Below are 50,772 nucleotides of genomic sequence, written 5' to 3'. Positions count from 1 at the left end.
CAAAGCCGATCATTCTCTCGTCTTCGCCAAGGCTGCTGTAAGTAACCTTCTTGTTAGCCTTGAGAGTATAACCGTCGCCTGAAGGTGTTGAAGGACCGCTTGGGTTTGTCTTTGTTGTAGTTGTAACTACAGAAGGATTATTCTGAGTTGTAGTTGTTACAGAAGGTGTAATTGTTGAACCGCCTGCCGGGTAGATCTTTGAAACACCTGTGATAGTTGTGTCTACAGAACCTGTCTTATAGAAGTGGTAAAGACCTGCTGCTGCACCAACGAGACCTGCGTTATAGTCGATAGCGACCTCATTGCCCTGATAGTCTGAACGGATATCCTGATATGTTCCGTTAGCATCTAAAGGACCGCCGCAGAGAGCACCTATAAGGAGGTACTTGTTCTGGATTCCGTCATTCTGCTTGCCTGCGTCTGCATCAGGAGAAGCAGCTCTGTGATGAGGATTCTTTGAAGAATTAGACTTGAAGCCTACAACGAGACAGTGTGACTGTCCGTTAGCGAAAGCCTTGTCACCTGTGAGGTACTGCATCTGTCCCTTAGCCCATGAGGAGTCTGCCTTATTGTACTTAGCAGCTACGAGAGAACAGAGCTGAGCTGTTGCGTTGTGTCTTGCGCTGCCCCACTCGTTAGCGAAGTAGTAGTTGTTGCCCTGGAACTTGCCGAGCTCTGCTGCGCTGCCCCAGTCGCCTGTGATCTCGCCCTTGAGGATAGCAGCACCGAGCTGAACGCTTTCCCAAGAGTGTACTGAATAAGCTGTAGGACAGTTCTTCAGGTCGTTGAGGTAGCTCTGATCCTTTGTAGCAAGGTACAGCCAGCCTGCTGCCCAAGCCATTTCGTCAGATGAACCTGTCCAGTGTGCATCATAGAAAGTACCTGCTGAATAGTAGCCTGTATCCTTCTTTGAGAACTCGTAAAGAGCCTTAGCGTACTTGAGGTCGTCAGCGTTGCCGAAGTTTACGTAGTTAGCTGCAAGAGCTGCTGCGTATTCAGCAGTAACGTTAGCTGCACCGCCTGTTGTCCAGAGCATACGTCCTCTGTCGCCCTGTGTCTCAGGTGGTCCCCAGTAAGCGTGGTCTGTGTTACCTTCACCTTTTTCAATGAGAACTCTTGATACTGTATTTCCGTTGAGCTCTGTAGCGTCACGGAAGAATTTAGCGAATTTGTCTGTTATAACTTTAAGATGAGCACCCTGTCCTGTAGCTTCGTATGCGTCCTTGAATTCGTAGTATGACCAACCGAGTGTAGAAGCTGCGTAACCCTGAGGCTGACCGAACATTACGTGGTCGCCGGCATCGTGGAAACCGCCGGGAACGACATCGTTTGTATGGCAGTTACCTCTCCATGAGAGACCGCAGTCTGAGTTGTTGCCGCACATATTTGCGTCATAAAGATAGAGGGAGTACTGGAGAAGCTTAGCGTAGTTATCACCGTCTGCCGCTGTTGCTGTGAGAGAGGGAGCAACCATCGAAGAGAATGGGGCAGCCAGTGAAGTGAGAGCTACAGCTCCGCCGATCAATGCAGATTTAAACCTATTTAGTTTATGCATATTATCACACTTCTTTCTAAAGTTTTGCCTATAATATGTCTCATAGAACATTATACAGGGTTTATTCGCAAAAGTAGTTACAAATCAGTAACAAAACTATTACAATATGATTAAAACGCGCTAATTATGGTCAAATTCGGCATAGTGCGCAAAAAATGCACACTCCGATTGGTCATTATCACGATGAAAATATGTGTTTGCAGGTGGACAAAAGAAAGGAGCAGGATAGCGATATCCTGCTCCCGAAATTGGTATTTTATTTTCCTGTGTAGAAACAAGGTATCTTCTCAATGCTGTGGAGCAAGTAAAGCTGTAATACCATAGCATCGTTGACGGTTATGCCTTCTGATGAAGTGTCAACATCGGCATTTGCCATACCTGTTTCTGTGATATGCGTCGGGTCTGAACCGTTTTCGCCGTATTTATTCGGATTAGCCAGAGCCTGCATTATGAGTACAACGTCTGCAAGGTCAACCTGACCGTCACAGTTTGCATCGCCCGGGTCAACATATATCTGTACAGCTATCCAGAGGTACTTGCTCTGACCTGTAGGAGCTGTGAAAGTAAGCTTTGTATCGCCTGATCTCAGAGCCTTGATAGTGAATGTATTATCCGCATTCTTCTCCATTGAGATGATATTTTTGTCGTAGTCGAAGTTGCCAAAGGGGATAAGGTTTGCGCCCTTGGAGAAGGAAAGTGTAGCAGTCTCGCCGATATAAAGCTTATCGCGGTTTATGCTCAGTTCAAAATCAGAGCCGTTTAAGCCTGTTGTCGGAGTTGTGACTACAGATGTTGTAGCTGTGGTAGTAGTTACGCTGTTTCCGACAATTGTTATCTCGTAATCAAATTCAACATCGTAAAGCTCAAGATTTGTACCTATGACACCGCCGCGATATTTTGCGGTGTATTTGCCTGCGGGGATAGTGCTCATTTCGGTAGCCTTGAACTCCTGTCCGTTTGCGTTTACGAGAGTTACCGACTCAGGTCTGACGCCATAAGTGATAGTTTCCTTTTTGTCGATATAAGTTACCTTGCCTGATGCGTGTACAGCAGAATAACGTGTGATGACGTTTATCTTGATATCCTCGGGCTGGAAGCTGTCACCTGTATTGTAAACGGTCTTTGTTGGATATGTATCCACGCTGTCAAACTTCTGGCTGTCAAAATTCGTAAGAGTAACGTCCGCTGTTGTTACTGTTGTAGTAACAGCGGTGGTAGTTGCTGTGGTAGTTGCGGCAGGTACGATCTTTAATGTGATAGTCTTGGACTGCGCTGTGCTTCCGTTTGACGAGATCACCAATTTAAGATCGCCTGTATTGTTTGGAGCTGTTCCCACAATATCTGCTGTGTGTGCAGCAGTGTCAACACCATCTATTGCGAGGCTTGAAGAACCGCTTACTGTGAGCGTTGGTCCGAGGACATTCTCGACATGGATCTTGATAGCGTCACCGACTGCATATTCGCTCTTATCGGGAGTAACAACAAGCTCAGTATTTACTGCGGAGCTGTTACCAAACTTGAAGTCAGCATTTATTTCGCTCACGCTCTTTGCAAGTGCAGGCATTGAAGCTGCATCGCCGCCGTAGAGGTTTGCGATACCTGCGCAGGCGATAGCGAAACAGCCGTTGTAATCGAGAGCACCCTCTGTGTACTGGTACTTGTCTGTCTGATCCTGATAGCCGCTCTTGTCGTCACCGCCTACGAGGAGACCGTAAGCTGTGTACTTAGCGGAAGGATTTCCTGAAGCACCTGTGCTGTCCGTGCCGGGGTTAGCTGCACGGTGGTGTATATGTACAGGCCACTTGTCGCCGTATCCGAGGAGGAAACTATAGCCTAAGCTATTGTCACCGAGGATGTGGTCCATCTGATACTTTGCAGCCTTTGCGTAACTTACCTCGGGATCGCCATTTGCAAGAATGAGAGCGTCCATCTGCTTAGCGCAGTTGTAACGTGAAGCACCCCAGCCGTCAGCGTTGTAAGTGCCTACTGTAAGGTCGCCCTGCTTTTTGAGCTCTACCTGAAGCTCGTCAGCGAAAGCCTGTTCACCTGTAGCTTTATACATAAGAGCCGAATATCCCTGCCATACCTTGTTCCAGCAGTATATCCAGCCGTCGTATTGATTGTCGCCGTAGTTTGCGTCCTTGGGGACACGGGTAGGCTTGTCTGCTGCATCGTTTATCCAGAGCCATGCGTTGGCCCATGCTTCTTCGTCCTGATACTGAGCTTCGGTGTCGTAGAATGGGGATAGACCGCTGGTGTTGTTTCCAACGTTTTTCTTGCCGAACTCATATATAGCCTTTGCGTATTTCAAGCATTTTGCAGCATAATCGGGGTCGGACTCCTTCACAACGTAAGCAGTACCTGCCAGAGCAGCAGCCATTTCTCCGCATACAGCGGAATTGTTATTGCCTGCTGTCAGCCAGTAAGCAGGTCTTTCATATGTCTGAGTCTCAGGCGGTCCCCAGAAATCGTGGTCGTTGCCGCCTGCGACAACGTGTGCGATAGCAGCAACATTTCCCGAGCTGTCGAGGAATGTTGTTTTCATAAGATAATCAGAGCCCCATTTCAGCTCGTATATAAGGTGGTCTTTGCAGCCAGCCTTTTCGTATACTCCCGGGTTAAGGTAATCCGAGAGTGCAAGGCTCGATATACCGAAACCGATAGTGAGGTTGAACTTGATGTGGTCACCTGCGTCGTGGAAGCCGCCCGAAAGGTCAACTTTTCCGTCGCCGTCAGGGTCAACGACGGATTTTGCAGAGCCGTCGAGAGTTCCTACAGCGCAGCTGCTGTCGTAGGTGTGGCAGTCGCCTCTCCATGTGAGCGGACCGTCGGAAATTCCCTTTCCGCAGGCATTCGCATCATACATATACAGCGACATTGCCAGAGCTTTGTAGTAGTCTTTATCCTCGGCACTTGCTACGGAAGGCACGGACACTCCAAGGGAGGTCAGAGCCATGACAGCCGATGCTGCCGCAGCAGTCAGCCTTTTGGATAACTTCTTTAAATTCTTCATTGTTAAAAACTCCTCTCATAAATACGTCTTTTAAATAAGACATACTTCCTCACTACTATTATAACATTTTTGTTATTGGTTTTGTGAACAATTTGTGTAAATTTGCATAAATAGCGGCAACTTTGGAGAATTCGATAAAAAAGCTGTTTGCTTATTGTGGGATTTTACTATCATAAAAATAAGATATCATGTATATACTATTATAAAAGAAGTCCCTGAGAAAATCAGGGACTCAAATATCGTTATATTGCTATTACTTGTTGTATTGTGCTATCTGCTCGTCGATGACGGGGGAGAATGTATTTTTGAGAGCTTCCCAGTCCTTTCCGACTTCGGTATCGGTAAGGCGGTACATAACGCCTCTTGTTTCGTTGGTATATATTCCGTAGCCTGTCATAGTCTCGCCCATGCCGTATCCGTAGTCGAAAACAGGGGTCATTTTTGAGAGGTCGGTATATTCCATAAGCGCGTCATACTGCTCCTCGGTGATGAAGCTCTTGTAAGCACCAGACTGATGCTTTACAACGGTGGTAGCCTTTTCCTTAGCGGCTTTTTTCATCTTTTCATCTGAAGCTGCAAGGCGTTCGCACTTTATATAAGTTGCAACTGCTTTGCCCTTATCAGAGTTTTTTACCAGCATACGTGCGTCGAAATTGCAGGAGATGTAGTTTTTGTCTGCGTTCGGCTCTTTCGGGAAAGGCACTATCATAAGGTCAGCCTCGGGATTTGCCGCATTGGATAACGGCAGAGTCCAGTCTGTTGAAGCGTAGAACAGTGTATTGAGATCAGTAGGGAATGTATCGCGCCAGTATGTGCTGTACCAGCCGTTGAGCAGTATATCATTGGTCAGACTTACTGCGCTTGCTATATCGGGGTCGTACATATTGTTTTTCAGTCCGTTGCCGTCAAACTCCACTACTCTGTGACCTGTAGACGCAAAGGCAGCCTGTCCGTACCAGCCGTTTATACCGCATCTGTAAGCATCGGGATTATTGGCTTTGAATTTTTCCATCATGGACTTCATTGCGTTCCAGTCCCATTTGCCTTCCTGCCAGAGCTTGCGGGGATCCTCGATACCCTCCGACTGCATGAGCTTTCTGCTGTAGGTCAGCAGGAACGGGTCGGAAATTGAATATGGTACAACGTAGTGCTGTCCCTTGTATGCGAACATATCTATAACGCTCGACATCTCGTCCCAGAGACCGCTTTCGTTCATGCCCAGTTCCTCATAGTATGGGTCAAGAGCGTCGAACTGATCTCTCATTACGCCGTCAGGGAATACACTTGCATCGTATGGGAACATATCTACTGCCGCACCTGCGTTTATCTGTGAAGCAAGCTCGTTGTACTTGTCCTCGGCAGTTGTGGGGAGGTATGTTACCTTTCCGCCGTAAACGTCCTCAAACAGTGAAAGTGCCACAGCCTTTTCCTCGGCTTCACCCGGGTTGAGGTCATAGTCTGAGAGCCAGTATATCTCCAGTGACTCATCGGGCTCATCAGATGAAGCAGCTGTTTCCGTAGTAGTCTGAGCTTCTGTAGTTTTTTCCTTTTTATTGCCGTCCTTCTTTTTGCTGCATGAAACGGCAGCTGACATTACAGCTGTAACGGCAAGTATAGCCGCGATCAGCCGTTTTGAATTTTTCATGTGATTACTCCTTTCATGACCGCTATCTTAGTTTTATGCGGTATGAACCATTCTATATTATACTCGTTCACAGCCAAACTGTCAAGGCGGCACAAAAATATAGCCGTTAGCCCTTAGCTGTTAGCAAATGTATCGCCTTCGGCGAATAATTTAAATAATGTGAGCGTAAGCGAACTCTTTCGGCTAATGGCTAAAGGCTATAATAATTGCGTATTTGCAGCTAATGGGGCGGATATTGCGGACTCCTTTGTTTAAAAATGCCAAAAATGAGCGGCGTTATATGTGAAGTTGTTAAAAAATTGCGGAATTGAAGTAAAATTGCGTGACATTTCATAAGTGTTATGTTATAATGTTAATAAGAATTTTATGCGGACATGAAGATAGTCCGTGCTAATATACACAGGAAGGGATTTATAATATGGACAATAACAGATACGATAGATACGATTCACATCGTCCCCGTAAAAGAGTATCCCGTAAGACTCTGAGAAGAAGACAGCTGACAGCACTTTTCATCATTGCATTGCTTGTGCTGCTGCTCATACTTCTTATAGCTCATTCGTGTTCGGGCAAGCCGAAGAATGAGGAAAAAGGCAAGGTAGGCAAGGCAACAACTACAACAACTACTATGGTAGTTACAAATACAGATCCTGCCATAACCACCACAGCAGTCACTACAACTGCGGCAGATCCCGTAAATAAGAGCGATTTCAAGCTTGATAAGTATTCAGTATATATTGAAGTCGGCGAGACAGATACTCCTATGGTACAGCAGTACCCTGACGGTGCAACTGAAGCTGATGAACGCTGGTCAACAGGCGACTCTACTGTTGCAACAGTAGACGGCTACGGTCACATCAAGGGCGTTTCACCGGGAACCTGCTACGTTACTCTCAGATCTGCACAGGATCCTGAGCAGGAAGTAATGATAAAGGTAACTGTCCGCGGCGATGGAACCACAAACAACGATACAGCTTCGCCTCAGTCCAATAAGACTGAGGCTCCTGAGCCCCCTGTTTATGATACAGAGGGGCTTACTTATGTACAGGGAGTTTTGATAGCGAATAAGAGCTACAGCCTTCCGCCTACATTTGAACCTAACCTTGAACCGCTTGTATACGAGCAGTTCCAGAAGCTTTCAAGCGATGCCGCTAAAGAGGGACTGAAAATATATGTAGGCTCGGGATTTCGTTCATACAGCGATCAGGAGAAGATATACGACAACTATGTTCAGCAGGACGGCAAGGAAGCAGCCGATACCTATTCGGCTCGTCCCGGCTACTCCGAGCATCAGACAGGACTTGTTATCGACGTAAATACTATCGACGATGCGTTCGGAGCTACTGCCGAATCTGCATGGCTCGCAGAACATGCTCACGAGTATGGATTTATAATCCGCTATCCACAGGGCAAGGAAGCTTATACAGGCTATCAGTACGAACCGTGGCATATAAGATATGTAGGTTCAAAGCTGGCAACAAAGCTATATAACAGCGGTCAGTGCCTTGAGGAGTATCTCGGCATCAAATCTGAATATAAGGAATAATTGATCCCCTGTCAGCAGACGGGGGCTTTTGTTTTAGTAAGTAGTTAGTAGTAAATAGTGAGTAGAGGCAGCTTTGCTGTTACATTCAATTCGGAATTCATAATTCGGAATGCGGAATTAAAAGTATCGGCTTGTGCCGATGGATTGAAAAATTATTTTGATCCTGTTCGCCGAACGGCGAACACCTATAATTCATAATTCTGAATTCCTAATTCCGCATTACAAATCATAATTTAGCGGAGCTAAATTATGATTTGTTGACTATTCTTCGGATATGTGGTAAAATCAGAATACAGACTGAAATATAAAGGCGGTGCGGTATGCCAAGATTTTTTACGAATGAACTTGATGAAAACAATATAGTACTGACAGGCAGCGATGCTAACCATATCGGACGTTCGCTGCGAATGAGAGTGGGCGAAGAGGTGACGGTCTGCTGCAACGGCATAGACCACCACTGCACTATAAGAAGCATCACCCCTGACGAGGTCTATCTCAACCTTGTTGACAAGCAGATATGCGCGGCAGAGCCTGATATCGAGGTGACGCTGTTTCAGGCAGTGCCAAAGCTGGACAAGCTGGAGTATATAATCCAGAAAAGCGTGGAGCTTGGCGTTTCGAGGATAGTCCCCGTGCTTACAAGACGCTGCGTGTCACGTCCCGATGAAAAGGACTTCACAAAGAAAAAACTGCCCCGTCTGAATAAAATAGCCGAGGGAGCTGCAAAACAGTCGGGAAGAGGCATCATTCCCGAGGTAACTCCTATGGTCAGCCTTAAAGAAGCTCTTGAAATGATGAAGCAGCTTGACAAAAATATCCTGCTTTATGAGGAAGAAGGCGGAGTTTCCTTCGGTGAGGTAAAGCTTGACGGAGCAAAAACTGTGGGACTCTTTATCGGAAGCGAGGGCGGTTTTGACAAGGAAGAAGCAGAATCGGCAGTAAACATCGGTGCATCGCAGGTCTGGCTGGGCAAGAGGATACTGCGTTGTGAAACAGCACCAATAACAGCCCTTTCAATTTTGATGTTTTTAACAAATAATATGTAAAGAGTTGAAATTACAAAAAAAGTATGTTATAATAATTATAGATTATCGTAATCCGATCGCAAGCGGTTCGGTAAGTACTATTTCTTGCGGAGAAAAGAGGAAAATAAAATGAATAAGTTTTTAGGTGCTATTTTAGTTGCCAGCGCAGCAGCTGCTGTAGGATATGTCGCAGCACAGGCTCTCAAGGATAAGAGCTCGGGTTCTGATTATGATGATGACGATTACGATGATTTCGATAACTTCGATACAGATGAGAGCATCGACTTCGAGATCAACGATGACGCTGCTGAGGAAATAAAGGACAAGGCAGAGGACGTTGCAGAGGATATTAAGGACGCTGCTGAAGATAGCGTAGACGATATCAAGGACTAATGACTTCTGAGGGAGCTTAAAGCTCCCTTTTTTGTCGCTTGAACAATTAACACACGGAAAAATGTTGAATATTGTGCAGATATACAAAAACTGAAATTGGGTATTGACAACTTGCCGTTGCTTTGATATAATATAAAAGCTGTCCACCAAGAATACAGCTTATGAGTTTCGAGGCGTAACTCAGTTTGGTAGAGTGCTTGCTTTGGGAGCAAGATGCCGCAGGTTCGAGTCCTGTCGCCTCGACCAGAACTTTTTTTGAAAAAATTCAAAAAAGTACTTGACAACTCAAAAAAAATGTGATATAATAATTAAGCGTTAAACGCTGGTGTAGCTCAGTTGGTAGAGCAGCTGATTTGTAATCAGCAGGTCGGGGGTTCGAGTCCGTCCACCAGCTCCATTATTTTGCCTTGTCGCAAAAACAATCTATACAATGGGAGAGTTCCCGAGTGGCCAAAGGGGGCAGACTGTAAATCTGTTGCTTTTCAGCTTCGATGGTCCGAATCCATCCTCTCCCACCAGAAACGCCCCGAAAAATTCGGGGCTGTTTTTGTTTCAGACTATCCACCACACTGACCTTGCAAATCCTCTGCAAGGGCTTTTTTATGCCCGAAAAAAAAGAGATATTGCACGGAAACGCATTTTCTATGTTAAGAATTTTATAAGTAATGTAGGAGAAGAAGCTATGAAGGTCGAAGTAAAAGATTTTGATATCAGGCATTATTCCGCACTTGTAAACAATTCACCTATGTATAACAGAATGAAGAAGTTCACAGTGTTATGCGGAGCTGTATTCGTTTTTGTGGCTTTGCTCACAATACTGGTGGCACTTAAAGACCATAAGGTCGATCCTGTGATGATAATATGCCTTACAACTATATTTCTGGTGTTTGCCATATATGTACACAGGACAAGGAAGTCAAATCCTGCTGTCAGCTTTAAGACTTTCGCTGAAAAAAATCCCGATTACAAGCTGAAGGTCTCTTTTGAGGAAGAAGATATCGTTTTCAATTCCAGTACATCTTTCTCAAATACCAACAGTACATATAAATATGTCCGACTGGCGAATGCAGCGGAAAAAGACGGATTTTTTATCATACTGATCGAAGGTACGGGCTATCTTGTGTTCGACCGGAGCGATATAGTTGAGGGCACAGCAGAAGAGCTGAGAGCTTTGCTTCGCAGCAAGCTTGGCAGTAAGTTCAGGGAGAAGTAATATGACAGTTTGTAAAACGGTAGGTGCAGATGATCTTTCAGGACTTTACAAAAGGAAAGAGATCCACCCCGGGATCCTTTATGGTTTAGTGCCTTTGGTTGTGGGAATAGCTTTTGCTATCTGTGTTTATCCGGCAATAACAACTGGATCAGGCTTTGTATTATCGTTTGTGGTACTTGGTATCGGTTTGCTTGCTTTTACAGTGCTTGCCTTAAAAAACGTCTCGGCGTTAAAAATGAGTTCAATAAATATGTTATGGACGAAAACAGGGTGTATATCGTATCCATTGTAGGGGTATGTATGCACGGAGAGTTTTTTCAAGGACTGATGAGTTCCGTCGTATACACAATTCGTCAAACTCCATATTGGGATTGATCTATCTTATACATGACGAAACGGAGCAGAGACGCTACGTAATGGAAAATCTTGAAGCGTTTGAAAATGCTGATGATGTAGACCTTGTGGTATGCGATGAAGGCGTAGCCGAAAAATGTGCTACATATATAGAAAAGGTACTTAAACTAAAAAAGACAAAGAAGCACCTGAAAGCAAAGATAAAAATAGATTATAATGGCAGACAGGATCTGTTTTTGTGCAGTAAGACCATGAGGTTTTGTGTGCCCCTTGATTTTGAAAATGTCGATGAGCTCTATAAAAGACTCGAAGCACTTATGTGAGGAGAAGATTTATGACAGTATGCAGGATAGATGACGCAGACAGACTTCATGCCACATATCAGCAGAAGATGTCCGCAGGAACAGGCGTTACTATAATACTTTCGGTACTCATATTATTTGTTGGACTGGTGATATACGGTTTTGTCGCTCTTTCCGATAGCGGTATAAAGGCAGGCTTCATTTTGTTCCTGATACCTGCACTTATCGTACTTTTGCTGGTCCTGCGCGTCATAAGGAAAGCAAAGAACACAGGCTATTTCATGGCTTATGTCATCAATGAAGATGAAGTCTTTCAGATAGACATTGCAAAAGCCTGCACCAATGATACGCTTTTCGGCGAGCAGTACAGCATACTTGTGGGCGGAAGCCTTGCAGGTTTTAACCGCATTATGAAAAATATGAAGAAGCTCCCCACAACTTCCTATGTGGAAGAATTCGTCTGCAACAGACGTGTGGCTGAATACAGCGGAAGCATTATAGACAAGGTATTTTCCATAAGTGAGGGCAAGGAGTTCCTTACAGTAAAGGCTCAGCTCACCGCTGTGAACAAGAGCTCCACATTTGTTCCAACACGTAAGAAAACTCTCTATATCCCGCAGACATTCACGAATATAGACCAGCTCCGTTCGCGTCTGGAATATCTCATGTAAAAATCGGTGAAAGCCGTTTGCATATAAAGAAAGTTCAAAGTTAAATTTAACTTGGAGGAAAGAAAATATGATAAGAGAAGATTTAAGAAACATCGCCATTATCGCTCACGTTGACCACGGTAAGACTACCCTCGTTGACGAAATGCTCAAGCAGGGCGGCGTGTTCCGCGAAAATCAGGAAGTTGCCGAGCGTGTAATGGACTCAAACGACATCGAGAGGGAAAGAGGTATCACTATCCTTGCCAAGAATACCTCAGTAATGTACAACGGTACAAAGATCAACATTATCGATACCCCGGGCCATGCTGACTTCGGCGGCGAGGTAGAGCGTGTACTTGAAATGGTTGACGGCGTACTCCTGCTTGTTGACGCAGCAGAAGGTCCTATGCCTCAGACTCGTTTCGTACTTTCAAAGGCTCTTGAAATGGGACACAAGATAATCGTAGTCGTAAACAAGATAGACCGTCCCGACGCTCGTCTTGACGAGATAGGCGACGAAGTTCTCGAGCTTCTTCTTGATCTTGATGCAAACGAAGAACAGCTCGAAAGCCCGCTCCTTTTCTGCTCGGGCAGAAGCGGTACAGCTTCACTGAGCCAGTACGAGGCAGGTACAGACTTAAAGCCTCTCTTTGATACTATCATCAACTACATCGAGCCTCCGAAGGGCGAGGAGAACGATCCTCTCCAGATGCTCATTTCCTCTATCGACTATAACGAATACGTAGGACGTATCGGTATCGGACGTATCGTAAGAGGTAAGATATCCGTAAACCAGCAGGTAACAGTCTGTGATTACACAGGCTCAAAGAAGAACTACAACGCTAAGATAGTTTCGCTTCTCCAGATACAGGGACTCAACCGTGTACCCGTTCAGGAAGCACAGATGGGCGATATCGTGTGGATATCGGGTATCGAGAACATCACTATCGGCGATACTATATGTGCAACAGACGCTCCCGATCCGCTCCCGTTCGTAAAGATCAGCGAGCCTACAGTTGAAATGACATTCTCCGTAAACGACAGCCCGTTCGCAGGACGCGAGGGTAAGTTCGTTACTTCACGTCAGCTCCGTGAGAGACTTTTCAAGGAGCTTCTCAAGGACGTTTCTCTCCGTGTTGAGGAAACAGAGTCTACAGACGCATTCCGCGTAGCAGGCAGAGGTGAGATGCACCTTTCTATCCTTATCGAGAATATGCGCCGTGAGGGCTATGAGCTGGGCGTATCAACTCCAAGAGTACTCTTCAAGCAGGACGAGAACGGCAGAAAGCTCGAACCGATCGAGCGCCTCGTTATCGACGTTCCCGAGGACTGCGTAGGCTCTGTAATGGAGAAGATAGGCGCACGTAAGGGCGATATGGTGGATATGCACCCACAGGGAAGCCGTATGCGTATCGAGTTCCTTATCCCTGCAAGAGGACTTTTCGGCTATAAGAGCGAATTCCTCACAGATACAAAGGGCGAGGGCATCATGAGCCACGTATTTGACGGCTATCAGCCATACAAGGGCGATATCGAGCGCAGAAACACAGGCTCTCTCGTATCCTTCGAGACAGGCGAGGCTGTAACATACGGTCTTTACAACGCTCAGGAGCGCGGACAGCTCTTCATCACATCAGGTACTCCTGTATATGAGGGCATGATCGTCGGTGCTTCACCAAAGACAGAGGATCTCGTTGTAAATGTCTGCAAGAAGAAGCACCTTACAAATACCCGTGCAAGCGGAAGCGATGACGCACTCAGACTCGTTCCGCCGAGAGTTCTCAGCCTTGAGGATTGTCTCGAATTCCTTGCTGATGACGAGCTCCTTGAAGTAACACCTGAGTCGCTCAGAATAAGAAAGAGAGTTCTCAGCAATACACAGAGAGCTAAGGACAGAAGTAAAAAGGCTTGATTTTTTCACAAAATCAACACATATAAACCATATAATTTGCAGATTGTGGAGTTATAATATGAAAAAGTTTGTTTTGGCATCGCTGACTGCGGCTGTATTTATAACTTCGGCAGGCTGCGGAAATAAAGTCAAGGGCGGCACTGATAAGCCCTCAGAGAAAGAAAAGACTTCCGTGACCTCTGACGAAGAAACAACAGAAGCAGGCTCAGATGAGGAGCTTGCTACAGTACGTGACCGCAATATCGTTTCATCGGATATCTTTGATTATGAGATATACGAGGGCGGAGTCATTATAACGAAGTATAAGGGCAAGGAACAGGCAGTAGAGATACCTGCCGAGATAGAGGGAACTCCTGTCAGGGAGATAGGCTTCTTTGCGTTTGAAGCAAATGAGGATGTTGCTTCGGTAGCTCTTCCTGAAAGCGTTCAGACTATCGGAGAGGGTGCTTTTATCGACTGCACTTCGCTTAAAGAGATCGATCTGCCCACAGGGCTCACTACAATAGACAGAGGAGCTTTTGCAGGCTGTACATCTATTGCAGAAATTACTATCCCTGAGGGAGTACAGAGCATACATGACGGTGCTTTTGCCGGATGTACCGCACTAAATATAATGACGGTGCTGAGCCGCGAACTTAAATATGAGAACTGGGGATTGGAAGAACTTCCGAATTTGGTGATATATGCTCCCGAAGATTCGGCAGCTGCTGAATGGGCAGGTGCAATGGGCAAATTCGCCATATACTAAATTATTAATACTGGGAGGAAAACCATGAAAACTAAGAAACTCACAGCAGCAGTTCTTGCTGCTGCAGCAGCACTCCAGTGTTTTGCAGGCTGCGGAAAGAAAGACGAGATCAAAGTACCTGAAGCAACTGCTCCTTCAGTAGGCGGCAGCGAGCTTTCGGGCGAAAAATTTGATGCAGAAGCTTATTACAATAAGGTTTTGGAAGCTGTACAGAAGTGCGAGGTAGGAACAGAAGCTCCCAAGCTTGGTACACTCGGAGACGAGGTCACACCTGCTGAGGACTCGGCTGAGGCTAATTTAGGAAATTATCGTGTAAGCAGCAACGGCGTGAAGCTTTATTTTGACGAAAAGGATTTTTCAAAGGACCTTATGCTCACACTTGAGCAGTACTTCCTTTCATTCCCGTCAGCTGATTATACTAAGTATACAAGCTGTGTTTTCCCGAGCTTTATTGATGAAATGGGAATATATCTCCAGAAGGATTACAGCTATGATTTCAAGACATCTTTTGCAAAGCAGTGTGCAAGTCTTGCAAATGTAATGCAGGGTGATTATAAGATAACACGTATCAGAGTCGAAAAGCCCGAGGAGCAGGAGGGCGTTGACGGTCTTGCCGAGTATTTCAAGGGTATGGACGAGCATTTCGGCAAGTCATACTATGAGCAGGTAAAGGGCGAGAGCGATTACCTTATAGATGCAACTTTCTACCTCATGGGCGAGGATTCAAACGGAAACGAGAATGTTATCGTTAACGGATATAAAATCGTTTTTGCCGAAAAGGACGGCAGATACTATACATTTGGTTAAGAGGCGATCTTACAGTGAATAGGATTATCACAAGGGCAGCAGCTTTTATAGCAACTGCGGCTATCTCGGTCTGCGCAGTATCATGCGGCAGCAAGGAAGAGAAGAAAGAAAAAGACGACCATAATATGGTCGGCATAGATGTGCAGGGTGACGTAAGTCTTGACGAGCTTGGATACGGAGCAACACAGCATGACGATACACCTGAGACTTCAGATGTACCTATTGGCGTTTCCTATGATCCGAGATATGTGACAGCAGAAGAAGCTGCAAAGGTAGTTGATTATTTCTACTCGTTATCGACTAAAGACGCGGCGATGCATGAAAATGCAGTATATCCTGCTGTTCTGAAATACAGGCTCGAAAGCCTTGAGCAGGCATCAACACAGGATCTTCTCAACAGCCTGTATGATATTTACAAGGGATACACAGAGAAGGATTTTGAGTTTACCTATGTACTTATCGAGGATATCGTCGAGGAGAAGAATGATAAGTCTGCTTACGAGGAGTATGACTACGTTCTTTCGCAGGTAGCTCCCGATGCAAAGGTCACAGCCAAGAAGCTTCTCAAAGTAAACTGCACGTATACCGAACCAGGCGGACATGGTTCTTATTCATTGATGCTTCACAGAGGCAATAAATATGTCGATGTTGCAGTCTATACAATAGACGGCGAACCTTATGTAATTTCATAACAAAATCAAAGGACGGCATATGCCGTCCTTTTTAATATATTTAGTTTTGAAGTGCAATTAAACAATTCGTTTGCCACCACAGATGTGATTAATAATTGCTGTTACGTCTTCGATATCTACATCGGGATTTCTAAAAGAATATTCGTCATAACTTTTTACGTTTGCAATAAACAATTGCTTACTATCAAGTGCTTTTACTCCATTAATATGGTTTAAAATCATAGAGACATCTTCGATGTCAACATTTTTGTCACCACTTACATCACCTATTAGGTTAATTTCATTTTTAGGACCTATTGAATATTGCTTTTCAGCATCAAATTCTATGCTATATGATTTGTTATTGTAAGATACGTTTTTAGTATACCATTTATCGCCTTTTTTGTAGAGGTCGTAAGAATATACGGGGCTTGTATTGTACCATGTCTCTAAAACAAACTTATTATTATTATTTAATGAAAGTCTTACAGTTTGATTAGATGGAAGTGCTAATACCGTCATATGATACTGATTATACCCAGTTAACTCCTTAACATAGATATATTTCCAACTTCCGTTCTTTTTTAGAGTACCTGAAAGACTTGATGGAATTGCGATTTCATCATTAGAAAGATAATGAGTATCAAAAACATAACCTTTACCTATAGCATTAGAACTCATAACAGTTCCTGTTAATGCACTTACTGACATAATAGTAGCAAGAAGTGTGGGAATAAACTTTTTCGTCATGGTTTTTTTCATTTCTGTTACATCCTTTACGTAGTATTAAAAGGTAAATATAATTACCTTATAGATTATATTATACAACTGTTATTGCTGTTTGTCAAGTCATTTTAATAAAATGGCTATAATCAAAATAAGAAAGAATAGATAAAAAGGCGGACATAAAGTCCGCCTTTAATTCATATTTGAGTTGAATAGTTAGGAGCTTCCTTAGTGATATAAATATCATGTGGGTGGCTCTCTTTAAGACCTGCGCCAGTGATACGAATGAACTTAGCCTTTTCGTGGAGTGTAGGGATATCCACACAGCCGCAGTATCCCATACCCGAACGGATACCGCCGACAAGCTGGAAGATAGTATCAGCAACAGGGCCCTTGAAAGGTACACGACCTTCAACGCCCTCAGGAACGAGCTTCTTTGCGCCCTCCTGGAAATATCTGTCCTTAGAGCCGTTAGCCATAGCACCGAGGCTTCCCATACCTCTGTATACCTTGAACTGACGTCCCTGATATATCTCTGTTTCACCTGGAGCTTCTGCACAGCCTGCAAGGAGTGAGCCGAGCATTACAACGTTAGCTCCTGCTGCCAGAGCCTTAACTATATCGCCCGAGTACTTGATACCGCCGTCAGCAATAACAGGGATACCGTACTTCTGAGCTACACAGGCAACATCATAAACAGCAGTGATCTGCGGAACACCGATACCTGCAACTACACGGGTAGTACAGATAGAACCCGGTCCGATACCAACCTTGAGGCAGTCTGCACCTGCTGCGATAAGAGCCTCAGCAGCCTCGGCAGTAGCGATATTTCCTGCGATAACAGGTATCTCTGGGAATGCTTCCTTGACCATTTTAAGGCACTTGATGATGTTTGCGCTGTGGCCGTGAGCAGAGTCAAGAACGAGAACGTCAGCCTGAGCGTCGATAAGAGCCTTAGCTCTTTCAAGAACGTTAGCTGTAACGCCGATAGCAGCACCGCAGAGGAGTCTGCCCTTGCTGTCACGGGCTGAATTAGGATACTGAACTGACTTTTCGATATCCTTTATAGTGATAAGTCCCTTGAGGATACCTGCCTCATCAACGAGTGGGAGCTTTTCGATCTTATGTGCGCGGAGGATCTCCTGAGCCTGCTCCAGAGTAGTACCTACAGGAGCTGTAATAAGGTTGTCCTTAGTCATTACCTCTGAGATCTTGGCTTTGAAGTCTGTAAGGAAGCGCATATCTCTGTTAGTGATGATACCAACGAGCTTGCCTTTGCCGTCAACGATCGGAACGCCTGAGATCTTGAATTTACCCATAAGCTCGTCAGCATCTGCAACGATGTGATCCTCGGTAAGTGAGAAAGGGTTAACGATAACGCCGTTTTCGCTTCTCTTTACCTTGTCCACTTCTTCAGCCTGCTGTTCAATGGACATATTCTTGTGTATGATACCGATGCCGCCCTCACGAGCGATAGCGATAGCCATGCGAGAATCTGTAACTGTGTCCATAGCTGCGGTCATTATAGGAGTATTAAGACGGACGGTTTTTGTGAGCTGTGTACCGATCTGGATCATGTTGGGAGTAACATTTGATTCAGCGGGTATCAGCAGCACATCATCGAAGGTAAGACCTTCCTTCTGAAATTTGCTGTTCATGTCGGTCAGCATAATAAAATTCCTCCTTGCATTGATATTAACTTTAATGATACTATTTTTCGCGGCTTCTGTCAATAGTTTGGACGGTTTATGAACGTGAAAAATTTATGGTCAAATATGGTCGGGTTTTGGCGAAAAAAGCAATTTGATATATTAAAGTAACCAAGTGTTAAAGTGTCTGCACTCTTGCGTACTCGGCAAGTATGGCGGAAGCGTCCACGGAATCGATATTTCCGTCGCTGTTCCAGTCCGCAGCCTTTGACTGTTTCTCGGTAAGCTTTCCCTTTTTGCCTGCTGAGAGAAGAGCATATTCAGCCAGCACAGCGGAAGCGTCTACAGAGTCCACCTTGCCGTCGCCGTTCACATCTCCATGTGAGTCGTCGGTAAGGAAGGATATATTCTGATCAAAGGCGTATTTTTCCGCAGCCGAGCCTTTTTCGCCTTTTATCTGGAAGTTCGGGATATTTATAGCGTCAGAGTCCAGAGAAATGGACTTCTTTCCGATAGCATCTTCACCGATAGTTTTAACGGTGGCTGGTATATAGATACCGCTGATATCCTCACAGCAGTAAAAGGCTCTGTCGCCTATAGATCTGATATTGTCGGAAAGCGATATATCCTTCAGAGCAGTACAGCAATAAAAACATTCTTCGGGTATCTCTGTCACTGATTTGCCGAGGCTTACGCTTTGCAGGGCACGGCAGCTCATAAAGCAGTACTTTCCGAGTTTGGTCACAGAGTCGGGGATAGAGATCTCTTTCAGAGAAAGGCAGCCCGAAAATACAGAATCTTCAATAGCAGTGACAGAACTCGGGATAGTGACCGAGGTGATATCCGATCTTTCAAAGAAAGCCCACTTGCCGATAGTTTTGGTATTGTCGGATACGACAGCCTTGCTGCCGCCTGCATAAAGGCGGAGCGTATCTCCTTTCTTGTTGTAAAGACAGGAGTTGATCGAAGAAAAATCAGGATTATCCTTGCTAACAGTGATAGAGGTCAGCTTGTTACAGTTGGCAAAAGCCAGATTTCCTAAAGAAGAAAAACCGCTTCCTATACTTACGCTTTTCAGATTAGGACAGGCGGCAAATGCCAGATCGCCTATTGATTTTACGGCATCGGGAATAACACAGGAAACGATATTTTCATTGCCTGTGAATGCCTTCTCGTCGATAGAAGTAACAGGCTTACCTTCGTAGGTTTCGGGAATTACAAGCTCAGTTACGTTGTCGCTCCATTCGCCTGTTAAACAGGCTTCACCGTTTTCTATTTTAAAATGCAATTTCAAGTCATTAGCCTTATCTTCGGCAAAAGAAGTCATTGCAGGAGCTGATGTGAAGATAAGTACAGCAGAAGCAATGATTGATAACAGTCTTTTCAATTTATACCTCCCTGCGGCATATCTCGCCGCTGACCATTACGAGAACGGGTTCGCACATAAGGTCAAGGGGATTGTCGCCCTTGCGGTAGAGCTGCAAATCAGCGTCCTTATCCTCTCTGAGCGAGCCTGTGACATCGTCTATGCCCAGTATCTCGGCAGGATACAGAGTAATAGTCTTTACAGCCTCATCGAAGCCGAGACCGCCTTTTATTGCAGTCTGAGCCGAAAGGGGCAGGTACTGTATAGGTGTAACTGTATGGTCTGTGCATATAGCTATCTTCACTCCGTTTTCGTGGAGCACAGCAGCATTTTTCAGTTCAAGTCCGCGCATTTCGGGCTTGCAGCGGTCACACATGAGAGGACCGCATATCACAGGGACTTTTTCCTCAGCGATGATATCGGCTATCTTGTGTCCCTCAGTGCCGTGTATGATAACGGGATCAAGGGCAAATTCCGAAGCTATGCGCATAGCCGTGCAGATATCGTCTGCGCGGTGGCAGTGGAAGAAAGCCTTTATCTTGCGTTCCAGCAGGGGCATGAGAGCCTCGCACTTGATATCGTACTCAGGGGGATCGTAGTTCTCACTGTCGGAGTAATAGCTGTCCATATCGTGGACATAGCGGCGAGCCTTGTAAAGCCCCTCACGTATAAGAGCGGTTATCGCCATACGTGTGATAGGAGTCTCTTCCCGTCCGTTGTATACATTCTTTGGATTTTCACCGAGAGCGAACTTGATACCGCACTTCTTTATGAGCATATCGTCCACGCGTCTGCCGTTTGTCTTTAGGGCAGCTATCTCGCCTCCGCAAGGATTTGCACTTCCCGGACTTGAAGCCGCAGCGGTTATGCCGCGCATACGCGCTTCCTCAAAGCAGCGGTCAAAGGGATTGATACCGTCGATAGCTCTCATCTGAGGAGTAAACGGATCTGTGGACTCGTTGCAGTCATCGCCCTCAAAGTCGAGACCGTCCTCGATTATGCCGAGGTGAGTATGAGCGTCGATAAATCCCGGCATGAGCAGACCGCCCTGAGCGTTTATACTGCCCTCGGGTATTTCTGTGGGAGCACCCTCACCAATAGCCTTTATCTTGCTGTTTTCGGTCTCTATCCAGCCGTTTGTGATGACTCCCCGTGAGTCAAGAGTGTGTATCTCAGCGTTATAGATAAGCATGATATGCTCACTTTCTCAGGGCTTCAACGATCTTGTCCGCATTTTCGACCGGACTTCCCGTACATTCAAGCCTTATGGTGGAATGTTTGAGGTAGATGTCTCTGCGCGAGTTGTAGAGAGCCTCAAGCTCCTCCTTTGTGGACTTCACAACGATAGGACGGTTCGTATCGTCCTTGATACGCTGATAGCAGGTCTCGAAAGGAACATCGAGGAAGATAACAGCCGCACCTGCGTCCTTTGCAGCTTTTGCTGTATCGGGATTGAGCATAGCACCGCCGCCGCAGGCAGCAACGGTAGTCTTGCCGCAGAGCGACTTCACTATCTCTGCTTCTGTCTGACGGAAGAAAGGCTCGCCTTTTTTCTCGAATATCTCGGGGATGGTCATTTCGAGAGTCCTTACGATGATGTCATCGGTATCGCAGAAGCCGCAGCCCAGCTTTTTAGCTGCAAGCTTGCCTATAGTTGATTTTCCGCAGCCCATAAAGCCGCATAAGAATACAGTCATATTTTACTCCTTTTTACTTTTGAGTCTCAAAGAAATCAAGTATCAGCTCAGTGGCGTCAAATCCGTTGTATTTCTCGGAATACCACGAATGACCGCCGTCCTTGACGGTAAGCTCCCAGACCTGTCTGTGAGTTTCTGAGTTTTCATACTTGCTCAGCACCGAGCCATTGCCCACCTCACAGCTGTCTGATGTATCAGCGTTTATGGAGCTTTTTCGGTACTCTATCACCTTTTCTATGGACGGTGCAGGATTATTCTCGGCAGTGCCGTCGCTTTCCTTTGGCACAAAGTCGTCATTTTCGCCTGTAAGCTGGAAAAAGCTCACATCTGAGCCTTTTCGCTTATCCCATATGTTCGGCTGCATATATCCTGCAGCACAGGCAAAAGCCGAGTACGTACCGTCCGCCTTTTTGGCAAGGGTATGCATCATACACGCACCGTTGCTGAAGCCTGCGGCGTATGTCCTGTCTTTGTCGAGAGAATACTCTTTTTGCAGATATTCAGCCAGCGCAGTCAGAAATTCAGTATCCTTGTTGTCATTTGGTGCAGCAGGCGAATTCCAGCCGCTTGCGGAAGTATTGTCCCTTGCGGAAGAAGCTCCCGTGACGTATACCACGGCATATCCGAGGGGATTGGCTTTTTCTTCAAAATGGATACCGTTTCGGAATCCCTCCGCCGAGTCTCCGTAGCCGTGGAGCAGGACAACAAGGGGAGAATTTTTTGTATTATCGGGCATATCAACGATAAAGTCATGCTTTACGCCGTCAAAGGTGCATGAAAAACGGTTCTCTCCCGTGCAGGAAATGCCTTCAAGCCGAAGCTTTTCGGCTTTTTTCTGTCCGCAGCCAGAAAGGACTATTGCGGCAAGAAAAAGGAAAGCAGTTTTTTTCATGATATTACTTTTTGCTGAGAGCCATTTTTGTAAGCGGCACCCAGTCATCTTCTATTATTTTTTCACCTGTGAGCTCGAAGCCGTGGTGTTTATAGAAAGTCTTTGCACGTATGTTATATTCAAGTACCCACAGCCATGTTGCTTTTAGTTCGTTTACTGCATAGTCGAGAAGAGTCCGACCTATGCGCATATTCTGGAATTGAGGTTCAACAAATAGCTTTTCTATCTCATCGCCCTTTACGCGGATAATACCCTTGACCACGCCGCAGTCATCGAAAACCCATGTGTTGCTCAGGGCTTCCGTGCCTTTAGCGTATTCCGAAGCCATATCCACTACGTTGAGTTCGTTGAAGTAGTAGTCGTCGTTAAGGAAATAGGGATAGAAATTCACGCGGTAATTAGTGATTATTATTTCGGCGATTCGTGAAGCATCGCAGGCTTTAGCAGGTCTTATCATATTACTTGTTCATGCTTTCAACAGCATTCTCCACATCGGTGATTATCTTAGCGATGTCCTCGGCTGCGAACTGTCCGCCGTACCATATCTCGTGAGCCTTTACAGCCTGATATACAAGCATTGATGCGCCGCCCACAGCTGTTTTGCCGAGAGCACGGGCTTTCTTCATGAGAAGTGTCTCTATAGGATTGTAGATAACATCGAATACGCTGCCGCTGTTTTCGATGACCTTGTCGCTTACAGCGCAGGCATCTACCTTCGGGTACATACCAACGGGAGTAGCATTTATGAGCAGGTCGAAATCGCCTTCGAGAGCGGATATCTCCACGATCTTTATTGAAGCACCGCTGCACTTTGACATTATCTCAGCCATGAGGAGCTGAGCGTTCTTGAAGTCCTGAGGGATAACAGCGAGAGTGATATTGCCGCCGTGACGTGCGACTTCAATAGCTATCATTCTGCCGACGCCGCCGCAGCCCAGTATAGCAACATTTCCGCCGATAGGTAGCTTCTCTGCCGAGCGCAGGAATCCGTCACAGTCGGTATTATAGCCTGTGAGCTTTCCGTCCTTATTGCTGATGCAGTTTACTGAATTATAGCGCAGAGCACTTTCCGCAAGCTCGTCCAGAAGCGGTATAACAGCCTGCTTGTGAGGGATAGTAACATTGAGTCCGCGGAGGCTTTCGAGAAGCTCGCGGCTCTTTGCCATATTCTCGGGAGCTATGTCAATAAGCTCGTATGAAGTATCGTCAAGTCCGCTGAGAGCGAACAGCTTTTCGTGGATAAGAGGGGACATGGAGTGTCCGAGAGGGTGACCTATAAGCGCGAATTTATTCATGATAATGCTCCTTCGAGAGTTTCAAGATTTTCAACATTTACAGCTGTCACATCTTTGAGAGTCTTTTTAACGAGTCCTGTGAGAGTTCTTCCGGGACCGAATTCAACGAACTTGTCCGCACCTGCTTCCTGCATAGCAGCAAGCTCGGAAGTGAAGCGTACAGGCGAAACTATATGCTTAGCAAGCATTGAAGCCATATCCGAGAAGTCATTGAGCTCGCCGCCTGTGAGGTTTGAGTAATACTTCACCTGCGGAGTACTGAAAGTTATAGTCTTTGCTGTTTCGTAGAATTTATCCGCAGCAGGCTGCATGAGCTTTGAATGGAAAGCGCCTGCAACGTTGAGAGGTATAACTCTTGCCTTCATTTCGGCAAATATCTCACTTACCTCTGCGATACCCTCGGGAGTACCTGCGATAACGGTCTGAACGGGAGAATTGTAGTTTACAGCGGTAACATATTCCTTAGCCTCGCCGCATACCCTTTCGACTTCCTCGGGAGCTATCTTCATTATAGCAGCCATTGCACCCTTAGTTGAAGTTGTAGCCTCCTCCATAGCGGCAGCTCTTGCCTTGATAAGGCGGAAAGCGTCCTCGAGAGTTATCATTCCAGAAGCGTACATAGCAGCGTATTCGCCGAGAGAGTGACCTGCAACGCCGTCAAAGGTGAAGCCCTTAGCCTGTGCAGCTTTAAGGCATACGATAGAAGTAGCCATGATAGCAGGCTGAGAGTTGATCGTTCTTGAAAGCTCGTCAAGGGGAGCATTGAAGCAGATATCCTTCAGATCGGTGCCAAGTACAGCCGAGCCTGTTTCGTAGACTTCCGCCAGTTCAGGCATGGCTTCCGCAATATCCTTACCCATGCCTTCATACTGCGAGCCCTGTCCTGAAAATAGTGAAATTGTCATAATAGATAACATCCTTTCTGTGTGGTATACACAAATCAATGGTGAAAATATCCGAATGGTATATTGTAAATTTGTGAGAAATGACGATATTTTGATTTCGGGGTGCTAAAGTGACAAAATATCGTTGCAAAAAAACTCAAAATGCTTTACAATATATTATGTGTGGTATTATGTCCATATAGGGTATAGCCCTTATGTTCAAGTACTAACACTACTACTATAACATAAAATTTTGGTTTTTACAACCATGTTCACATAATTTTTATTGATTCTAAGGAGCTTTTTAATGGGTATCAGCATTTTGGGAATGGGCAGATACGTGCCTGAACAGAAATTGAAGAACGATGATTTCACCCGTTTTATCGAGACCAACGACGAGTGGATAAGAACGAGAACGGGTATAACAGAGCGTCCTATGGCAGGCTGGGAGCCCACATGGTATATGGGGAAGCAGGCTTCTCTCAAAGCAATAGAAGCAGCAGGCATCGACCCGTCACAGATAGGTCTTGTTATATCCTGCACTATTACTTCCGATTTCCTTACTCCGAGCATGGCAAGCGTGATACAGCATGAGATAGGAGCTGTGAATGCAGCAGCCTTTGACCTCGGTGCAGCCTGTACGGGATTTGTTTACGGCGTAGATACTGCAAGACGTTTCCTTGAGACAGACAGCTCACTGAAATACGTTCTTGTAGTTGCAAACGAAGCTCTTTCGCGCTTCCTTGATTTCACAGACCGAACTACCTGTATACTTTTCGGCGACGGTGCGGCAGCAGCTGTGCTGGAAAGAAGCGACAAGCTGTTCTCATCTGCGCTCTTCTCGGACGGCAGCGGTGCAAAGCATCTTTTTGCAAGAGCACTCAGCCCTGCTCCCGAAGTTGCAGCAGAGAGCGATTTTGAAGATCCTATCCCTGAGGGACCTATGCACAAGCTCCAGCAGAACGGCAAAGAGGTTTACAAATTCGCTACACAGGCTCTTCCGAAGGCATTTGACAGTGCAGCAGAAAAGATCGGCATAACAAAGGACGATATAGACTGGTTCGTACCTCATCAGGCAAACATAAGGATAATCGAAACAGCTGCAAAAAAGCTGGATGTATCCATGGATAAATTCATAATCACCCTTGACCACTACGGAAACACCTCCAGCGCGTCAATACCGCTGGCACTTTCCGAGGGCATAGAAAAGGGACTTATCAAACGCGGACAGAAGATCGCTCTCATAGGTTTCGGAGCAGGTCTTACTTACGGCGGAATAATACTTGAGTATTGATCAAGAACTAAGTATAGGGGCTGGCGTCCTCGACAGCCCGTCAGTTTTGATCATATTTACGGGACGGCGAGACGCCGTCCCCTACAAAGGCAAAAAGGAGAACTATTATGAAAACACGCATTACTGAACTTCTTGGCTGTGAATACCCGATAATACAGGGCGGTATGGCTTGGGTAGCCGAGCATACGCTCGCTTCCGCAGTATCAAATGCAGGCGGTATCGGACTTATCGCAGGCGGCAGCGCACCTATCGACTATCTTCGTGAGCAGATACGCCTCTGCAAGGAAAAGACAAACAAGCCTTTCGGCGTAAATATCATGCTTATGAGCCCTAATGCCGACGATCTTGCACAGCTCTGTATCGACGAGGGCGTAAAGGTGATAACAACAGGTGCAGGCAATCCGGGCAAATACATGGCTGCATGGAAAGAAGCAGATATAAAGGTAATGCCTGTCGTACCGTCAGTAGCTCTCGCAAAGAGAATGGAAAAGGCAGGAGCTGACGCTGTTATCGCAGAGGGAACAGAGTCGGGCGGTCATATAGGTGAGAATACAACGATGTGTCTCGTTCCGCAGGTAGTTGACGCAGTTGAGATACCTGTTATCGCAGCAGGCGGTATCGCAGACGGCAGAGGAATGGCAGCAGCCTTCATGCTGGGCGCAGTAGGCGTTCAGATAGGTACACGCTTCCTTGCTTCCGAGGAGTGTCAGATACACCCCACATTCAAGGATCTTGTAATAAAGGCAAAGGACACCGATAATATCGTAACAGGAAGATATACAGGTCACCCTTGCAGAAATATCAAGACAAAGTTTGCAAAGAAGCTGGCTATGGGCGAAAAGGACGGCACACTTACTCCCGATGAGTTTGAAAAGCTCACACTGGGCGCACTCCGCAGAGCTGTAGTTGACGGCGATGTGGACAGCGGTTCGTTCCTTTGCGGAGCTATCTCGGGTATGGTAAACGAGATAAAGCCATGTGCCGACATCGTTAAGGAAATAAACGACGGAGCAGAAAAGCTTCTCGGCAGATAAAAACAAATACAGAGGTTTCAGAATGAAAAAATATGTCTTTGTAAGTATGCGTAAGAAAGCCTTTGGAAGTTATGTTGCCGATGACGGAAAAGGCGAACGTTCGCATCGTGATGTAATAAATGAAATGGCAGCAGACGGATGGAAATATGTTGATAATATCCCTGTTGAAATGGACGGTTACGGCAAACTGAAACACTATGACCTCGTATTTGAAAAAGATGCTCAGGCATAAATAATTACATTTGTAACTATAAAAAATGACATTTTTCCCGTTAACAAACTGCGGAAAAGATGATAAAATAAGTGTATCAAGAAACACCATAAACGGAGGTAAACAATATGGCAACAGCAATTATAACAGGTGCATCACAGGGTATAGGTGCCTGTATCGCAAAAAGACTTGCACAGGACGGTTTTGACGTAGTAATTAATCACTATCCAAGCGACGGTGACAAGGAAAAGGCACTTGCAGTTGCTGAGGAGTGCCGTTCATTCGGCGTAAAGGCTGAGTGCTATGCGGCAGACGTATCAAAGTTCGACCAGTGCGAGGCTATGGTAAAGCAGATAAAGGCTGATTTCGGCACTATAGACGCACTTGTTAATAATGCAGGCATAACAAAGGATAAGCTCCTTGCAAGAATGAGCGAGGACGAGTATGATGCTGTCATTGCTGTAAACCAGAAGAGCGTTTTCAATATGACAAAGCACGTAACAGCTGTAATGATGAAGCAGAGACACGGAAAGATAGTAAATGTGGCTTCTGTTGCAGGACTTTACGGAAATCCCGGACAGATGAATTACTCTGCATCAAAGGCAGCTATCATAGGCATGACAAAGACAACAGCCAAGGAGTTCGGCTCACGCAATATCACCTGCAATGCTGTAGCCCCGGGATTTATACATACTCCTATGACAGATGTTCTTTCCGAGGAGTTAAAGGCTAAGATGATCGAAGCCATAGCTCTCAGACGTTACGGCGAGCCTGAAGAGATAGCTTCCGTTGTATCCTTCCTTGTATCTGAAAACGCTTCTTACGTTACAGGTCAGGTCATAGAGATATCAGGCGGACTTGCTATGTAAGACCTATAATATTCGCAGTATGGAGCGCAGGCTCTGATCACACCAAGTTATACAGAGGTTTAAGAAAGGAATAAATATGAGCAGAAGAGTAGTTATTACAGGAATGGGAGCAGTTACTCCGCTTGGTACAGGAGTTAATAAATTCTGGGAGGGCATAAAGGCAAACAAGCTTGGCATCTCCTTTATAGATATGTTTGAAACAGAACGTATAGGCGTTAAGATAGCAGGAATGGTGCGCGACTTCAATGAAGAACAGTATTACGATGTGGCAGGCTGCTTCGACAAGAAGGAAGCAAAGCGTATGGATACATTCACAAAGTATGCCGTAGTTGCTGCACACGAGGCTCTTGAAGATGCGGGAACAGACTTCAAGGACATTGACCCTTACAGAGTGGGCGTACTTGTAGGTTCTGGCATCGGCGGTGTAGACCTTACACTTACAGAGCATAACAAGTATCTCGAAAAAGGTCCGGGAAGAATGTCTGCATTCTATATCCCAATGATGATAAGCAATATGGCAGCAGGCACTATCTCAATGAAAACAGGCTTCAGAGGAGCTAATTTCGATGTGACCACAGCCTGCGCTTCAGGAACACATTCCATCGGTGAAGCATTCAGAAAGATAAAGGACGGCTACCTTGACGCTTGTCTCGCAGGCGGTACAGAGTCAACAAGAGTAGAGTTTACATTCGGCGGCTTTGCCAACATGAAGGCACTCACAAAGAGCGAGGACCTCACAAGAGCTTCCATACCTTTCGACAAGGAGCGCAGCGGCTTCGTTCTCGGCGAGGGAAGTGCAGTACTGGTACTTGAAGAATACGAACACGCAAAGGCAAGAGGAGCTAAGATATACGCAGAGGTGGCAGGCTACGGAGCTACCTGCGACGGCTACCACATGACATCACCTATGCCAAGCGGTGAAGCCGCAGGCAAGGGCATGAGCCTTGCAATGGAGGAAGCAGGACTTACTCCTGCTGATATAGATTACATAAACGCACACGGCACATCTACAGGACTTAACGATAAGTATGAGACAGCCGCTATAAAGCTTGCTTTCGGCGACGAGGCAAAGAACGTGAAGATAAGCTCCACAAAGTCGATGATAGGACATCTTCTCGGCGCAGCAGGTGCAGTTGAGGCTGTAGTCTGCGCAAAGAGCATCGAGGAAGGCTTTATCCACGCAACAGTCGGCTATAAAGTGCCTGACGAGGAGTGCGACCTTGATTACTGCGGAAGCGGTAATATCGAACAGGAGGTAAACGCTGTACTTTCAAATTCACTTGGATTTGGCGGACACAATGCTACCCTCTGCTTCAAGAAGGTAAAAGATTGAGGAGGACATTAAATGGAGAAAATTTATGGTCAGTTTGACCTTGAAACAATAGAAAAACTGGCAGACATAATCAATAAGAAAGAGCTCTCTGAGCTAACTATATCAAGCGGTGAGAACACTATCACTATCAAGGGCAAGAAGAGCATTCCCGCAATGCCTGTACCTATGATAGCATCTGCACCTGCACAGTCAGCACCGTCTGTTGACAGCACACTTGCTGCAAGCGAGGCTTCAATGGCTGAGGAGGTAAGCGGAAAGATAGTGAAATCTCCTATCGTAGGAACATTCTACTCATCACCTTCACCTGACAAGCCGCCTTTTGTAAAGACAGGCGACGAGGTCAAGAAGGGCGACGTTATAATGATAATCGAGTCAATGAAGCTCATGAACGAGATACAGTCGGAATATGACGGCGTTGTAGAGCAGATACTCGTATCAGACGGTCAGGCTGTAGAATTCGACCAGCCTATAATGGTCATAAAGTAATGACTTACAAGTACCTCACTCAGGAAGTAATAGATTCGGGCGGCAGAAACATAACCTCTCCCGAAATGTTCGCGGAAGCCCGTTTATATAACATAGAGGCGATGAAAAACAGCGTAAAACGCCGCCGCGTACACGCTTTGTTCAATACATGGGTAATAACGCAGTATGTGCTTGTTATCTGGTTCATGTTCTCGCTCATAACGGTATACAGCAACGATTATGTAGCAAACTGGCGCATAATTCTGGCGGCATTGGGCTTTCTTGGATATCTTATACTGGTAACGTATTTCATATACATGAAAAACTGCCGTGAAAGGTATGTATTATGCCTTGTATCACTGCCTGCCATACTGATATCATTTATCTTTCTGTTATTCCCTGCGGCGAATTTCGGAATGGGCTGGTATTACAACAACGAAGAGAACAAGCTTTCAAAGGAACTTGGCTATCCCTCGTTCCCGAGGCTGCTTATTACTACTGTAAACAGCGATGCTGACAGCATAACCAATCTTACTTACGACAGCATACGCGAAAAGGCTAACAGAGACCACCCACACGACGGTACTTTCCTATAATATATGGAACTTAAATATATAACACAGAAAAATATAGACGAGTCTCATATCAACATCACCTCTGCCGAGATGTATGCCGAGTTCAAGGGATACAATCAGCATATGCTGGATATGCAGAAGAAACGCTGGAGATTTCTCCGCGATTTCTGGGCATTGTGGATAATGAACGCCATACTTCTCTTTGTTGGTATAATGACTGCTTTAATGTTAATGTGGAACGGCTCTCTGATATACATGGCAAGCGGAACGTTCATGCCCTGTTGGCTGCTTTTAGCCATATACCTGTTTCTGATGATATACTTTATAGGTATACGCAAGCTGTACAGCTGGAAGGCAGGGCTTCTGATATCTGCCATACTTATACCCATAAACCTTGCGTTTATAGCTCTTGCGATTGCCAATGCCGTTGTTATCTATTTCATGGATAAGGAGGACAGCGGTATCAGGAATGAAACGGGCTATCCCCATTTCGCGCAGCTTGTAGGCTCGTTCAAGAGCTTCGTCAAGGACGGCGAGGTATACGGAGTAGGAGAGGGCGTTGTTTACGGAGCAGGGCTTCAGTCCGAAAGCGCGGAACAGATACCCGAAGATCCCTTTGCGAAGTACAGGATAAAACCTGAGGACGATATGGGTATGCTTTCGGATAATGATATAAATAAGGAGTAATCAAAATGGCTGATATACTTATGAATAAAGAACAGATAATGGAAATAATCCCTCACCGCGATCCGTTCCTTCTCATAGATGAGATAGTGGAACTGGAAGTAGGCGTGAAGGTACACGCAAGAAAGTACATCAAGGAAGAGGATTTCTGGTTCAAGGGACACTTCCCGGGATATCCTGTTACCCCCGGCGTACTTATGATAGAGATGCTTGCTCAGGCAGGAGCTGTATGTATGCTCTCAAAGCCTGAATTCAAGGGCAAGGTAGGTCTTTTCGGAGGCATCGACAAGGCAAAGTTCCGCAGACAGGTAGTCCCGGGGGACGTACTTGATCTTGAGGTAGAGATGATACGCCAGCGCGGACCTGTGGGAACAGGCAAGGCACTTGCATCAGTAGGCGGCGAAAAGGCTGTATCATGCGAGATAACATTTATTGTTGCGGATAATAAATAAGTGACACAGGAGATAAGGATAAATGTTCAGAAAAGTACTTATCGCCAACAGAGGCGAGATAGCTGTACGAATAATAAGAGCCTGCAGAGAGCTTAATATACGCTGTGTAGCAGTCTATTCCACTGCTGACCGCAATTCTCTCCACGCTCAGATAGCAGATGAGGCAGTATGTATAGGACCTGCTGCAACAAAGGACAGCTATCTTAATATGAACGCTATCGTACAGGCGGCATTGAATACAGGGGCGGACGCTATCCACCCGGGCTTCGGATTTCTTTCGGAGAATGCAGAGTTTGCAAAGCTCTGTGAAGCAAACGGAATAGTTTTCATCGGTCCGTCATATAAGTCTATAGAAATGCTTGGCGACAAGGCAGCTGCAAAGGAGACTATGGCAGCAGCAGGAGTACCTGTTATCCCGGGCTCAAAGGGTGCTGTAAAGTCTCTTGAGGAAGCCCGTGAGATAGCCGACAAGGCAGGCTATCCCGTACTTGTAAAGGCTTCGGCAGGCGGCGGTGGACGCGGCATACGCCGTGTTGACAGCGCAGATGAGCTTGAAGCTCAGATGACAGCCGCACAGCAGGAGGCTAAGAACTTCTTCGGCGATGATGCGGTATATATCGAGAAATTCCTTATAAATCCACATCACGTTGAGATACAGATAATCGCCGACAAGCATGGTAATTATATCCACCTCTGCGAGCGCGACTGCTCTATGCAGCGACGCAATCAGAAGATGATAGAGGAGTGCCCCAGCCCTATAGTTGACGCGGAGCTCCGTACAAAAATGGGCGCAGCAGCAGTTACTGCGGCTAAGGAGTGCGGCTACTACAACGCAGGCACTATCGAATTTCTCGTTGACGAGAACCATGATTTCTACTTCATGGAGATGAATACCCGTATACAGGTGGAACACCCGATAACAGAGGAAGTTACGGGCTTTGATATAGTAAAGGCACAGATAGAGATAGCAGACGGCAAGCCTCTTGAAGTAAATCAGGAGGATATAGTGATGCGCGGTCACGCTATCGAGTGCAGAATAAACGCAGAAGATCCTTCTCACGGCTTCAGACCGTCACCGGGTACTATCACGGCACTCTATATGCCGGGCGGTCCGGGAATAAGAATAGACGGAGCCGTATATCAGGGCTATACCATAACGCCTTTCTACGATTCTATGATAAGCAAGCTCATCGCTCACGGCTCTGACCGCGAGGACGCTATCAACAAGATGAGGTGGGCACTTTCCGAGTTTATCGTGGAGGGCGTGGATACAAATATAGATTTTCAGCTTGAAATGATAAGGAACGCTGATTTCAAGGCAGGAAAGTATGATATCGGCTTCCTCGGAAGGTATATGGACGAAAAGAAGAACTAAAAGTGAATGGGGAGAAAATAATTGTTTGAAGATTTTTTTAATGTTGTAAAGAAACGCTTCAATGACGGTGAGGAAGAATACAAACCGCCTATGTTCAAATGCCCGCGCTGTCAGGATACGAGTCCTCTGTCGAAGTACGAGGAGCTTCACAGAGTATGCCCTAAGTGTAATTATCACGGAAGGCTGTCATCTGCTGAGCGTATCGCCATAACAGTCGACAAGGGCAGCTTCAAGGAGCTCAACGGCGGCATGAAGAGCGCAAATCCGCTGGATTTCCCTGATTATTCCGAAAAGCAGGCAGAGCTTCGTTCGACTACAGGTCTCAGCGAGGCAGTCATCACAGGTACGGCAACTATCAAGGGCTCGCCTGTAGTTATCGGAGTAATGGACTCACGCTTTATGATGGGCTCTATGGGAAGCGTCGTAGGCGAAAAGATAACACGCGCCTTTGAGTATGCAACAGAGAATAAGCTACCTGTTGTAATGTTCACAGCTTCGGGCGGAGCACGTATGCAGGAGGGTATCGTATCCCTAATGCAGATGGCTAAGACATCGGGAGCTGTAAAGCTCCACAGCGAAGCAGGCGGACTTTATATATCCGTAATGACAGACCCGACAACAGGCGGCGTTACAGCCAGCTTTGCGTCACTTGGCGATATAATCATCGCAGAGCCGAAGGTGCTTATCGGATTTGCAGGCAGAAGAGTTATCGAAGGAACTATCAAGCAGAGACTTCCCGAGGACTTCCAGCTTGCGGAATTCATGTACGACAAGGGCTTTGTGGATATGATAGTTGAGCGCAGAAAGATGAGGAGCGTACTCTCACATCTTCTGAAGCTCCACGGATTTTACCCTAAGGAGGCGTGAGCATGGAAGAAAAGAAAACAGCGTGGGAACGCCTTCAGCTCATTCATACCAAGGGCAGACCTACGATAAAGGACTATATACCACAGGTATTCACAGACTGGTACGAAATGCACGGCGACCGTCTTTTCGGCGATGACAGAGCTATCATCGGCGGACTTGCAAGACTTGACGGCGAGCCTGTTACCATAATCGCAGAGGTAAAGGGCAGAGATCTCAACGAAAATAAAGCCTGCAACTTTGCAATGCCGCACCCCGAGGGCTACAGAAAAGCTCTCAGGATAGCACGTCAGGCAGAAAAATTCCACAGACCTGTTATATGCTTCATAGATACACCAGGTGCATTCTGCGGAGTTGCAGCCGAGGAGCGCGGACAGGGCGAGGCTATCGCAAAGAATATCGCAGAGTTTATGACTCTCCGCACACCTATAATATCAATAGTACTCGGCGAAGGCGGAAGCGGCGGCGCACTTGCTCTCGGCGTATGCGACGAGCTTGCAATGCTCGAGAACGCAGAATATTCCGTATTATCGCCCCGCGGCTTTGCGAGCATACTCTGGAAGGACGCTTCACGCGAGCAGGAAGCAAGCGAGATAATGAAGATAACCGCAGAGGATATGGTGCGTTTAGGCGTTGCTGAAGCCATAATCGAAGAGCCCCTCGGAGGCGCACATAACGATTTAGACAAAATTTCAGAAAATATACACGAATATTTGTCACAGAAAATCCCTGAAAAATGTAAAAAAGATATTGACGTTTTGCTTAAAGAACGCTATACTAAATTTAGAAAAATCGGAGCGTTCATTGAATGAACCGATTTTGATGAAAAATAAAGAAAAAATGGAGGACCTTGTAATGATTTTTGAAAAACTCAAAGATATTATTGCAGAACAGCTCAGCGTAGAGGCAGATGAGGTTAGCCTTGATTCAAATATCCAGGACGATCTCGGCGCAGATTCACTCGACGTTGTTGATCTTATCACAACTATCGAGGACGAATTTGACATCTCTATCCCTGATGAGGCTGTAGAAGAGATCAAGACTGTAGGAGACATCGTTAACTACATTGAAAAGAATACAGACGCTGAGTAATCAGCGTATACTCCCCCGACTTTAAGTCGGGGGATTTTTTCGTTGCGGCGTTGTAAAAAGTATGGTAATATAAAAGAAGAAATTTTTTTGTAATTTTGCAGCACTTTCATTTTTCACTGCGAATGTTGTTTATGAAAGGTCGATCTTCATTATATAGACAAGGAGGGATGAACATGACAGGGAACGAGCTGAAGGAGCTTCTCGATACTTCCCCTGCTGAATGTCACAGACGGCTGATGAAAGAGTACGGCAGATATGTTTATGCCATAGTATTCAATAAGCTCAGAAGCTGCGGCACGAAGGAAGATATAGAGGAGTGCTTCTGTGATGTGTTCACGGATATATTCATAAAGTTCGAGTATAACGAAAAATACGTAAACGATATCAAGGGATACATCGGGACTGTGGCTAAACACAACGCCATAGACCGTTTCAGAAGACTTTCCGCAGCAAACAGCCATAACGCATATACAGATGAAGAGGGTATGGCAGAGCTTGTTTCCGATTTCAGCGTTGACGAACGCGTTGACAGTTCGGAACTCCGCAGGATCCTTCTTCAGAAGATAAAGGAACTCGGCGAACCTGACACGACGATACTGATACAGAAATTCTATTATAACCGCAAATCATCGGAGATAGCAAAAACAGTATCAATGACGGCATCGTCCGTCCGCTCACGATGTACGAGAGCAATGGAAAAGCTTCGCGTCAAGCTTGCCGAAGTCGGTATCACAAAGTAAAGGAGGAGCAGCTGTGAAAAAAATAGATCTGTTTGATACATTTGAAAATGCAGAGGACGAGCTTATGGAAGATTTTACGGATATGAGCCCGAATATCGACGATGAGCAGTTTGAAAGGCTGCTCGCAGTGAGCGAAAGGAACTACAAAATGAAAAAGAAAGAAATAGAAAGAGCAAGGAAAGATAACAATATAAATTACGATGAGGAGTCAGTCAGCGGAGTTGACCGCGTAAAGAGACCTGTGTGGCTCACACCTCTCCTTACAGCAGCTTCACTGGTCCTCGTTACAGGAGCTGTCATCGGCAGTGTTTTACTTTTTAACAGAAACGGCAGCCTTTCCGACGGAGGAGGAATCACTGCGGCGGTAACAGCTGTCACAACAGACAAGATGAGCACAGAAACAACAGTAAAGGCTGCAGTGACTACAGCTGCCAGGAAGACACAGCCTGCAAAGACAACAGTAAAAACCACAGAAAAGCCAGTAACTACATCTTCAAATGCTGCTGCAATGCAGACACAGACCACTGAAAAGACTACAGCCAAGCCGCAGACTACAACAACTGCTGCACCCAAAACAGACAGCGGCAGACTTGATGAAGCCGCAGCAGCAGAAGGAACTGCTTTCAAGAGGGGCGTTTCAAACGGAAATGTTTATACATCTGAGTTTGCGGGCTTTAAGTTCACGGCTCCAACAGGAACATCTTTCCTTAATGAAGATGACCTCTACACCCATTATGTTATGCCTACAAGATTTATGACTGAGGAAGAAAGAAATGTTTATTTCACAAGCATTGATGATGCTGTCGTAACATACGCCAATGCAGAAGGCGGAATGGATGTAAGTTTTATCAATACAAAACTCAGATATCCTGATACACCAAATATATCTGAGGAAAGTTATCTGAACGACTATATTGAAAACGGTCTTACCGATACTGTTTATTCATATGTAAGCGGCCCTGACTTGGTAACACTCGGCGGCAAGGACTATTATATGATAAGGATTGAGGACGACGGCTACTTCCAAAATATATATGTAAGAAGGATAGACGAAAACTTTATCATAAAAATCTCTGCAAGCGGAAGTGCGATCGCTGACGAGAATGATTTTGCAAAAAGATTTGAAGCAGTATGATAAAAATAATGGGGCGGATAATATCCGCCCCGCAGCTTGTCAAAAAGTCCAGCCGAAAGCTGGACTTTTTCAAGTATTCATGGTAGTTAAAGGGGGAGGGGCTGACTGCGATGAATGGTGTGAGCATTTCAGTAAGAGGCGGTTCGGTAACGAGCTATTACGGTGGTCAGACATTTGATTATCCTTATTTTGGTATTATTGTTTGACAGTTTGTATTTGTAAATCAGTTTACTTTTATTCCGGCAAGTCCAAGCCCCGACATAAAGTCGGGGCTTTTGCCTGCTTATACAAAAAACTGACAGTTGAATGTTAAAAATTCCACTTGCAATTGATTATTTAAAGTGGTATAATATAGGTTGTAGGATTTTTCACAAACAAGCCAAGAGGATATTTATGAAGAATATAAAGATAATCACAGGTCACTACGGAAGCGGGAAGACCAATTTCTCGGTAAATCTTGCGGTAAAAGCCGCAGCCGAGGGAAAAACTGCGGCCATAGTCGATCTTGATATAGTAAACCCATATTTCCGAACAGCGGATTTCCGCGACCTTTTCGAGGAAAAGGGCATAAGGCTCATCGCTCCCGATTTTGCAAGGAGCAATCTCGATATCCCGTCGATACAGTTCGATGTAGTCGAGCTTGCTATGGACGAGGACTGCCTTATAATAGACGTAGGCGGCGACGACGCAGGTGCTGTTGCACTTGGACGCTATGCCGATGATCTTGAGCAGTTCAAGGACAGTATCGAGATGTATTACGTCATCAATCAGCGCAGATACCTTACCAATACAGCGGAAGAGGTAACAAAGCTGATGTATGAGATAGAGGCGGCTGCACGTATGAAGCATACCGCTATCATCAACAATACCAATCTCGGATGTGAGACAAGCCTTGAGATAATAGAACAGTCCCGCAGCTTTGCGGAAGAGACTTCAAGGCTCACAGGACTTCCCGTTAAGTATACGGTATATCCCGAGGACATCGCAAAGCTTTCAGACAAGCCCGATGTTTTTTCGGCTAAGATATATGTAAAGCCCGTCTGGGGCTGATGCTGATAATTCGGAATGCGGAATTCGGAATGCGGAATTGAGTATTCAGGTGCTTGACTTCGGATTCCGAACCCCGAATTCCTGATTAGACCATAGAATTAATCAATCTGAAAGGAGCGAAAGGTGTATGGAAAAAATGACAGTAATAACTGAACGCTGCAAAGGCTGCGGACTGTGTACAGCTGCCTGTCCTAAGAAGATCGTTGTTCTTCAGAAGGAGCACCGTAACAAGAAGGGCTATTTCTATGCAGAGTGTACCGACCAGTCAGCTTGCATAAGCTGTGCAATGTGCGCAACAATGTGTCCTGACTGTGCTATCGTTATTCAAAAATAATCTATATTCGTTGAAAGGAGCTGTTTAGCTTTGGAAAGAAATCTTATGAAGGGTAACGAGGCACTGGCAGAGGCTGCTATCAGAGCAGGCTGTAAATGCTTCTTCGGCTACCCGATCACTCCTCAGACAGAGCTTGCCGCTTATATGGCAAAGCGTATGCATAAGGCAGGCGGCGTATTCTTACAGGCAGAGTCCGAGATCGCTGCTATCAACATGGTACTCGGCGCTGCTTCAACAGGCGTTCGTGCAATGACATCATCGTCCTCACCCGGAATCTCACTCAAGAGTGAAGGTGTTTCATACATAGCAGGTTCAGACCTTCCTGCTGTGATCATCAACGTAGAGAGAGGCGGCCCTGGTCTCGGCGGTATCCAGCCATCACAGGCTGACTACTGGCAGGCTACAAAGGCTCTCGGTCACGGCGACTTCCAGCTCCTCGTATATGCTCCTGCATCAGTACAGGAAATGGTAGACTACGTTGTAAAGGCTTTCGACCGTGCTGACAAGTACCGTATGCCTGCAATGATCCTTGCAGATGGACTTCTCGGACAGATGATGGAGCCTGTTACATTCCCTGAGATCAACCCCGAAGCTTACGATAAGAGCGGCTGGGCTGCAAACGGACATAAGATGAAGAGAGAGCATCACATCATCAACTCACTCTATCTTAAGCCTGACGAGCTTGAAAATTCTATCCTTGACCGTTACAAGAGATACGAGATAATCAAGGAAACAGAGACAGAAGCAGAGCTTTACCTCACAGAGGACTGTGATATACTCGTATGCGCATTCGGTGCAACAGCAAGAGTTGCAAAGTCTGCTGTAAACGATGCAAGAGCACAGGGCATCAAGGCTGGTCTCTTCCGTCCTAAGACACTGTGGCCATTCCCTGTAAAGGAGATCAACGAGGCTGCTAAGAACGCTAAGAAGCTTCTCAGCGTAGAAATGTCAATGGGACAGATGATAGAGGATATCAAGCTTGCTATCAACTGCTCAAAGCCTGTAGAGTTCTTCGGAAGAACAGGCGGCGTAATCCCTTCACCTGCTGAGGTGCTGGGCGAGATCAAGAGAATGGGAGGTGCTCTCTGATGGCTGTAGTATTTGAAAGACCAAAGTCACTTATTGACATTCCTACACATTACTGCCCCGGCTGTACACATGGTATAGTTCACAGAATACTCTGTGAAGTCATCGACGAAATGGGCATCGAGGGCGATACTATCGGAGTATGTCCTGTTGGCTGCTCTGTAATGGCATATGATTATTTTAACTGTGATATGATCGAGGCTGCACACGGACGTGCTCCTGCTGTAGCTACAGGCGTAAAGCGTACAAATCCTGATAAGTTCGTATTTACATATCAGGGCGACGGCGACCTTGCTGCTATCGGTACTGCTGAGACAGTTCACGTTGCAACAAGAGGCGAGAACATCGTCGTTATCTTCATCAACAACACTATCTACGGAATGACAGGCGGTCAGATGGCTCCTACAACACTTCCGGGACAGGTAACACAGACAACACCTTTCGGAAGAAGTCCTGAGCTTGCAGGCTATCCTGTAAAGGTATGTGAGATGCTCTCAACACTTACAGGTACAGCATATGCTGAGCGTGTTGCAGTTGACAGCGTACCGCACATCAAGGCTGCAAAGAAGGCTATCCGCAAGGCATTCGAGAACCAGAAGGCAGGAAAGGGCTTCTCTATCGTAGAGGTACTTTCAACTTGTCCTACAAACTGGGGACTTGCTCCTCTTGACGCTATCAAGAGACTTCAGGACGAAATGATCCCATACTATCCTCTCGGCGTATACAAGGACGTTGAAGAGGGAGTATTCCCAAAGACAGAAGGAGGTAACGAGTAATGGCTACTACAGAGATCCTTCTTGCAGGCTTCGGCGGACAGGGTATCCTTTTCGCAGGAAAGATACTTGCATACTGCGGACTTATGGACAATAAGGAACTTTCATGGCTCCCTTCATACGGTCCTGAGATGAGAGGCGGTACTTGTAACTGTTCAGTTACTATCTCCGATGATCCTATCGGTTCACCACTCGTACTCACACCACATCTCCTCATCGCTATGAACCAGCCTTCATTCGACAAGTTTGTAAGCTGTGTACGCCCCGGCGGTAAGGTATTCTTCGACAGCACAATGATCGAGCCTGATACAGACAGAACAGACATCGAGCTTCACGGTATCCCGTCACAGCAGATGGCTGATGATAATGAGCTCAAGGGCGGTTCAAACATTATCCTTCTCGGCAAGCTCCTCAAGGAGACAAATATCTGTTCACTTGAGACAATGCAGAAGGCTATTGAAAAGGTAGTACCGCCTAAAAAGGCAGCACTTATCCCTAACAACTTCAAGGCTATCGAGCTTGGTATGAACGCATGATTTAAAAAGCTCCTGACTTTTTGTCAGGAGCTTTTTTAGTTTGTAGGGGAGCCCGCCTTCGGGCTCCCGTCAATTACGATGATATTCCCCGTGTCGAGAAGCAATTGCCATTTTAATGATACACGGACGTGCAAGGGGGCGCAGGCTCTGCGCTGTAGGGGCGAGTTCCGCTCACCCGAGAAAAAAGCCGTAAAAATGCAGGGACGACCATTGGTCGTCCGTGCCTGCGATGCAAATAATATGAATGTACTGTAGGGGCTGCCTTTGGCAGTCCTCGGCGTTTCACATTGCTTAATAAAAGAACCCGAAAGCAATTGTACTTTCGGGTTTTTGTGTATATTCGTGCAGTTCATTATCTGTGATGACCGCCGCCGCCAAAGCCTCCGCTGCTGTGACCGCCGCCGCTGAAGCCGCCGCGTGAACCGCCGCCGCCGCTGCTGGTCTCAATCTTGTGCTTGGTAACATACGAACGAATAAGTGTATCCGATCTTTCCGTAAAATTCACATCATTGCCTGCAAGGTATATGCTTGGATTGGTCTTGCTCTTGAATTTGTATCTGCTTTTTGTTACGAAGTAGGTGATAAGACCTACCAGAGCACCTATAGCTGCACATACAAGGAATATGTAAACCCATATCATGAACGGCTTGCTTTTTGATACAATAAACTCGTCGTCTTTGTAATAAAAATACTTGCCTCTTTTTTTGTCGTGATAATAAGCAAATGAAGAAGGCTTGTTTTCCGAGTAGTAACTCAGCTGCGACAGGAAGGAGTTTACTGCATCGTATATATCCTGCTCTTGTATCAGCTGACCTGACGAGGGCAGGTAAGTGTCGAGATGATCGAAGATATCATCTATATTTTTCTCATAAAGCAGGACAGCTTTGCCTGATGTGGCAATATAATCGTAAGCAGGGGACTTGCCCGAAAGGTCAAGGTAATAGAACACACCGTCGGTATCCTCACCGAAGTTTTCGGTATAAGTATCTCTGCAAAACCATTCTGTGTCGTTATCGCTTCTGTAGCTGCCGCCGATGTACACGATGATGTTCATTTCAAGGTCTCTTGCGTATGAGCGTATCTTCTCGTTGAGATTATTTCTGTTATCATTTGAAAACAGTCCCGACTCGCCGTACTCGTTATCTATGAGCTTTGAAGCTCTCCAGTCGCCGCCCCAGCCCTGATATTGATTATCATCTGCATGAGCGTCAAGTCCGCAAAGCGGAAGGAGACACAGGCATATAACGCATGAAGCGATGAGTGAAAGCAATCTTTTCATCATAAGACAGCACCTCCTATAGCAGTAAGTATACCTGCGATCGCAAGTCCGAGACCTGCGCAGAAGAGTGCCAGCTTGCCCTTTGAAAGCGGCGGAGTGCCTGCCAGCTTTCCTGTCTGACCGTTTACTGCAAATTCGTAGATCTTACCCTTATAGTTGTAGGACAAGAACCACACAGGCAGCATAGTATAATGCCAGTCTGTATTTGTAATGTTGTACTGCTGAACAGACGGTATAACGGAAGCATAGCCGCTTATGGTGCTGTTTATGAGTGAAGTACAAGCCTGCGTTGAGCGCACACGTATACGCGGGAACACCGCAGCCTTATCCACATCGTATTTATCAGCGTAAAAGCCGCTGAGATAGGACATAGAGAAGTCCTTGAGCTCACGGTAATCAAAAGGCTCGATAGCTTCCATGAGGAGATCCTCTATTTTAGTCTCACCGTCGGCAGGTATACCCTTTGTGACCAGTTTTCCCTGACGAACTATGCGGTATTCCTTAGTCTCCGTATATCTGTAGCTTCCCGAGGTCCAGCTGCGTACCTGCTTGCCGATAGCGCGATAGTCCGCATTTACATGGCAGTCAGCCAGCCAGAACGGTACATAAAGACCTGTGAGCTTTTCCACCTGCTGCACTGATTTGAAGTCTGAGGGTACGAACCAGCGTTTGCCCACCCATTTTTTGAAGCAGGCTATGGCATTTTCCTTTGTGAGCTTGAAGCCGATGACCTTATCGGGCTTGAATTCGCCGCCCATTTTACCCGAAAGGATAACAGGGTTATGGCAGTAATAGCAGAAGAGAGCAGTCTGCTCGCTGTCAGCCATGATCTCCGCACCGCAGCTCTTGCAGCGGTAAAGGTGAGTGTTATTTTCAAAATCCTCTTTCAGCTGAACAGCCTCTGGAGGGATACTGTTTTCTGTATTTGCACAGATCTGTTTTATCTCATCGACAGTGAAAGAACTGAGACAGTATTCACAGTCGAGCTTTTGAGTCTGAGGGTTAAATTTCAGATCCGCGTTACAATTGGGACATTTGTATTCTACAGCTTCCAAATGATCATCTCCTTTATCCGAAACGGTCAGTGACCGATAAATATATTTTACCATAATATGTGTCGTTTTTCAAGAGAAAATGGTGAAAAATGATGACAAAATAAATATTTTGGTTTGTAAACACAAATAACTTTTTGTAGAGCCTTGACAAAATTCTTAAAATCCAATATAATTATAATATCTATATTTGTTACTAATAATCGTAAAAAGAAAGGGATGACGATACATGAGATACAAATTTTCAGAACTTACTCCGGAAATAGTCCGCCTTGCAGATATGTCACTTGACGGCTACAGGATAGACCCCGAGTTATACACTCAGTATGATGTAAAACGCGGACTTCGTGATATAAACGGCAATGGTGTAGTAGCAGGACTTACCAATATAAGTACGATAAAAGTCCTTGATATGGGCGACGGTATGCCAAATCACGGCGACGGAAAATTATACTACAGAGGAATAGATGTAGAAGATATAGTAGAAGGATTTATAAAAGAAAAGCGTTTCGGCTTTGAAGAGACCGTGTATCTTCTTCTTTTCGGAAAAATGCCCTCAGAGACAGAGCTTGCAGAGTTCAAGAAGATACTTGCGGAATTCCGCGAGCTGCCGTCTAATTTTATGAGAGATGTCATCATGAAAGCCCCTACGGACAACATGATGAACACTCTTGCAAAGAGCGTTCTCGCACTGTATTCTTATGATAACAGGGCTAACGATATATCTATACCAAACGTGCTGAGACAGAGCATAGAGCTTATAACTCTTTTCCCTGTCATATCAGTCTACGCTTATCACGCATATAAATACGCAAGACTTGGCGGAAGCCTTTTCATACACAGTCCTCAGCCCGAGCTTTCAATAGCAGAGAACCTGCTGTATATGCTCCGCGAGGACAGGAAGTATACCGAACTGGAAGCCCGTATACTCGACCTTGCGCTTGTGCTCCACGCAGAGCACGGCGGCGGAAACAACTCCACATTTACCGTTCATGTCGTATCATCATCTGGTACTGATACCTATTCCGCAATAGCTGCTGCACTTGGTTCGCTGAAAGGACCTAAGCACGGCGGTGCGAATATCAAGGTAGCCATGATGCTTGATGATATGAAGCAGAATGTAAAGGACTGGACTGACGAAGAGGAGATAAAGGTATATCTCCGCAAGCTTCTCCACAAGGAAGCCTTTGACCATGCAGGACTTATCTACGGTATGGGACACGCTGTCTACTCACAGTCCGACCCGAGAGCAAAGGTATTCAAGGGCTTTGTAGAAAAGCTCAGCTCGGAAAAGGGCAGACACGAGGAATTCGCACTGTATTCACTGGTAGAGCGTCTTGCTCCCGAGGTGATAGCAGAGGAACGCCGCATATATAAGGGAGTCTGTGCAAATGTGGACTTCTACAGCGGCTTTGTATACAGAATGTTAGGCATACCCGACGAGCTGTTCACACCGCTTTTTGCAACGGCAAGAATATCGGGCTGGTCTGCACACAGAATAGAGGAGCTCATCAACTCCAATAAGATAATACGTCCCGCATATAAAGCTATATCGCCTATGCGCGAATATACCGACATGGAGAACCGCATAGACTGACTAAGCATATGAAGAAAAGGCATCTTTTACGATTTTTCCTTATGGGCTATTTCATACCGCTGTCAATATTTCTGATATTTGACTTTATTGATATACTCTGTAAGGAATACGGAGTTATGGGGCTGGTCGTGCTTGAAGGCATAGCACTTTTTATACTTCCCATAATAATGCTCGGCAAAGAGAAGAATACGCCAAAGGGAAGGAAGCTCAAACGTCCCTCGGTGATGTTCCTGTGCGGATATGCAGCAGCTGCTTTGACCGCACTGATAATACAGATGATAATCGAGGATATTGACCTTGCCGACAAGCTGTTTCCCGGCGTATTTTTGCGCGGAATAGGATTTACGCTTATATGCATGGTATTGGTAGGCGGATTTGTCTGGGCAGTCATCTTCCGTGCAGCAGCTGCGATAGTTCGCTGGGCGCGAAGGAACAAAAACGATCAATGACGGGGATATGCCGTCGGTTATGGCGGCTTTCGATATAACATAATAAAAAGGAATGTGATAAAAATGGCAAACACAGCAGAATTATTTGAATGGAAGGGCACTACCTGCGTAAAACTCAGTGCAGGCGGCTATGAAGCATGGGTGGCTAATGAGATAGGCTCAAACGTTATACGTCTCCGCGACAATGCAAACGGACTGGAATTTTTCCGTTTCAGCGATGACAATACAGCCGATACGATAAAGCAGTCCGCAGAGGTATGGGGACTCCCTACACTTTACCTGCCTAACCGTTTTGCAGACGGAGTACTTAAAACATCTGATGCAGTATATCATCTTCCCGTAAACGAAAAAGCTCCTTATAACAATCATATTCACGGTTTTATCCACAGAAGGAAGCACGAAGTAGTTGAATACAAGGCTGACGACAACTGTGCATGGGTAAAGACTCGTTACGTATACGATGAAAAGGACGAGTTCTTCCAGTATCTTCCTGTAAGATTTACAGCCGAGTACACATTCACACTGTCTGCGCAGGGACTTGAGCAGAATATCCGCTTCATAAATACAGACGGAGAAAAGGTGCTTCCTATGTCTCTGGCATCACATACAGCTATCAGCTCACCATTCGTCGACGGCGGAAAGGAAGAGGATATCCGCCTTACAGTGCCGATAGGAAAGAGATGCGAGCTCAACGAACGCTGTCTGCCGACAGAGCAGCTCAAAGCTCCCACAATGCACGACCTTGAGTATAAGAACGGCGTAAAGAAGCCTGTATTGCAGGTAGTTGACAACGAGATGTATTTCGGCGAGTATATCGACATTGACGGCGATAAGTTCCACGGCGTTATCGCAGAGGATATCGCAAGCGGCAAGAAGCTCTGCTACGAGGTATCCGAGGAGTACGGTTTCTGGATAATCTGGAACGACCGCGGCTTCAATCATTACTTCTGTCCCGAGCCGATGACGGCAATGATAGACGCTCCGAACCTTAGCCTGCCTGCTGATGTAACAGGCTACCGCGAGGTAAAGCCGGGCGATACATTCGAGACACACGAAAGATTTTTCACTAAATTATGATAACTGTAGGGGCGGATATTATCCGCCCTTTTTCATGTTCTGGTTTGTGATAAATATATCACACCGCACTAAAAAACGGCTCCTTTATTGTGCACTCTTCCAAAAGTGATAAATTTATCACTTTTTCTATTGACAACCGTATATACGAGTGATATAATTATCACAGAAAGTGACAAACACATCACACCAAGGAGGAATTACTATGAACACTAAAACTAACAAAAAGAAAATCGTTACACTCAGAACCACACATATAGCAACCGTCATCGCAGCAGTTGTCATTATAGCAGGCGGACTTATACTCGGCGGTTGGTCGGACTGGATAATGTGGGTATGTATCGCATTCACGCTGATATGTGACGGACAGTCCGAGAAAGAGGACGAGCTTGTAAAGGAAAACATGGCAAAGGCGACAAAATTCTCATTCTGGGCACTCATAGGCGCACTTGTATATTTCGGACTTAAAGCCCGTTATCACGCTATATCCGCAACAGCGTTCCTTGTTGTGATATTAGGAGCTGTCGCACTCAGAAGTCTGCTTTTCCTTATATTTGATATGACACCTAAAGCAGCAGAGGAAGAATAAAAAGGGAAAATTAATATGAAAAAAAGAGTATTGAGCCAGAAAGCACAGGCAGTATCAGAACTTATATTAGCTATGATAATGATAGTGCTTTTTATTGGAAAAATGTACGAAAACATATTCCATAGTCGTGCATTGCATAATATTATCAATTATGGTGCGCCGTTTATAATCATTGCAATATCATCAGTTTTTGTGATCGCTGTAAAATTCAGATACCAGCCCAATGACGAGCTTTCCCGTGAGCTGACGCTGAAGGCAACGGAAATAGCGGTAAAGATCGAATTGTGCGTAGCTTTGTTCTGCGGAATAATCATGCATTTGCAGGGCAATAGAAGCGGTGATGAGTATTACAGGATAATGGGCAGTGATGTGTGTATGTTCGGAGCATTTCTCAGCGGAGTCTTTTTTGCAGCAAAAAGTATTATTTTTCTCTGGCTCGACAGAACACCAAAAGCAGAGGAGGAAGAATGATATGGAAAAGAATAATTACCGCAATATCCATATAATCAGTATAATAAGTATCGTAGGTGTAATGCTGGTTTATATTTTATGTGATATTTTCCCGAATAAAAAGTGGGTCACGCTCGTTATCTCGTTAGCTAATATAACTCTTATCGGCAAGTTCGGCGGACCATATGAAAATAAAGATGAGCTCACAAGGCTCACTCTCGGCAGGGCTAACGGGATAACTCTTATCGTTGTCATAGCCGCCTTGTTCGTAATAAGCCTTATTGGTCAGAATTCCGCAAACAAAGAGCTGTTTGCAGGCGATGTATATGTATTTACTGCGTTGGCTGCACTATTATTGAGAAGTATTTTGTTCCTTTTCTTAGACAGAACGCCTAAGGCTGAGGAGGAAGAATAATGGATAAAACAAAGAAAAAATTCTCATACAGCAATTTTCATACTATTGTAATGGTAATAGCATTCACCCCGATAGCCCTGTATGTATTTCATTATATAAAGGGTGACGGATACGGCGACAAGCTTTCTATCCTCATAGGCATGGCGATATTTGCGGTATTGCAGCTATTCGTTCAGTCACGCTTCTACAAGTTGGAGAAAAAGGACGAAATGGTTCAGTATAACCTTGCAAGAGCCAACAGGATAACTCTTTTAACCGTGCTTACAGTACTTTTTGCAGCAGTTTTTGTAAACGATTATTTCGTAAAAGGCTTCATATGCTCGGATTTCTGCTGGATAACGGTCATGGCGGCAATAGCACTGAGAAGCTTTCTGTTTATGATGTTTGATGCGCCGTCCGCCAAGGATACGGAGGAAGAATAATGCCCGAGCTAAAGACAAAACTTAAAGAATACCGTGCAAAGCACGACATGAAGCAGGGAGAGCTCGCAGAGCTTGTGGGAGTCCGCCGTGAGACCATAATCCGACTTGAAAAGGGACTGTACAATCCGTCACTGAAGCTTGCAATGGATATTGCGAAGGTGTTCGGCACAACAGTCGAGGAACTTTTCTCCTTTGAGGAATGAGCATAAGTCAATATGCACAAAAAACGACCATAAAAAAATACAACGCAATTTTTGATAAATCTATTGTATTATATGCAAAAATATGGTATAATAAATCAAATGCGGTTGTTTTGACCGCCTTTGTCACCAAAAATAAAGGAGTATTATTATGAAGTTCGGATTTTTTGACGACGCTAAGAAGGAATATGTTATCAATTCCCCAAGAACTCCCTATCCGTGGATAAACTATCTCGGAAATCAGGGATTTTTCTCACTTATTTCCAATACAGCAGGCGGTTACTGCTTCTATAAGGACGCTCGCCTCAGACGTATCACACGTTATCGCTACAACAACGTACCTCTCGATATGGGCGGACGTTATTTCTATATCAACGACAACGGAACAATCTGGAACCCGGGCTGGTCACCTGTAAAGACTGAGCTTGATTCATACGAGTGCCGTCACGGTATGGGATATACCGTTATCACAGGTAAGAAGAACGACCTCAAGGCTGAGGTAACATTCTTTGTTCCGCAGAACTACGACGGCGAAGTACAGCAGGTAGTTCTCACAAACGAGAGCAGTGAAGCTAAGAGCTTCTCTATCTTCTCAATTGCTGAATGGTGTCTCTGGGACGCTCAGGACGACTGCACAAACTTCCAGAGAAACTTCTCAACAGGTAGAGTAGAGATCGAAGGCTCAACTATCTACCACGTAACAGAGTACAGAGACAGACGTAACCACTACGCTTTCTATACAGTAAACGATGAGATCGACGGCTATGATACAGACCGTGATTCATTCCTCGGAAGCATCTACAACGGCTGGGACAACCCTGAGACAGTAAAGGCTGACAAGCCTTCAAACTCATTCGCAGACGGCTGGTCACCTGTAGCTTCACACTACAAGAAGGTAACTCTTGCTCCCGGCGAGTCAAAGACACTCATCTATATCCTCGGCTATGCTGAGAACCCACAGGACAAGAAGTTCGCTGCTGAAAAGCCTGCTAACCTTCTTACAAGAGAGACATGGGTACTCAACAAGGAAAAGGCTTATGCAATGATCGAAAAGTACAACACACCTGAAAAGGTAGCAGCAGGTCTTGCAGAGCTCCGCAGCACATGGGAGGATCTCCTTTCTATCTTCAACGTTAATACACCTGATGACAAGGTAAACCGTATGGTAAATATCTGGAACCAGTATCAGTGTATGGTAACATTCAACCTTTCACGTTCCGCTTCATACTTCGAGAGCGGTATCGGACGCGGAATGGGCTTCCGTGACTCAAATCAGGATATCCTCGGCTTTGTACACCAGATACCTGAGCGTGCAAGAGAGAGACTGATCGACATCGCTTCAACACAGCTTTCAGACGGCGGCTGCTATCACCAGTACCAGCCACTTACAAAGAAGGGCAACGCTGATATCGGCGGTGACTTCTCAGACGATCCGCTCTGGATGATACTTTCTGTTGCAGCTTATATCAAGGAAACAGGCGACTGGGGAATCCTTGATGCAAACGTTCCTTTCGACGACGATCCGAACGGCAAGCACACAATGCTCGAGCACCTCAATGTTTCATTCTATCACATCGTAAACAACCTCGGACCTCACGGTCTCCCACTTGCAATGAGAGCTGACTGGAACGACTGTATCAACCTTTCATGCTTCTCAGACACACCCGGTGAGAGCTTCCAGACTTATACAAATCCTAAGTTCAAGGCTGAGGGCGGCTACTCAAAGATAGCTGAGTCTGCATTCGTTGCAGCACTCTTCACATACACAGGTCCTGCATTCGTAGGCATCTTAGAGCATCTCGGCAAGAAGGACGAAGCTGCAAAGGCTCAGGCTGAGATCGACAAGATGAAGAAGAACGTTATGGACTCTGCATTCGACGGTGACTGGTTCATCAGAGCTTACGACGCTAACGGCGAGAAGATGGGCTCCAAGGAGTGCGAGGAAGGCAAGATCTTCATCGAACCACAGGGCTTCGCAGTTATGTCCGAGATTGGTAAGGATCAGGGCGCAGACATCAAGACTCTCAACTCCATTGATAAGTACCTCAATTGCGAGTTCGGTCTTGTTCTCAACAATCCTGCATTCACAAAGTACTATATACAGTACGGTGAAATTTCCACATATCCCGGCGGATACAAGGAGAACGCAGGTATCTTCACACACAACAATGCATGGATAATCTGCGCAGAGGCATATGTAGGACGCGGTGACAAGGCATTTGAGTACTACAGCAAGATAGCTCCTGCTTTCACTGAAGAGACATCTGATATCCACAAGACAGAACCATATGTATACGGACAGATGATCGGCGGTAAGGACGCAAAGAACTTCGGTCAGGGCAAGAACTCATGGCTCACAGGTACAGCTGCATGGAACATGGTAGCTATTTCCCAGTACATTCTTGGTGTACAGCCTGTATTTGACGGACTCAAGGTAGATCCTTCCATTCCTCACGAGTGGGACGGCTTCACAGCAGTTCGTAAGTTCAGAGGCGCAACATTCAACATCACAGTCAAGAATCCTGCACACGTATGCAAGGGTGTAAAGACAATGACAGTTGACGGCAAGGCAGTAGAGGGATGCGTAATTCCTGTATGCAACGGCGGCACACACGAAGTTGAAATAGTAATGGGCTGATTTAAGCTATAATAAAAGGCGGACTTTATGTCCGCCTTTTTTAAATTGTAGGGGACGCCGCCCTCGGCGTCCCGAAATACATCGTATAAATGTGTAGGGGCTGCCTGTGGCAGCCCGTTAAAATACGTAAAAATTCAAATGAGAAAATGTAGGGGCGCATTCCGCGCGCCCGCTATTATTATTTTCTGTAACTCTTTGTAGGGACGACCATTTAAGCAGTGCCCCAAATCTGTTATTTGGTTGGCAATGCTATATGCAGAGCTGGTCGTCCGTTTTCATATCCGTCCGTAACGCTTTGTAGGGGACGCCGCCCTCGGCGTCCCGAAATACATCGTATAAATGTGTAGGGGCTGCCTGTGGCA

At 45.7% G+C, this 50,772-nt stretch carries 54 protein-coding genes and 3 tRNA genes; 43 read left to right on the top strand and 14 right to left on the bottom strand.

All coding sequences use genetic code 11. The annotated features are described in order from the left end of the window. The 3 genes from BLW60_RS13290 to BLW60_RS13280 form a co-directional block, all read right to left on the bottom strand. Positions 1 to 1,555 (bottom strand): glycoside hydrolase family 9 protein (locus tag BLW60_RS13290; RefSeq protein ID WP_175460941.1); only part of this gene is annotated, 1,555 nt, incomplete at its 3' end. 256 nt (positions 1,556 to 1,811) lie between these two features. After that, complete coding sequence (locus BLW60_RS13285) at positions 1,812 to 4,568, bottom strand: glycoside hydrolase family 9 protein (protein ID WP_074718200.1); 2,757 nt, start codon at positions 4,566 to 4,568, stop codon at positions 1,812 to 1,814. Positions 4,569 to 4,821: 253 nt separating this feature from the next. Next, positions 4,822 to 6,213, bottom strand: a complete 1,392-nt coding sequence (locus BLW60_RS13280; RefSeq protein ID WP_074718198.1) for an ABC transporter substrate-binding protein — start codon at positions 6,211 to 6,213, stop codon at positions 4,822 to 4,824. A gap of 418 nt (positions 6,214 to 6,631) precedes the next feature. Here BLW60_RS13280 and BLW60_RS13275 point away from each other — a divergent pair, with 418 nt between their 5' ends. The 14 genes from BLW60_RS13275 (at position 6,632) to BLW60_RS13210 (ending at position 15,855) form a co-directional block, all read left to right on the top strand. Further along, positions 6,632 to 7,759 (top strand): D-alanyl-D-alanine carboxypeptidase family protein, encoded by a 1,128-nt coding sequence (locus BLW60_RS13275; RefSeq protein ID WP_074718196.1) that lies wholly within the window; start codon positions 6,632 to 6,634, stop codon positions 7,757 to 7,759. A 320-nt stretch (positions 7,760 to 8,079) separates the two neighbouring features. Next, the gene (locus tag BLW60_RS13270; protein ID WP_074718194.1) at positions 8,080 to 8,805 is read left to right on the top strand and encodes an RsmE family RNA methyltransferase; all 726 of its coding nucleotides are present in this window, start codon (positions 8,080 to 8,082) and stop codon (positions 8,803 to 8,805) included. 108 nt (positions 8,806 to 8,913) lie between these two features. Beyond that, on the top strand, positions 8,914 to 9,177 hold the full coding sequence (locus tag BLW60_RS13265) for a hypothetical protein (RefSeq protein WP_074718192.1): 264 nt from the start codon (positions 8,914 to 8,916) through the stop codon (positions 9,175 to 9,177). A 169-nt stretch (positions 9,178 to 9,346) separates the two neighbouring features. Further along, a tRNA-Pro gene (locus BLW60_RS13260) sits at positions 9,347 to 9,423 on the top strand. 75 nt (positions 9,424 to 9,498) lie between these two features. Further along, positions 9,499 to 9,574: transfer RNA gene (locus tag BLW60_RS13255), tRNA-Thr, on the top strand. Between the two features lie 35 nt (positions 9,575 to 9,609). Next, positions 9,610 to 9,695: transfer RNA gene (locus BLW60_RS13250), tRNA-Tyr, on the top strand. A gap of 164 nt (positions 9,696 to 9,859) precedes the next feature. Next, a complete protein-coding gene (locus BLW60_RS13245) occupies positions 9,860 to 10,390 on the top strand; it encodes a hypothetical protein (RefSeq protein ID WP_074718190.1) in 531 nt (176 codons plus the stop codon). A 1-nt stretch (position 10,391) separates the two neighbouring features. Continuing rightward, entirely contained in the window at positions 10,392 to 10,682 is a 291-nt protein-coding gene (locus BLW60_RS13240) for a hypothetical protein (protein ID WP_074718188.1), read from the top strand. Positions 10,683 to 10,806: 124 nt separating this feature from the next. Then, positions 10,807 to 11,067: a hypothetical protein gene (locus BLW60_RS13235; RefSeq protein WP_139283426.1), complete on the top strand. Its 261-nt coding sequence runs from the start codon at positions 10,807 to 10,809 to the stop codon at positions 11,065 to 11,067. An 11-nt stretch (positions 11,068 to 11,078) separates the two neighbouring features. Further along, a complete protein-coding gene (locus BLW60_RS13230; protein ID WP_074718184.1) occupies positions 11,079 to 11,717 on the top strand; it encodes a hypothetical protein in 639 nt (212 codons plus the stop codon). 67 nt (positions 11,718 to 11,784) lie between these two features. Beyond that, entirely contained in the window at positions 11,785 to 13,608 is a 1,824-nt protein-coding gene (gene typA / locus BLW60_RS13225) for a translational GTPase TypA (protein WP_074718182.1), read from the top strand. Positions 13,609 to 13,666: 58 nt separating this feature from the next. After that, the gene (locus BLW60_RS13220) at positions 13,667 to 14,356 is read left to right on the top strand and encodes a leucine-rich repeat domain-containing protein (protein ID WP_074718180.1); all 690 of its coding nucleotides are present in this window, start codon (positions 13,667 to 13,669) and stop codon (positions 14,354 to 14,356) included. 24 nt (positions 14,357 to 14,380) lie between these two features. Then, positions 14,381 to 15,163 (top strand): hypothetical protein, encoded by a 783-nt coding sequence (locus BLW60_RS13215; protein WP_074718178.1) that lies wholly within the window; start codon positions 14,381 to 14,383, stop codon positions 15,161 to 15,163. 14 nt (positions 15,164 to 15,177) lie between these two features. Further along, complete coding sequence (locus BLW60_RS13210) at positions 15,178 to 15,855, top strand: hypothetical protein (protein ID WP_074718176.1); 678 nt, start codon at positions 15,178 to 15,180, stop codon at positions 15,853 to 15,855. 57 nt (positions 15,856 to 15,912) lie between these two features. Here BLW60_RS13210 and BLW60_RS13205 read toward each other — a convergent pair whose 3' ends face one another. The 9 genes from BLW60_RS13205 to fabD all read right to left on the bottom strand — a co-directional run bounded on the left by BLW60_RS13205 (position 15,913) and on the right by fabD (position 24,364). Further along, positions 15,913 to 16,596: a dockerin type I repeat-containing protein gene (locus BLW60_RS13205; RefSeq protein ID WP_074718174.1), complete on the bottom strand. Its 684-nt coding sequence runs from the start codon at positions 16,594 to 16,596 to the stop codon at positions 15,913 to 15,915. Between the two features lie 161 nt (positions 16,597 to 16,757). Then, positions 16,758 to 18,230, bottom strand: coding sequence for an IMP dehydrogenase (guaB, locus tag BLW60_RS13200; RefSeq protein WP_074718172.1), 1,473 nt, complete (start codon positions 18,228 to 18,230; stop codon positions 16,758 to 16,760). Between the two features lie 157 nt (positions 18,231 to 18,387). Continuing rightward, entirely contained in the window at positions 18,388 to 19,596 is a 1,209-nt protein-coding gene (locus BLW60_RS13195; RefSeq protein ID WP_074718170.1) for a leucine-rich repeat protein, read from the bottom strand. Position 19,597: 1 nt separating this feature from the next. Beyond that, positions 19,598 to 20,767 (bottom strand): amidohydrolase, encoded by a 1,170-nt coding sequence (locus BLW60_RS13190; RefSeq protein ID WP_074718168.1) that lies wholly within the window; start codon positions 20,765 to 20,767, stop codon positions 19,598 to 19,600. Positions 20,768 to 20,774: 7 nt separating this feature from the next. Next, entirely contained in the window at positions 20,775 to 21,272 is a 498-nt protein-coding gene (locus BLW60_RS13185) for a shikimate kinase (protein WP_074718166.1), read from the bottom strand. Between the two features lie 13 nt (positions 21,273 to 21,285). Then, entirely contained in the window at positions 21,286 to 22,164 is an 879-nt protein-coding gene (locus tag BLW60_RS13180) for a CE1 family esterase (RefSeq protein ID WP_074718164.1), read from the bottom strand. A 4-nt stretch (positions 22,165 to 22,168) separates the two neighbouring features. Beyond that, entirely contained in the window at positions 22,169 to 22,621 is a 453-nt protein-coding gene (locus tag BLW60_RS13175) for a GNAT family N-acetyltransferase (RefSeq protein WP_074718162.1), read from the bottom strand. A gap of 1 nt (position 22,622) precedes the next feature. Beyond that, the gene (locus BLW60_RS13170) at positions 22,623 to 23,459 is read right to left on the bottom strand and encodes a shikimate dehydrogenase family protein (RefSeq protein ID WP_074718160.1); all 837 of its coding nucleotides are present in this window, start codon (positions 23,457 to 23,459) and stop codon (positions 22,623 to 22,625) included. Next, complete coding sequence (gene fabD, locus BLW60_RS13165; protein WP_074718158.1) at positions 23,456 to 24,364, bottom strand: ACP S-malonyltransferase; 909 nt, start codon at positions 24,362 to 24,364, stop codon at positions 23,456 to 23,458. Before fabD ends, BLW60_RS13170 begins: the two co-directional genes overlap by 4 nt. Before the next feature lie 286 nt (positions 24,365 to 24,650). On the opposite strand from fabD, the gene BLW60_RS13160 reads away from it, so the two are divergent. From BLW60_RS13160 to BLW60_RS13060, 20 genes are all read left to right on the top strand, one after another. Beyond that, a complete protein-coding gene (locus tag BLW60_RS13160) occupies positions 24,651 to 25,637 on the top strand; it encodes a beta-ketoacyl-ACP synthase III (protein WP_074718156.1) in 987 nt (328 codons plus the stop codon). A gap of 107 nt (positions 25,638 to 25,744) precedes the next feature. Further along, positions 25,745 to 26,671, top strand: coding sequence for an enoyl-[acyl-carrier-protein] reductase FabK (gene fabK, locus BLW60_RS13155; protein WP_074718154.1), 927 nt, complete (start codon positions 25,745 to 25,747; stop codon positions 26,669 to 26,671). Between the two features lie 22 nt (positions 26,672 to 26,693). Then, entirely contained in the window at positions 26,694 to 26,903 is a 210-nt protein-coding gene (locus BLW60_RS13150; RefSeq protein ID WP_074718152.1) for a DUF4177 domain-containing protein, read from the top strand. Between the two features lie 107 nt (positions 26,904 to 27,010). Beyond that, on the top strand, positions 27,011 to 27,751 hold the full coding sequence (gene fabG / locus BLW60_RS13145; protein ID WP_074718150.1) for a 3-oxoacyl-[acyl-carrier-protein] reductase: 741 nt from the start codon (positions 27,011 to 27,013) through the stop codon (positions 27,749 to 27,751). Between the two features lie 76 nt (positions 27,752 to 27,827). Then, positions 27,828 to 29,084: a beta-ketoacyl-ACP synthase II gene (gene fabF, locus BLW60_RS13140; protein WP_074718148.1), complete on the top strand. Its 1,257-nt coding sequence runs from the start codon at positions 27,828 to 27,830 to the stop codon at positions 29,082 to 29,084. A gap of 12 nt (positions 29,085 to 29,096) precedes the next feature. Further along, entirely contained in the window at positions 29,097 to 29,570 is a 474-nt protein-coding gene (accB, locus tag BLW60_RS13135) for an acetyl-CoA carboxylase biotin carboxyl carrier protein (RefSeq protein ID WP_074718146.1), read from the top strand. Continuing rightward, entirely contained in the window at positions 29,570 to 30,145 is a 576-nt protein-coding gene (locus BLW60_RS13130; RefSeq protein WP_074718144.1) for a polysulfide reductase NrfD family protein, read from the top strand. Before accB ends, BLW60_RS13130 begins: the two co-directional genes overlap by 1 nt. A gap of 3 nt (positions 30,146 to 30,148) precedes the next feature. Then, the gene (locus BLW60_RS13125) at positions 30,149 to 30,811 is read left to right on the top strand and encodes a hypothetical protein (RefSeq protein WP_074718142.1); all 663 of its coding nucleotides are present in this window, start codon (positions 30,149 to 30,151) and stop codon (positions 30,809 to 30,811) included. 5 nt (positions 30,812 to 30,816) lie between these two features. Continuing rightward, entirely contained in the window at positions 30,817 to 31,260 is a 444-nt protein-coding gene (gene fabZ, locus BLW60_RS13120) for a 3-hydroxyacyl-ACP dehydratase FabZ (protein ID WP_072951004.1), read from the top strand. Between the two features lie 22 nt (positions 31,261 to 31,282). Beyond that, the gene (gene accC, locus BLW60_RS13115) at positions 31,283 to 32,635 is read left to right on the top strand and encodes an acetyl-CoA carboxylase biotin carboxylase subunit (RefSeq protein WP_074718140.1); all 1,353 of its coding nucleotides are present in this window, start codon (positions 31,283 to 31,285) and stop codon (positions 32,633 to 32,635) included. 21 nt (positions 32,636 to 32,656) lie between these two features. Beyond that, the gene (gene accD, locus BLW60_RS13110; protein WP_074718138.1) at positions 32,657 to 33,502 is read left to right on the top strand and encodes an acetyl-CoA carboxylase, carboxyltransferase subunit beta; all 846 of its coding nucleotides are present in this window, start codon (positions 32,657 to 32,659) and stop codon (positions 33,500 to 33,502) included. A gap of 2 nt (positions 33,503 to 33,504) precedes the next feature. Then, on the top strand, positions 33,505 to 34,311 hold the full coding sequence (locus tag BLW60_RS13105; protein WP_074718136.1) for an acetyl-CoA carboxylase carboxyltransferase subunit alpha: 807 nt from the start codon (positions 33,505 to 33,507) through the stop codon (positions 34,309 to 34,311). Positions 34,312 to 34,354: 43 nt separating this feature from the next. Beyond that, positions 34,355 to 34,591 (top strand): acyl carrier protein, encoded by a 237-nt coding sequence (acpP, locus tag BLW60_RS13100; RefSeq protein ID WP_072950997.1) that lies wholly within the window; start codon positions 34,355 to 34,357, stop codon positions 34,589 to 34,591. Positions 34,592 to 34,764: 173 nt separating this feature from the next. Next, positions 34,765 to 35,331, top strand: a complete 567-nt coding sequence (locus tag BLW60_RS13095) for an RNA polymerase sigma factor (protein WP_074718134.1) — start codon at positions 34,765 to 34,767, stop codon at positions 35,329 to 35,331. Positions 35,332 to 35,344: 13 nt separating this feature from the next. Next, positions 35,345 to 36,466 carry a hypothetical protein gene (locus BLW60_RS13090; protein WP_074718132.1) on the top strand — a complete coding sequence of 374 codons (1,122 nt, stop codon included), beginning with the start codon at positions 35,345 to 35,347 and terminating at the stop codon, positions 36,464 to 36,466. A gap of 393 nt (positions 36,467 to 36,859) precedes the next feature. After that, positions 36,860 to 37,516, top strand: a complete 657-nt coding sequence (locus BLW60_RS13080) for a cobalamin biosynthesis protein CobQ (RefSeq protein WP_074718128.1) — start codon at positions 36,860 to 36,862, stop codon at positions 37,514 to 37,516. Between the two features lie 127 nt (positions 37,517 to 37,643). Continuing rightward, on the top strand, positions 37,644 to 37,850 hold the full coding sequence (locus BLW60_RS13075; protein ID WP_019680241.1) for a 4Fe-4S dicluster domain-containing protein: 207 nt from the start codon (positions 37,644 to 37,646) through the stop codon (positions 37,848 to 37,850). A 45-nt stretch (positions 37,851 to 37,895) separates the two neighbouring features. Next, complete coding sequence (locus BLW60_RS13070) at positions 37,896 to 38,939, top strand: 3-methyl-2-oxobutanoate dehydrogenase subunit VorB (RefSeq protein WP_037271267.1); 1,044 nt, start codon at positions 37,896 to 37,898, stop codon at positions 38,937 to 38,939. Continuing rightward, on the top strand, positions 38,939 to 39,712 hold the full coding sequence (locus tag BLW60_RS13065; protein ID WP_028514062.1) for a thiamine pyrophosphate-dependent enzyme: 774 nt from the start codon (positions 38,939 to 38,941) through the stop codon (positions 39,710 to 39,712). The genes BLW60_RS13070 and BLW60_RS13065 overlap by 1 nt, the downstream gene beginning before the upstream one ends. Then, complete coding sequence (locus BLW60_RS13060; protein WP_028517155.1) at positions 39,712 to 40,245, top strand: 2-oxoacid:acceptor oxidoreductase family protein; 534 nt, start codon at positions 39,712 to 39,714, stop codon at positions 40,243 to 40,245. The genes BLW60_RS13065 and BLW60_RS13060 overlap by 1 nt, the downstream gene beginning before the upstream one ends. Positions 40,246 to 40,597: 352 nt before the next feature. On the opposite strand, the gene BLW60_RS13055 is transcribed toward BLW60_RS13060, so the two are convergent. Further along, the gene (locus tag BLW60_RS13055; protein WP_074718126.1) at positions 40,598 to 41,527 is read right to left on the bottom strand and encodes a hypothetical protein; all 930 of its coding nucleotides are present in this window, start codon (positions 41,525 to 41,527) and stop codon (positions 40,598 to 40,600) included. Then, positions 41,524 to 42,579: a TFIIB-type zinc ribbon-containing protein gene (locus tag BLW60_RS13050; protein WP_074718124.1), complete on the bottom strand. Its 1,056-nt coding sequence runs from the start codon at positions 42,577 to 42,579 to the stop codon at positions 41,524 to 41,526. The genes BLW60_RS13055 and BLW60_RS13050 overlap by 4 nt, the downstream gene beginning before the upstream one ends. A 226-nt stretch (positions 42,580 to 42,805) precedes the next feature. Between BLW60_RS13050 and BLW60_RS13045 the strand changes: the two genes are divergently transcribed. The 9 genes from BLW60_RS13045 (at position 42,806) to BLW60_RS13005 (ending at position 50,410) form a co-directional block, all read left to right on the top strand. After that, positions 42,806 to 44,173, top strand: coding sequence for a citrate/2-methylcitrate synthase (locus tag BLW60_RS13045; protein WP_074718122.1), 1,368 nt, complete (start codon positions 42,806 to 42,808; stop codon positions 44,171 to 44,173). Positions 44,174 to 44,181: 8 nt separating this feature from the next. Beyond that, complete coding sequence (locus tag BLW60_RS13040) at positions 44,182 to 44,622, top strand: hypothetical protein (RefSeq protein WP_074718120.1); 441 nt, start codon at positions 44,182 to 44,184, stop codon at positions 44,620 to 44,622. 63 nt (positions 44,623 to 44,685) lie between these two features. Further along, positions 44,686 to 45,699, top strand: a complete 1,014-nt coding sequence (locus BLW60_RS13035) for an aldose 1-epimerase (protein ID WP_074718118.1) — start codon at positions 44,686 to 44,688, stop codon at positions 45,697 to 45,699. A 202-nt stretch (positions 45,700 to 45,901) separates the two neighbouring features. Beyond that, on the top strand, positions 45,902 to 46,285 hold the full coding sequence (locus BLW60_RS13030) for a hypothetical protein (RefSeq protein ID WP_074718116.1): 384 nt from the start codon (positions 45,902 to 45,904) through the stop codon (positions 46,283 to 46,285). Positions 46,286 to 46,300: 15 nt separating this feature from the next. Then, entirely contained in the window at positions 46,301 to 46,756 is a 456-nt protein-coding gene (locus BLW60_RS13025) for a hypothetical protein (protein ID WP_074718114.1), read from the top strand. Between the two features lies 1 nt (position 46,757). Continuing rightward, positions 46,758 to 47,150: a hypothetical protein gene (locus BLW60_RS13020; protein WP_074718112.1), complete on the top strand. Its 393-nt coding sequence runs from the start codon at positions 46,758 to 46,760 to the stop codon at positions 47,148 to 47,150. Further along, a complete protein-coding gene (locus BLW60_RS13015; RefSeq protein WP_074718110.1) occupies positions 47,150 to 47,572 on the top strand; it encodes a hypothetical protein in 423 nt (140 codons plus the stop codon). The genes BLW60_RS13020 and BLW60_RS13015 overlap by 1 nt, the downstream gene beginning before the upstream one ends. Continuing rightward, positions 47,572 to 47,775, top strand: coding sequence for a helix-turn-helix transcriptional regulator (locus tag BLW60_RS13010; RefSeq protein ID WP_028517164.1), 204 nt, complete (start codon positions 47,572 to 47,574; stop codon positions 47,773 to 47,775). Before BLW60_RS13015 ends, BLW60_RS13010 begins: the two co-directional genes overlap by 1 nt. Before the next feature lie 148 nt (positions 47,776 to 47,923). Further along, positions 47,924 to 50,410 carry a glycoside hydrolase family 94 protein gene (locus BLW60_RS13005; protein WP_074718108.1) on the top strand — a complete coding sequence of 829 codons (2,487 nt, stop codon included), beginning with the start codon at positions 47,924 to 47,926 and terminating at the stop codon, positions 50,408 to 50,410. Positions 50,411 to 50,772 lie beyond the last annotated feature (362 nt).

Source organism: Ruminococcus flavefaciens (assembly GCF_900108555.1).
GTDB classification, from domain to species: Bacteria; Bacillota; Clostridia; order Oscillospirales; family Ruminococcaceae; genus Ruminococcus; species Ruminococcus flavefaciens_P.
This window is presented reverse-complemented; position numbering and strand designations above follow the sequence as displayed.

Coding starts and splice junctions, on each gene's coding strand:
- BLW60_RS13180 (WP_074718164.1), bottom strand. CDS start 22,164: ATGAAAAAAACTGCTTTCCTTTTTCTTGCCGCAATAGTCCTTTCTGGC.
- BLW60_RS13275 (WP_074718196.1), top strand. CDS start 6,632: ATGGACAATAACAGATACGATAGATACGATTCACATCGTCCCCGTAAA.
- BLW60_RS13130 (WP_074718144.1), top strand. CDS start 29,570: ATGACTTACAAGTACCTCACTCAGGAAGTAATAGATTCGGGCGGCAGA.
- BLW60_RS13025 (WP_074718114.1), top strand. CDS start 46,301: ATGAAAAAAAGAGTATTGAGCCAGAAAGCACAGGCAGTATCAGAACTT.
- BLW60_RS13235 (WP_139283426.1), top strand. CDS start 10,807: ATGGAAAATCTTGAAGCGTTTGAAAATGCTGATGATGTAGACCTTGTG.
- fabD (WP_074718158.1), bottom strand. CDS start 24,364: ATGACAATTTCACTATTTTCAGGACAGGGCTCGCAGTATGAAGGCATG.
- BLW60_RS13190 (WP_074718168.1), bottom strand. CDS start 20,767: ATGCTTATCTATAACGCTGAGATACACACTCTTGACTCACGGGGAGTC.
- BLW60_RS13075 (WP_019680241.1), top strand. CDS start 37,644: ATGGAAAAAATGACAGTAATAACTGAACGCTGCAAAGGCTGCGGACTG.
- BLW60_RS13030 (WP_074718116.1), top strand. CDS start 45,902: ATGAACACTAAAACTAACAAAAAGAAAATCGTTACACTCAGAACCACA.
- BLW60_RS13245 (WP_074718190.1), top strand. CDS start 9,860: ATGAAGGTCGAAGTAAAAGATTTTGATATCAGGCATTATTCCGCACTT.
- BLW60_RS13105 (WP_074718136.1), top strand. CDS start 33,505: ATGGAAGAAAAGAAAACAGCGTGGGAACGCCTTCAGCTCATTCATACC.
- BLW60_RS13150 (WP_074718152.1), top strand. CDS start 26,694: ATGAAAAAATATGTCTTTGTAAGTATGCGTAAGAAAGCCTTTGGAAGT.
- fabZ (WP_072951004.1), top strand. CDS start 30,817: ATGGCTGATATACTTATGAATAAAGAACAGATAATGGAAATAATCCCT.
- BLW60_RS13285 (WP_074718200.1), bottom strand. CDS start 4,568: ATGAAGAATTTAAAGAAGTTATCCAAAAGGCTGACTGCTGCGGCAGCA.
- BLW60_RS13265 (WP_074718192.1), top strand. CDS start 8,914: ATGAATAAGTTTTTAGGTGCTATTTTAGTTGCCAGCGCAGCAGCTGCT.
- accB (WP_074718146.1), top strand. CDS start 29,097: ATGGAGAAAATTTATGGTCAGTTTGACCTTGAAACAATAGAAAAACTG.
- BLW60_RS13020 (WP_074718112.1), top strand. CDS start 46,758: ATGGAAAAGAATAATTACCGCAATATCCATATAATCAGTATAATAAGT.
- typA (WP_074718182.1), top strand. CDS start 11,785: ATGATAAGAGAAGATTTAAGAAACATCGCCATTATCGCTCACGTTGAC.
- fabK (WP_074718154.1), top strand. CDS start 25,745: ATGAAAACACGCATTACTGAACTTCTTGGCTGTGAATACCCGATAATA.
- BLW60_RS13230 (WP_074718184.1), top strand. CDS start 11,079: ATGACAGTATGCAGGATAGATGACGCAGACAGACTTCATGCCACATAT.
- fabG (WP_074718150.1), top strand. CDS start 27,011: ATGGCAACAGCAATTATAACAGGTGCATCACAGGGTATAGGTGCCTGT.
- BLW60_RS13185 (WP_074718166.1), bottom strand. CDS start 21,272: ATGACTGTATTCTTATGCGGCTTTATGGGCTGCGGAAAATCAACTATA.
- BLW60_RS13015 (WP_074718110.1), top strand. CDS start 47,150: ATGGATAAAACAAAGAAAAAATTCTCATACAGCAATTTTCATACTATT.
- BLW60_RS13170 (WP_074718160.1), bottom strand. CDS start 23,459: ATGAATAAATTCGCGCTTATAGGTCACCCTCTCGGACACTCCATGTCC.
- BLW60_RS13160 (WP_074718156.1), top strand. CDS start 24,651: ATGGGTATCAGCATTTTGGGAATGGGCAGATACGTGCCTGAACAGAAA.
- BLW60_RS13125 (WP_074718142.1), top strand. CDS start 30,149: ATGGAACTTAAATATATAACACAGAAAAATATAGACGAGTCTCATATC.
- BLW60_RS13060 (WP_028517155.1), top strand. CDS start 39,712: ATGGCTACTACAGAGATCCTTCTTGCAGGCTTCGGCGGACAGGGTATC.
- fabF (WP_074718148.1), top strand. CDS start 27,828: ATGAGCAGAAGAGTAGTTATTACAGGAATGGGAGCAGTTACTCCGCTT.
- BLW60_RS13220 (WP_074718180.1), top strand. CDS start 13,667: ATGAAAAAGTTTGTTTTGGCATCGCTGACTGCGGCTGTATTTATAACT.
- BLW60_RS13010 (WP_028517164.1), top strand. CDS start 47,572: ATGCCCGAGCTAAAGACAAAACTTAAAGAATACCGTGCAAAGCACGAC.
- BLW60_RS13005 (WP_074718108.1), top strand. CDS start 47,924: ATGAAGTTCGGATTTTTTGACGACGCTAAGAAGGAATATGTTATCAAT.
- BLW60_RS13035 (WP_074718118.1), top strand. CDS start 44,686: ATGGCAAACACAGCAGAATTATTTGAATGGAAGGGCACTACCTGCGTA.
- BLW60_RS13065 (WP_028514062.1), top strand. CDS start 38,939: ATGGCTGTAGTATTTGAAAGACCAAAGTCACTTATTGACATTCCTACA.
- BLW60_RS13055 (WP_074718126.1), bottom strand. CDS start 41,527: ATGATGAAAAGATTGCTTTCACTCATCGCTTCATGCGTTATATGCCTG.
- guaB (WP_074718172.1), bottom strand. CDS start 18,230: ATGCTGACCGACATGAACAGCAAATTTCAGAAGGAAGGTCTTACCTTC.
- BLW60_RS13215 (WP_074718178.1), top strand. CDS start 14,381: ATGAAAACTAAGAAACTCACAGCAGCAGTTCTTGCTGCTGCAGCAGCA.
- BLW60_RS13045 (WP_074718122.1), top strand. CDS start 42,806: ATGAGATACAAATTTTCAGAACTTACTCCGGAAATAGTCCGCCTTGCA.
- BLW60_RS13095 (WP_074718134.1), top strand. CDS start 34,765: ATGACAGGGAACGAGCTGAAGGAGCTTCTCGATACTTCCCCTGCTGAA.
- BLW60_RS13270 (WP_074718194.1), top strand. CDS start 8,080: ATGCCAAGATTTTTTACGAATGAACTTGATGAAAACAATATAGTACTG.
- BLW60_RS13205 (WP_074718174.1), bottom strand. CDS start 16,596: ATGAAAAAAACCATGACGAAAAAGTTTATTCCCACACTTCTTGCTACT.
- BLW60_RS13070 (WP_037271267.1), top strand. CDS start 37,896: ATGAAGGGTAACGAGGCACTGGCAGAGGCTGCTATCAGAGCAGGCTGT.
- BLW60_RS13040 (WP_074718120.1), top strand. CDS start 44,182: ATGAAGAAAAGGCATCTTTTACGATTTTTCCTTATGGGCTATTTCATA.
- BLW60_RS13280 (WP_074718198.1), bottom strand. CDS start 6,213: ATGAAAAATTCAAAACGGCTGATCGCGGCTATACTTGCCGTTACAGCT.
- acpP (WP_072950997.1), top strand. CDS start 34,355: ATGATTTTTGAAAAACTCAAAGATATTATTGCAGAACAGCTCAGCGTA.
- BLW60_RS13080 (WP_074718128.1), top strand. CDS start 36,860: ATGAAGAATATAAAGATAATCACAGGTCACTACGGAAGCGGGAAGACC.
- BLW60_RS13175 (WP_074718162.1), bottom strand. CDS start 22,621: ATGATAAGACCTGCTAAAGCCTGCGATGCTTCACGAATCGCCGAAATA.
- accC (WP_074718140.1), top strand. CDS start 31,283: ATGTTCAGAAAAGTACTTATCGCCAACAGAGGCGAGATAGCTGTACGA.
- BLW60_RS13240 (WP_074718188.1), top strand. CDS start 10,392: ATGACAGTTTGTAAAACGGTAGGTGCAGATGATCTTTCAGGACTTTAC.